This is a genomic window from Ruegeria sp. BC5, assembly GCF_056539205.1.
On record NZ_JBQFUN010000001.1, the window covers coordinates 1,407,709 to 1,463,596 of the forward strand.

57 protein-coding genes, 1 tRNA gene, 1 other RNA gene and 1 pseudogene (2 of these 60 running past the window's edge) are annotated in these 55,888 nt (G+C 58.6%); 34 read left to right on the forward strand and 26 right to left on the reverse strand.

The genetic code is table 11. The features are described from left to right. The 3 genes from ACR0LY_RS07060 to ACR0LY_RS07070 form a co-directional block, all read left to right on the forward strand. On the forward strand, positions 1-683 hold the 3' portion of the coding sequence (locus tag ACR0LY_RS07060) for a glutamine amidotransferase (RefSeq protein ID WP_170347966.1). Its footprint begins 52 nt before the window's first position; 683 of the gene's 735 nt are visible here — the last part of the coding sequence; its start codon lies off the left edge, out of view; its stop codon occupies positions 681-683. 72 nt (positions 684-755) lie between these two features. Continuing rightward, positions 756-1,613 carry a bile acid:sodium symporter family protein gene (locus ACR0LY_RS07065; RefSeq protein ID WP_170347965.1) on the forward strand — a complete coding sequence of 286 codons (858 nt, stop codon included), beginning with the start codon at positions 756-758 and terminating at the stop codon, positions 1,611-1,613. Between the two features lie 11 nt (positions 1,614-1,624). After that, complete coding sequence (locus tag ACR0LY_RS07070) at positions 1,625-3,286, forward strand: FAD-binding dehydrogenase (protein ID WP_170347964.1); 1,662 nt, start codon at positions 1,625-1,627, stop codon at positions 3,284-3,286. A 9-nt stretch (positions 3,287-3,295) separates the two neighbouring features. On the opposite strand, the gene ACR0LY_RS07075 is transcribed toward ACR0LY_RS07070, so the two are convergent. The 3 genes from ACR0LY_RS07075 to ACR0LY_RS07085 form a co-directional block, all read right to left on the reverse strand. After that, complete coding sequence (locus ACR0LY_RS07075; protein WP_170347963.1) at positions 3,296-4,036, reverse strand: YbaY family lipoprotein; 741 nt, start codon at positions 4,034-4,036, stop codon at positions 3,296-3,298. Between the two features lie 95 nt (positions 4,037-4,131). Next, a complete protein-coding gene (locus ACR0LY_RS07080; RefSeq protein WP_170347962.1) occupies positions 4,132-5,910 on the reverse strand; it encodes an SLC13 family permease in 1,779 nt (592 codons plus the stop codon). A 90-nt stretch (positions 5,911-6,000) separates the two neighbouring features. Next, complete coding sequence (locus tag ACR0LY_RS07085; protein ID WP_170347961.1) at positions 6,001-6,816, reverse strand: TIGR00282 family metallophosphoesterase; 816 nt, start codon at positions 6,814-6,816, stop codon at positions 6,001-6,003. Between the two features lie 89 nt (positions 6,817-6,905). Between ACR0LY_RS07085 and ACR0LY_RS07090 the strand changes: the two genes are divergently transcribed. Next, entirely contained in the window at positions 6,906-7,139 is a 234-nt protein-coding gene (locus tag ACR0LY_RS07090; RefSeq protein ID WP_170347960.1) for a putative hemolysin, read from the forward strand. 5 nt (positions 7,140-7,144) lie between these two features. Here ACR0LY_RS07090 and ACR0LY_RS07095 read toward each other — a convergent pair whose 3' ends face one another. Then, complete coding sequence (locus ACR0LY_RS07095) at positions 7,145-7,708, reverse strand: 5-formyltetrahydrofolate cyclo-ligase (protein WP_170347959.1); 564 nt, start codon at positions 7,706-7,708, stop codon at positions 7,145-7,147. Continuing rightward, positions 7,705-9,099 carry a magnesium transporter gene (gene mgtE, locus ACR0LY_RS07100; RefSeq protein ID WP_170347958.1) on the reverse strand — a complete coding sequence of 465 codons (1,395 nt, stop codon included), beginning with the start codon at positions 9,097-9,099 and terminating at the stop codon, positions 7,705-7,707. Before mgtE ends, ACR0LY_RS07095 begins: the two co-directional genes overlap by 4 nt. A gap of 140 nt (positions 9,100-9,239) precedes the next feature. Between mgtE and guaD the strand changes: the two genes are divergently transcribed. Further along, positions 9,240-10,529 carry a guanine deaminase gene (gene guaD / locus ACR0LY_RS07105; protein WP_170349341.1) on the forward strand — a complete coding sequence of 430 codons (1,290 nt, stop codon included), beginning with the start codon at positions 9,240-9,242 and terminating at the stop codon, positions 10,527-10,529. On the opposite strand, the gene ACR0LY_RS07110 is transcribed toward guaD, so the two are convergent. The 3 genes from ACR0LY_RS07110 to ACR0LY_RS07120 form a co-directional block, all read right to left on the reverse strand. After that, entirely contained in the window at positions 10,526-11,860 is a 1,335-nt protein-coding gene (locus ACR0LY_RS07110) for an 8-oxoguanine deaminase (protein WP_170347957.1), read from the reverse strand. The genes guaD and ACR0LY_RS07110 overlap by 4 nt on opposite strands. Positions 11,861-11,974: 114 nt before the next feature. Then, positions 11,975-12,766 carry a histidinol-phosphatase gene (hisN, locus tag ACR0LY_RS07115; protein WP_170347956.1) on the reverse strand — a complete coding sequence of 264 codons (792 nt, stop codon included), beginning with the start codon at positions 12,764-12,766 and terminating at the stop codon, positions 11,975-11,977. Between the two features lie 46 nt (positions 12,767-12,812). Further along, positions 12,813-13,184 carry a helix-turn-helix domain-containing protein gene (locus tag ACR0LY_RS07120; RefSeq protein ID WP_170347955.1) on the reverse strand — a complete coding sequence of 124 codons (372 nt, stop codon included), beginning with the start codon at positions 13,182-13,184 and terminating at the stop codon, positions 12,813-12,815. 338 nt (positions 13,185-13,522) lie between these two features. Between ACR0LY_RS07120 and ACR0LY_RS07125 the strand changes: the two genes are divergently transcribed. After that, positions 13,523-14,479, forward strand: a complete 957-nt coding sequence (locus tag ACR0LY_RS07125) for an NADPH:quinone oxidoreductase family protein (protein WP_170347954.1) — start codon at positions 13,523-13,525, stop codon at positions 14,477-14,479. On the opposite strand, the gene ACR0LY_RS07130 is transcribed toward ACR0LY_RS07125, so the two are convergent. After that, positions 14,476-15,357, reverse strand: coding sequence for a LysR family transcriptional regulator (locus tag ACR0LY_RS07130; protein ID WP_170347953.1), 882 nt, complete (start codon positions 15,355-15,357; stop codon positions 14,476-14,478). The two genes, ACR0LY_RS07125 and ACR0LY_RS07130, sit on opposite strands and share 4 nt — an antisense overlap. Positions 15,358-15,484: 127 nt before the next feature. Between ACR0LY_RS07130 and ACR0LY_RS07135 the strand changes: the two genes are divergently transcribed. Continuing rightward, positions 15,485-15,694, forward strand: a complete 210-nt coding sequence (locus ACR0LY_RS07135; protein WP_170347952.1) for a DUF1127 domain-containing protein — start codon at positions 15,485-15,487, stop codon at positions 15,692-15,694. Positions 15,695-15,876: 182 nt separating this feature from the next. Continuing rightward, positions 15,877-16,656, forward strand: coding sequence for a Bax inhibitor-1/YccA family protein (locus ACR0LY_RS07140; RefSeq protein ID WP_170347951.1), 780 nt, complete (start codon positions 15,877-15,879; stop codon positions 16,654-16,656). A gap of 167 nt (positions 16,657-16,823) precedes the next feature. On the opposite strand, the gene ACR0LY_RS07145 is transcribed toward ACR0LY_RS07140, so the two are convergent. Together ACR0LY_RS07145 and rpmG are read right to left on the reverse strand one after the other, a co-directional pair. Further along, a complete protein-coding gene (locus ACR0LY_RS07145) occupies positions 16,824-17,330 on the reverse strand; it encodes a hypothetical protein (protein ID WP_170347950.1) in 507 nt (168 codons plus the stop codon). A 208-nt stretch (positions 17,331-17,538) separates the two neighbouring features. Then, entirely contained in the window at positions 17,539-17,706 is a 168-nt protein-coding gene (rpmG, locus tag ACR0LY_RS07150; RefSeq protein WP_037309480.1) for a 50S ribosomal protein L33, read from the reverse strand. Between the two features lie 280 nt (positions 17,707-17,986). Between rpmG and ACR0LY_RS07155 the strand changes: the two genes are divergently transcribed. From ACR0LY_RS07155 to ACR0LY_RS07165, 3 genes are all read left to right on the forward strand, one after another. Then, a complete protein-coding gene (locus ACR0LY_RS07155; protein ID WP_170347949.1) occupies positions 17,987-18,622 on the forward strand; it encodes a DUF1326 domain-containing protein in 636 nt (211 codons plus the stop codon). An 11-nt stretch (positions 18,623-18,633) separates the two neighbouring features. Next, complete coding sequence (locus ACR0LY_RS07160; protein WP_170347948.1) at positions 18,634-19,455, forward strand: DUF2182 domain-containing protein; 822 nt, start codon at positions 18,634-18,636, stop codon at positions 19,453-19,455. Positions 19,456-19,540: 85 nt separating this feature from the next. Next, positions 19,541-19,873 (forward strand): GYD domain-containing protein, encoded by a 333-nt coding sequence (locus ACR0LY_RS07165; RefSeq protein ID WP_170347947.1) that lies wholly within the window; start codon positions 19,541-19,543, stop codon positions 19,871-19,873. Positions 19,874-19,882: 9 nt separating this feature from the next. Here the strand turns inward: ACR0LY_RS07165 and rnpB are convergent. From rnpB to gatC, 5 genes are all read right to left on the reverse strand, one after another. Next, positions 19,883-20,298: RNase P RNA component class A (gene rnpB / locus ACR0LY_RS07170), an RNA gene on the reverse strand. Between the two features lie 44 nt (positions 20,299-20,342). Further along, complete coding sequence (locus tag ACR0LY_RS07175) at positions 20,343-21,017, reverse strand: N-acetylmuramoyl-L-alanine amidase (protein WP_480640686.1); 675 nt, start codon at positions 21,015-21,017, stop codon at positions 20,343-20,345. Further along, positions 21,001-21,714, reverse strand: coding sequence for a hypothetical protein (locus ACR0LY_RS07180; RefSeq protein ID WP_170347945.1), 714 nt, complete (start codon positions 21,712-21,714; stop codon positions 21,001-21,003). Before ACR0LY_RS07180 ends, ACR0LY_RS07175 begins: the two co-directional genes overlap by 17 nt. Positions 21,715-21,754: 40 nt before the next feature. After that, positions 21,755-23,242: an Asp-tRNA(Asn)/Glu-tRNA(Gln) amidotransferase subunit GatA gene (gene gatA / locus ACR0LY_RS07185; RefSeq protein ID WP_170347944.1), complete on the reverse strand. Its 1,488-nt coding sequence runs from the start codon at positions 23,240-23,242 to the stop codon at positions 21,755-21,757. A 3-nt stretch (positions 23,243-23,245) separates the two neighbouring features. Continuing rightward, entirely contained in the window at positions 23,246-23,533 is a 288-nt protein-coding gene (gatC, locus tag ACR0LY_RS07190; RefSeq protein ID WP_058280141.1) for an Asp-tRNA(Asn)/Glu-tRNA(Gln) amidotransferase subunit GatC, read from the reverse strand. A 228-nt stretch (positions 23,534-23,761) separates the two neighbouring features. Here gatC and ACR0LY_RS07195 point away from each other — a divergent pair, with 228 nt between their 5' ends. Continuing rightward, on the forward strand, positions 23,762-23,920 hold the full coding sequence (locus ACR0LY_RS07195) for a hypothetical protein (protein ID WP_170347943.1): 159 nt from the start codon (positions 23,762-23,764) through the stop codon (positions 23,918-23,920). Between the two features lie 149 nt (positions 23,921-24,069). Beyond that, positions 24,070-24,633, forward strand: a complete 564-nt coding sequence (locus tag ACR0LY_RS07200) for a DUF4202 domain-containing protein (RefSeq protein ID WP_170347942.1) — start codon at positions 24,070-24,072, stop codon at positions 24,631-24,633. Here ACR0LY_RS07200 and ACR0LY_RS07205 read toward each other — a convergent pair. Further along, complete coding sequence (locus tag ACR0LY_RS07205; protein WP_170347941.1) at positions 24,624-25,280, reverse strand: ceramidase domain-containing protein; 657 nt, start codon at positions 25,278-25,280, stop codon at positions 24,624-24,626. The two genes, ACR0LY_RS07200 and ACR0LY_RS07205, sit on opposite strands and share 10 nt — an antisense overlap. A gap of 60 nt (positions 25,281-25,340) precedes the next feature. On the opposite strand from ACR0LY_RS07205, the gene ACR0LY_RS07210 reads away from it, so the two are divergent. Then, on the forward strand, positions 25,341-26,033 hold the full coding sequence (locus ACR0LY_RS07210; RefSeq protein ID WP_170347940.1) for a metal-dependent hydrolase: 693 nt from the start codon (positions 25,341-25,343) through the stop codon (positions 26,031-26,033). Here ACR0LY_RS07210 and ACR0LY_RS07215 read toward each other — a convergent pair. Then, positions 26,023-26,484: a nucleoside deaminase gene (locus ACR0LY_RS07215; RefSeq protein ID WP_170347939.1), complete on the reverse strand. Its 462-nt coding sequence runs from the start codon at positions 26,482-26,484 to the stop codon at positions 26,023-26,025. The two genes, ACR0LY_RS07210 and ACR0LY_RS07215, sit on opposite strands and share 11 nt — an antisense overlap. Before the next feature lie 61 nt (positions 26,485-26,545). On the opposite strand from ACR0LY_RS07215, the pseudogene ACR0LY_RS07220 reads away from it, so the two are divergent. The 15 genes and pseudogenes from ACR0LY_RS07220 to ACR0LY_RS07290 all read left to right on the forward strand — a co-directional run. Next, a pseudogene (locus tag ACR0LY_RS07220) lies at positions 26,546-27,352 on the forward strand (pseudouridine synthase); the annotation flags it as partial. A gap of 177 nt (positions 27,353-27,529) precedes the next feature. Next, the gene (locus tag ACR0LY_RS07225; protein ID WP_170347937.1) at positions 27,530-28,444 is read left to right on the forward strand and encodes a 5-bromo-4-chloroindolyl phosphate hydrolysis family protein; all 915 of its coding nucleotides are present in this window, start codon (positions 27,530-27,532) and stop codon (positions 28,442-28,444) included. A 30-nt stretch (positions 28,445-28,474) separates the two neighbouring features. Continuing rightward, the gene (locus ACR0LY_RS07230; protein WP_170347936.1) at positions 28,475-29,665 is read left to right on the forward strand and encodes a toxic anion resistance protein; all 1,191 of its coding nucleotides are present in this window, start codon (positions 28,475-28,477) and stop codon (positions 29,663-29,665) included. Continuing rightward, positions 29,625-30,635 carry a DUF2927 domain-containing protein gene (locus tag ACR0LY_RS07235; RefSeq protein WP_480640689.1) on the forward strand — a complete coding sequence of 337 codons (1,011 nt, stop codon included), beginning with the start codon at positions 29,625-29,627 and terminating at the stop codon, positions 30,633-30,635. The genes ACR0LY_RS07230 and ACR0LY_RS07235 overlap by 41 nt, the downstream gene beginning before the upstream one ends. Before the next feature lie 22 nt (positions 30,636-30,657). Next, the gene (locus ACR0LY_RS07240) at positions 30,658-31,806 is read left to right on the forward strand and encodes an SPFH domain-containing protein (protein ID WP_170347935.1); all 1,149 of its coding nucleotides are present in this window, start codon (positions 30,658-30,660) and stop codon (positions 31,804-31,806) included. A gap of 35 nt (positions 31,807-31,841) precedes the next feature. Then, positions 31,842-32,930: a TFIIB-type zinc finger domain-containing protein gene (locus tag ACR0LY_RS07245; RefSeq protein ID WP_170347934.1), complete on the forward strand. Its 1,089-nt coding sequence runs from the start codon at positions 31,842-31,844 to the stop codon at positions 32,928-32,930. Between the two features lie 103 nt (positions 32,931-33,033). After that, positions 33,034-33,702 (forward strand): nitroreductase, encoded by a 669-nt coding sequence (locus ACR0LY_RS07250; RefSeq protein ID WP_170347933.1) that lies wholly within the window; start codon positions 33,034-33,036, stop codon positions 33,700-33,702. Between the two features lie 25 nt (positions 33,703-33,727). Further along, entirely contained in the window at positions 33,728-34,165 is a 438-nt protein-coding gene (dtd, locus tag ACR0LY_RS07255) for a D-aminoacyl-tRNA deacylase (RefSeq protein ID WP_170347932.1), read from the forward strand. Further along, on the forward strand, positions 34,165-35,268 hold the full coding sequence (locus ACR0LY_RS07260; protein ID WP_170347931.1) for a glycerate kinase type-2 family protein: 1,104 nt from the start codon (positions 34,165-34,167) through the stop codon (positions 35,266-35,268). Before dtd ends, ACR0LY_RS07260 begins: the two co-directional genes overlap by 1 nt. A 51-nt stretch (positions 35,269-35,319) precedes the next feature. Continuing rightward, positions 35,320-35,721: a hypothetical protein gene (locus ACR0LY_RS07265; RefSeq protein WP_170347930.1), complete on the forward strand. Its 402-nt coding sequence runs from the start codon at positions 35,320-35,322 to the stop codon at positions 35,719-35,721. Between the two features lie 259 nt (positions 35,722-35,980). Continuing rightward, positions 35,981-37,567, forward strand: a complete 1,587-nt coding sequence (locus ACR0LY_RS07270; RefSeq protein WP_170347929.1) for an ABC transporter substrate-binding protein — start codon at positions 35,981-35,983, stop codon at positions 37,565-37,567. A gap of 15 nt (positions 37,568-37,582) precedes the next feature. Continuing rightward, positions 37,583-38,539: an ABC transporter permease gene (locus tag ACR0LY_RS07275; protein WP_170347928.1), complete on the forward strand. Its 957-nt coding sequence runs from the start codon at positions 37,583-37,585 to the stop codon at positions 38,537-38,539. Next, the gene (locus tag ACR0LY_RS07280; protein WP_170347927.1) at positions 38,536-39,351 is read left to right on the forward strand and encodes an ABC transporter permease; all 816 of its coding nucleotides are present in this window, start codon (positions 38,536-38,538) and stop codon (positions 39,349-39,351) included. The genes ACR0LY_RS07275 and ACR0LY_RS07280 overlap by 4 nt, the downstream gene beginning before the upstream one ends. Then, a complete protein-coding gene (locus ACR0LY_RS07285) occupies positions 39,348-40,985 on the forward strand; it encodes an ABC transporter ATP-binding protein (RefSeq protein ID WP_170347926.1) in 1,638 nt (545 codons plus the stop codon). The genes ACR0LY_RS07280 and ACR0LY_RS07285 overlap by 4 nt, the downstream gene beginning before the upstream one ends. Before the next feature lie 149 nt (positions 40,986-41,134). Then, entirely contained in the window at positions 41,135-41,971 is an 837-nt protein-coding gene (locus tag ACR0LY_RS07290) for an alkaline phosphatase family protein (protein WP_170347925.1), read from the forward strand. Between the two features lie 4 nt (positions 41,972-41,975). Here the strand turns inward: ACR0LY_RS07290 and ACR0LY_RS07295 are convergent, their stop codons facing one another. The 8 genes from ACR0LY_RS07295 to ACR0LY_RS07330 all read right to left on the reverse strand — a co-directional run bounded on the left by ACR0LY_RS07295 (position 41,976) and on the right by ACR0LY_RS07330 (position 50,882). Continuing rightward, complete coding sequence (locus ACR0LY_RS07295; RefSeq protein WP_170347924.1) at positions 41,976-42,899, reverse strand: alpha/beta hydrolase; 924 nt, start codon at positions 42,897-42,899, stop codon at positions 41,976-41,978. A gap of 12 nt (positions 42,900-42,911) precedes the next feature. After that, positions 42,912-44,801, reverse strand: a complete 1,890-nt coding sequence (locus ACR0LY_RS07300) for an acyl-CoA synthetase (protein ID WP_170347923.1) — start codon at positions 44,799-44,801, stop codon at positions 42,912-42,914. Positions 44,802-44,958: 157 nt separating this feature from the next. Further along, positions 44,959-46,779 carry an ABC transporter transmembrane domain-containing protein gene (locus ACR0LY_RS07305; RefSeq protein WP_170347922.1) on the reverse strand — a complete coding sequence of 607 codons (1,821 nt, stop codon included), beginning with the start codon at positions 46,777-46,779 and terminating at the stop codon, positions 44,959-44,961. Between the two features lie 128 nt (positions 46,780-46,907). Further along, positions 46,908-46,982, reverse strand: a tRNA-Gly gene (locus ACR0LY_RS07310). 108 nt (positions 46,983-47,090) lie between these two features. Next, positions 47,091-48,227, reverse strand: a complete 1,137-nt coding sequence (gene nagA, locus ACR0LY_RS07315) for an N-acetylglucosamine-6-phosphate deacetylase (RefSeq protein ID WP_170347921.1) — start codon at positions 48,225-48,227, stop codon at positions 47,091-47,093. After that, the gene (locus ACR0LY_RS07320) at positions 48,224-49,231 is read right to left on the reverse strand and encodes an SIS domain-containing protein (protein ID WP_480640694.1); all 1,008 of its coding nucleotides are present in this window, start codon (positions 49,229-49,231) and stop codon (positions 48,224-48,226) included. The genes nagA and ACR0LY_RS07320 overlap by 4 nt, the downstream gene beginning before the upstream one ends. A 39-nt stretch (positions 49,232-49,270) precedes the next feature. After that, on the reverse strand, positions 49,271-50,020 hold the full coding sequence (locus ACR0LY_RS07325) for a GntR family transcriptional regulator (protein ID WP_170347919.1): 750 nt from the start codon (positions 50,018-50,020) through the stop codon (positions 49,271-49,273). Then, positions 50,007-50,882 carry a glucosamine kinase nucleotide-binding domain-containing protein gene (locus ACR0LY_RS07330; RefSeq protein ID WP_170347918.1) on the reverse strand — a complete coding sequence of 292 codons (876 nt, stop codon included), beginning with the start codon at positions 50,880-50,882 and terminating at the stop codon, positions 50,007-50,009. The genes ACR0LY_RS07325 and ACR0LY_RS07330 overlap by 14 nt, the downstream gene beginning before the upstream one ends. A gap of 170 nt (positions 50,883-51,052) precedes the next feature. On the opposite strand from ACR0LY_RS07330, the gene ACR0LY_RS07335 reads away from it, so the two are divergent. The 5 genes from ACR0LY_RS07335 to ACR0LY_RS07355 all read left to right on the forward strand — a co-directional run. Next, entirely contained in the window at positions 51,053-51,937 is an 885-nt protein-coding gene (locus ACR0LY_RS07335) for an N-acetylmuramic acid 6-phosphate etherase (RefSeq protein ID WP_170347917.1), read from the forward strand. 23 nt (positions 51,938-51,960) lie between these two features. Further along, positions 51,961-53,214 (forward strand): ABC transporter substrate-binding protein, encoded by a 1,254-nt coding sequence (locus ACR0LY_RS07340; RefSeq protein WP_170347916.1) that lies wholly within the window; start codon positions 51,961-51,963, stop codon positions 53,212-53,214. Positions 53,215-53,279: 65 nt separating this feature from the next. Then, the gene (locus ACR0LY_RS07345; protein ID WP_170347915.1) at positions 53,280-54,194 is read left to right on the forward strand and encodes a carbohydrate ABC transporter permease; all 915 of its coding nucleotides are present in this window, start codon (positions 53,280-53,282) and stop codon (positions 54,192-54,194) included. Between the two features lie 10 nt (positions 54,195-54,204). Further along, positions 54,205-55,044, forward strand: a complete 840-nt coding sequence (locus ACR0LY_RS07350; protein WP_170347914.1) for a carbohydrate ABC transporter permease — start codon at positions 54,205-54,207, stop codon at positions 55,042-55,044. After that, positions 55,041-55,888, forward strand: partial view of a Gfo/Idh/MocA family protein gene (locus tag ACR0LY_RS07355; RefSeq protein ID WP_170347913.1) — the 5' portion only. Its footprint extends 187 nt past the window's final position; the window shows 848 of its 1,035 coding nt (coding positions 1-848); it begins with the start codon at positions 55,041-55,043; the stop codon falls past the right edge of the window. The genes ACR0LY_RS07350 and ACR0LY_RS07355 overlap by 4 nt, the downstream gene beginning before the upstream one ends.

Consider the following 55,888-nt stretch of genomic DNA (forward strand, 5'->3'; position numbering starts at 1 on the left):
CCGAATACGCCTCGATTCTGGACAAGACCGGTCTGTCGACGAACCAGACCCATCGTATCCGTCTGGATTGTCAGGACCTGCCCGCGGGTCTGGATGTGACAGATTATGCCGGTGTTATCGTAGGTGGAGGCCCCGGCTGTGTCAGTGATGATCCGGCGACGAAATCCGAGATGGATGCAGGTATCGAAGCGGCCATCATGGGTTTGATGCCGCAGATCACCGCGAATGATCACCCTTTTATGGGCTGCTGCTACGGATTGGGCATTCTCGCGGCGCATCTGGGCGGCGATGTCAGCAAGAAACAGTTCGGAGAACCCGTCGGCCCCTCGACCTGCCAACTGACAGATGAAGGTGCGCTTGACCCGCTGACCGCCGGACTGGGCGACAGTTTCGAGGCTTTCGTCGGCCACAAAGAGGCTGTGCAATCCCTGCCCGACGGATGTGTCCACTTGCTGGCCTCGGACCCCTGTCCGTTTCAGATGATCCGCTGGGGTCAAAATGTGTATGCTACGCAGTTCCACCCCGAGGCCAACGCGCAAGATTTCGAACAGCGCATCAATATCTACAAGGATTTCGGCTATTTCCCGCCCGAAGACGCCCAGCGCCTGATCGATATCTGTCACGCCGCCGAGGTCACCAAGCCCGGCGAAATCCTGCGCCGTTTCGCCCAACGCTACATGTGACCTAACGGCGCGGTTGCCTGCGCCTTGAACACTCGCTTAGGCTGATCCGAACGGCTGAGGGAGGAGTTGTTCTTGGATTTGCTAATAAATGTCGGGCTGCCGTTGTCGTTGGCCATTATCATGCTGTCCCTTGGTGTTGGGCTTCAGGTATCTGACTTCCAACGGGTGCTGCGCCGGGGTTATCCTTTTACCATAGGCGCGCTAAGCCAAGTTGTTTTGCTGCCCGTCGCAGCCTTCATCATAGTCAAACTCTTCGCTTTGCCGCCCGAGATCGCGGTGGGGTTCATGCTGCTTAGCTTTTGCCCCGGAGGGGTCACCAGCAACATCCTGTCCAAACTGGCCAAGGCCGATGTCGCGCTGTCGGTTAGCCTGACTGCCGTGATCAGCCTGTTGTCCATGATTACCGTTCCCGTTTTGGCGGCTTGGACCATCGCTCACTTCATGGGCGAAGACGCGCCCGACGTGTCGATCACCGGGCTGGCAATTGCAATGTTCTTGATCACCACACTGCCCGTCGCCATCGGCGTCAGCCTGCGCCATTTCGCAGCCGGATTTGCCGAACGGATCGACGCACCGCTGTCCAAGACGGCCACCGTTCTTTTCGTTCTGATCGTGATCGCCGCGCTTGCCGGGAACTGGCAGTTGTTCGTCGACAACCTTGGGATCATGGGCGCGAGTCTGATCACGCTGAACGTTGCGCTGTTGGCGATTGGATTGGGAATTGCCCGTGCCGCAAAGCTGTCGTGGACGGAAAGCAAAACGGTCTCAATTGAAACCGGCATTCAGAATTCGACGCTGGGGATCACGTTGGCGGCGCTGATCACCGGGACAGACAGCGGGTTCAGCCCGCTGGCTCTGCCCTCGGCCGTCTACGGGATCATGATGTATGTCGTGGCCCTGCCCTACATCGCCTGGCTCCGCAGCCGCTGAAAGGACAAGACATGACCAACACTACTGCTGACGCCATTGTCGTGGGCACTGGACTGGCCGGGCTGGCCGCTGCGGCTGAGTTGGGGGATCGTGGCAAGAAGGTGATCGTGCTGGATCAGGAGCCTGAGCATTTTCTGGGCGGGCAAGCGCATTGGAGTTTGGGCGGTCTTTTCATGGTCGACACGCCAGAACAGCGCCGGATGGGCATCAAAGACAGTCAGGACCTTGCGCTGCGCGACTGGATGGGCAGCGCGCAGTTTGACCGCGAAGAAGACGCATGGCCCCGCAAATGGGCCGAGGCCTATGTGGAATTTGCCGCAGGTGAAATGCGTCCGTGGCTGTATGAGATGGGCCTGCGCTGGTTTCCTATCGTTGGCTGGGCTGAACGCGGTGGGTCCTATGCGGATGGTCATGGAAATTCAGTGCCGCGGTTTCACATCACATGGGGCACCGGACCGGGCGTTCTGAAGAACTTTGTCCGCCGCGTGCGCGAACATGTTAGCGCCGGTCTGATCGAGTTGAAATTCCGCCATCAGGTCAGCCACATCATTATGCAGAACGGGCGCGCCAAAGGGGTCTCGGGCGAGGTTCTAGCCGATGACACGGCACCCCACGGTGCCAAAACCAACCGCGATGAAGTGGGTGAGTTCGAGATCTATGCGCCCTCGGTCATCGTTACCTCGGGTGGGATCGGCGGCAATTTTGAGATGGTGCGCAAAAGCTGGCCCCGCGATCGGCTGGGTGAGCCGCCCAAAGATATGGTGGCGGGCGTTCCGTTTCACGTGGATGGTCGTATGATTCCCATAAGCGAAAAGGCCGGCGGGCACGTCATCAACGGCGACCGGATGTGGCACTATACTGAGGGTGTGCGGAACTGGAATCCGATCTGGCCCGCGCATGGCATCCGTATCCTGCCCGGCCCCAGCTCATTGTGGTTTGACGCGCGTGGCAATCGGTTGAAACCGCCCTTCATGCCGGGGTTCGACACGCTGGGCACGCTGCAGGAGATCCTTAAAACAGGATATGAATACAGCTGGTTTGTGCTGACCCAAAAGGTGATCAAAAAGGAATTCGCCCTGTCCGGGTCTGAGCAGAACCCAGACATGACTGATGGCGGCTGGCGCGAGGTGCTGTTCCAGCGCGTCCTGACCGGCTCAAAAGCCACCGCGCCTGTCGAGGCCTTTAAGGAACATGGTGAGGATTTCATTGTCGCCAACACTCTGACCGAACTGGTCAGCGGTATGAACCAAATGGGCGGTGGGTTGATTGACGAGGCGCATCTGCGCGCCCAGATCGAGGCGCGGGATAGCCAGGTCGACAACCCCTTTACCAAGGACGCGCAGATGGCCGCCATTCTGGCCGCGCGCAATTATCGCGGCGACAAGCTGATCCGCACCGCCAAGCCGCACAAGTTTCTTGATCCCGCAAACGGCCCGCTGATCGCCGTGAAACTGCACGTGCTGACACGCAAAACGCTGGGTGGATTGCAGACCAATCTCGACAGCCAGATGATCGGCGCGGATGGTCAGGTTGTGCCCGGCCTGTTTGCCGCAGGCGAAGTGGCCGGGTTTGGCGGCGGCGGTTATCACGGCTACAACGCGCTGGAAGGCTCGTTTCTGGGCGGCTGCATATTTTCGGGCCGCAATGCCGGGCGATCAAGGGCCGTCGCCTGACGGCCCCGCCTACCGGGTGCGCACGAATTTGATAACCGGTTCGCCTGCGGCATCCAGAAAGGCCAGCGCATCGCCTTCAACCGCGTAAGTGGTGACGCTTTGCAAGGCTTGAAAGAATTGCCGCTCAACCTCTTCCAAGGCCGGAGGACACGCCATCAGCGTGGCAGCCATATTGTCAGGGAATGTGATAGTCGCACCGGAAATGTCGGCCTGCCCGTTGAATCGGTTGCAGCCACCGCTGCCTGAAAAGGCACCATCTTGGGCAAAGTTAATCTCTGGGCGGCGCTCTGCTTCAATCGGTGCACCGTTCAGGGCGGCGGCCGTCCACTGCGTGTTGTCCAGCATGTTTCCCCCCTGCACTTGCACCAGCATAAGGTCTGCGGAATTTCCTGCCCCATCGGTCAGAACCGGATAGGCCGTATCGGTGGTGAACAGCAGGTCTTGCCCCTGGCTGATCGAGGCCCGCACCACATAGCGGTGCCCGTCCTTGATCAGCGCGTCATCGAATGTCAGCTCGAACTGCGCGGGAACGCTGTCCATTGCATAGCGTTTTGCAGCAAGGGACACTGCCGGTGCATCGGCCAGAGAGACATCCTGAAGCTCGACATATAGCGTCGCATCGGGCGGCACGGCAATCCGCTCGCGATAGGCAGCGGTTCCCGTTACGGTTCCAGCATGGCTTTGGCTGCCCAAAATAGTCAGGACAAGAGCGCAGACAACGATGGCCTGGCCGAGCTTTGGAAATGGCATGACACAATCCTTTCACTTCCACTTTGGTGAAAAGATCGTGGCCAGATCAGTATTTACAAGACCTAGTGATCCAAATCGGCGATTCCACGCCTGATTTACAGGGGCCAGATCAGCGGGATCAACAACGACGCCAGCAGCCCAACAGTCAGGTTCAGCGGAATGCCGACCTTCATGAAATCGACAAACCTGTACCCGCCCGGACCATAAACCATCATGTTGGTCTGATACCCGATCGGCGTCGCGAACGAGGCTGAGGCCGCCACCATCACCGCCACCACCAGCGGGCGCGGGTCAATCCCGACCGCCTGAGCCAACCCGATGGCAATCGGTGTCACCACCACGGCCACCGCGTTGTTTGATACCAGTTCAGTCAGCACCGAGGTCAGCAGGTATACGGCCCAGATGATCAGGAAGGGCGGCAATGAGCTGAGGCCCGGAGCAATCGCCTCGACAATCAGCGATACAGCACCGGATTTATCCAGCGCGGCCCCTATGGCCAGCATCGAGAAGATCAACGCCAGCAAGCGGCCCTCGACAAAAGAAAATGCTTCATCCGCGTCGATGCAGCGCGTGATCAGGACCACCGCAACTGCCAGAACCGACAGCAACAGGATCGGTGCGACACCCAACGCGGCCAAGGCGACGATACCGACCAGCGCGCCAATCGCAATGGGGGCATGGCTTCGCCGGAACGCACGTGCCGACGGTTGCGAAACGTCGACCATGTCCATGTCGGCGGCGAGTTTCTGAATGTCAGCGGGCGATCCTTCCAGCAGCAGCGTGTCGCCGACCCGCACCACAAGATCATCCAGTTGACGCCCGATATTCTGGTTCCGTCGGTGTACAGCCAGCACATAGACACCATACCGACGCCGCAAACGCAGCGTACCCAGCGTCCGACCCACCATGCGGCAACCTGGGGTGATCAGAACCTCGACCGTCTTGGTCTCAACGGCCGAGACCTGATCGACGCGCTTTAGTTCCTTGTTGCTTTGCAAGCTCAGCAATTCGGTCATTTCAGTTCGCAGAACGACACGGTCGCCAAGTTTCAGCTCAACACCTTTCAGATTACGCCGCAGCGACTCATCCCCGCGGATTACGTCGATCAGCCGCACACCGGGGCGCTTGAACAGCTGAACCCCTGTGACCTCTCGACCGATCAGGTTGCTTTCAGGCGGAATGACAGCCTCGGTGAAAAACTTCATTTTGGATCGGTCAGACAACAACGTCGCCATGCTGTCCCGATCCGGCAGCAGTCGCGGCGCGATGAAGCGCAGGTAGACCATACCGTAGATCACCAGAGCGATGCCCAACGGGGTCACCTCGAAAATGGTGAAGGCAGTCATCCCCTGCGCACGGGCCACACCATCCACCAACAGGTTGGTCGAGGTTCCGATCAACGTCAGCGTGCCGCCTAAAATCGCTGCATAGCTAAGCGGGATCAGCAGTTTCGAGGCCGGAACATTCAGCGTGCGCGCGATCTGCACAAATACCGGGATCATCACGACAACCACCGGCGTATTCGACACCACGGCCGACGCCAGCACAACAAACGCCATCAGCAGCCCGATGGCGAAACGCGGGTTTACCTGTGCCTGCTTTTGCGCGGTCGAGGTAAAGGCGTCCAGCGCGCCAGTGCGCACCAGAGCCCCCATGATGATGAACATCGCCGCAATCGTCCACGGCGCCGGGTTGGAAAGAACCGCCAGCGCGCTTTGATACGGCAAGATACCCGTCACCAGCATGATGGCGACACCGCCGATGGCAACGACTTCGGTCGGGTAGACCTCACGCAGGAACATGACGAACATGCCCGCGACGACCAAAAGCGCCAGTATTGCGCTGCCTGTTTCTGTCAGTTGAAGGAGTTGCATTCTTGGTATTCTGTCCGAACCCTAGCCTGGCTTACGCGCCCGGCAGCCAGTTTCACGCATTGCGCGCGGCAGAGCAAGCCTGACATCGCCTTATTGCGGCCCGGCCTGCTGCAAACGCCCACCGACGCGCACCATTTGCACAGATTTTGCCCGCCCGTCGCGGTCATCGGTTTCAACGAACACACCGCTCAGCGTTGCTTCGCCATTGGCCGGGGTGAACCGCGCCTTTGGCATGCCGGTGATAAAGCGGCGCATCGGCTCGACCTTGTCCATCCCGATCACTGAGTCATAGTCGCCACACATCCCCGCATCGGTCAGATACGCCGTGCCACCCGGCAGGATCTGTGCATCCGCAGTTGGAACATGCGTATGAGTGCCGACCACTAGGCTTGCACGTTTGTCACAATAATGGCCCATCGCCATCTTCTCAGACGTGGCCTCGCAATGCATATCGACGATGATCGCCTGGGCCTGCCCGCCACGCGGGTGGGACTTCAGAATGGGCTCAACCGCCGAGAACGGATCGTCAAAGGGCCGTTTCATAAAGACCTGCCCCAGAACCTGCACCACCAGAACCTTGCGCCCGCCCGGCGCGGTGTACAACCGATGCCCCCGCCCCGGCGCACCCTTCGCAAAATTCACCGGGCGCACGATACGCGGTTCGCTCTCGATGAATTGCAGCATATCTTTCTGATCGAACGCGTGATCGCCCAGCGTTAGACAGTCCGCGCCCGCGTCCAGTAGTAGCTTGGCATGATCGCCGGTCAGACCCATCCCGTTCGAGGCATTCTCGCCATTGACCACAACGAAATCCAGCCGCCATTCGTCGCGCAAACGCGGCAAATGTTGCTGAATGGCCATGCGTCCCGCACGGCCCATGACGTCACCCAGAAAAAGTATCCTCATCCAACCTGTCCTAAGTGTGGTAATGACCAAGCACAAGTGATTAAGCTGCCTGCATAATCTGCCAAAGCCTTTAAAGCAGGAGAATCTTGATGACTCGCATCCTTTTGGCCGTTGCTGGCCTATTCGCACTTGCCGCCTGCGACGAAACCCCAGCAACCGATTCCACCACGCAACTGGCGAACCCCGCGGCGACCTATTGCATCGACAGCGGCGCACAGTACGAGATACGCGACGGTGACAACGGCCAAACCGGCGTTTGCATTCTGCCGGATGGGCGCGAGGTGGATGCCTGGGAGTTCTTCCGTGAGAACCACCCGAGCTAAGGCGATCAGCCCGAGAACGTCAGAACCCGGCTTTCGGTAATCACCATATCCAGCGGTTGATCCGTGGGCTCTAACGGCAGCTCTTTGGCCTCTTGCGCGTCAAAGGCAAAGCCAATGGCCAGTGTCGGGCGCTTGGCACGCAGACCCTGCAACGTGCGGTCGTAAAAACCGCCGCCATAGCCCAGCCGCCCGCCCAGCGCATCGAAAGCAACCAATGGGACAATCAGAATTTCGGGGTCGAAGTAATCGTCGACCTCGGGCACCTTGGCCCCAAACGGGCCGTCCTTCAGCGTGCCTTCAGGCGTCCAGCGCGAAAACTTTAGTGGCTGACCGGCAGCCTGAATGACCGGCACACCAACCGGACCATAGGCCGATGCTTCTGCCATCGCCGCCACTGGATCAATCTCGGTACGGATCGGCATATAACCGGACAGAGGCACGCCACGGTGTCCGGCCAGAACCTCGGACAAGCGCCCCGCAGCACCGGGCAGGCGGGTGTCAAAAGCAACCTTGCGGCGTGCAAAAGCCGCCTTGCGCGCAGCGGCTTTGATTTCGGTCAGATCGGTCACAGTAGCACCACGCTGGCAAGCCCAAGGAACAGGAAGAACCCCATGACATCCGTTGTGGTCGTCACGAAGGTGCCGGAGGCAAGCGCCGGGTCAGCGCCCAATCGGTCCAGCACCACAGGTACTACCGTACCGATGAACCCAGCGATGATCATATTCACGACCAAGGCAGCGCCGATCACGACACCCAGCATCGCAGAATCGAACCACATCATCCCTACGGTTCCCAAAACGATGGCGAAACACAGGCCGTTCAACATCCCCACCAGCAGTTCCCGCCGGATCACGCGCAATACGTTCGACCCCGTAAGGTCGCGCGTCGCCAAAGCCCGCACCGCAACTGTCAGCGATTGAGTGCCCGCATTGCCGCCCATCGACGCCACGATCGGCATCAGAATGGCCAGCGCCACCAACTGATCAATCGCCGCCTCGAACTGGGAAATCACCAGCGAGGCGCAAATCGCCGTACACAGGTTCACCGCCAGCCAAGGCAGACGCCGCTTACTGGTCGCGGCAACGCTGTCGGACAGCGAACTTTCGTTGCTGACACCCGCAAGGTGCAGCATGTCCTCTTCGTATTCCTCATCCAGAACAACCATCGCGTCGTCGATGGTGATCACACCGACCAGTCGCCCGTCTGCATCGACCACGGGCGACGAGATCAGGTGATACTGGTTGAACGCATATGCCACGTCCTCTTCGTCCTGATCGACAGGAATAGTGTGGAACTCTTCTTCGGCGATGTCGTGCAGCGGCACCTCACGCCGAGCGGCCATCAGCTTGCCCAGCATGACCTGCGCTACCGGCTTCAACCGGGGATCGACCAAAACAACGTGATAGAACTGTTCCGGCAGGTCGTCATTGGCCCGCATGAAGTCGATGGCCTGCCCAACGGTCCAATGTTCGGGGGCCATGACAACCTCGCGCTGCATAAGGCGGCCGGCCGAGTTTTCGGGGTAGGACAGCGCCTGCTCAGCCGCGATCCGTTCGGAATCCTCCAGCGCGTCAAGGATGGCCTCTTGCTGCGGTTCTTCGAGGTCTTCCAGAAGGTCGACAACATCGTCGCTTTCCATGTCCCGTACAGCGTCGGCCAGAACGTCCGGGCGCAGAACCTCGATAACCTCTTCACGAACGGCCTCATCCAGTTCCGACAAGATATCGCCGTCGAATTCCTTGTCGTACAGACGGATCAGTTGGGCGCGTTCCTGAGGGCTGATCTGTTCCAGAAGGTCGGCGATGTCCGCAGCGTGCAGCGGATCCATCAGCTCGATCAGTTTGTCGCGATCATCCACTTCGACCGCGTACAGGATATCCGCCACAGTCTTGCGATCCAGCGCATAGACGTCTTCGTCACTTGTGGACTCGGTTACGGGTTCATCAAAGCCTGTTGTCATGTCTGCCCCCGTTTCGCGCGCTCATTGCCCCCTAATTAGAAGAAGCAGCTACCGGAAAACAATGACAATGCGCCGATTTACCGGCAAGTTTCGCCCGCCTATGCTGTTTCACAGTCCTATTCAGGCGGAGATGGATGAAAATGGCGCAAAAAACGCTGCTGAAAGGTCGTGTTCTGAGCTTTACGGGTTCCCCTTTTGAAGGAGATCCGACCGAGGCCGTGAAAATCAGCGGGGCCGTTCTGGTTGAAGACGACCGAATATCTGCTGTTGGGGATGCCGAAAGCCTGCGCGCCGACAACCCCGAGGCCAACGTTGTGGATCACGGCCAGAACGTGATCATGGCAGGTTTCGTCGATGCGCATGTCCACTATCCCCAAACCGCAATGATCGCCAGTTGGGGCAAACGTCTGATCGACTGGCTAAACACCTATACCTTCCCCGAAGAGATGAAGTTCAGCGACCCGGTCTATGCCTCTGAAATCGCCAACCGCTATCTTGACCTGACAGCTGCGCATGGAACCACGACCATGTGCAGTTTCTGCACCATTCACCCCGAAAGCGTTGATGCATTTTTTACCGCCGCGCAAAAGCGCAACCAACGGGTTGTGGCAGGCAAAACCTGCATGGATCGCAATGCGCCCGAAGGTCTGAGGGATACAGCACAAACGGGTTATGATCAGTCTCAGGCGCTGCTTGAGAATTGGCACGGGGTCGACCGCCTGTCTTATGCCATCACCCCGCGTTTTTCGCCCACGTCCACGCCGGAACAACTGGAAGCCATGGGCGCGCTCTGGGCCGATTACCCGCATTGCCTGATGCAAACCCACCTGAGCGAACAAACCGATGAGATCGCCTGGGTCCGCGAGCTATTCCCCGAGGCACGCGATTATTTGGATACCTATGAAAAATTTGGCCTATTAGGGTCGAACGGCCTGTATGGCCACGTTATCCATCTTGAAGCACGCGAACGCGATCGCCTGCGCGAGGTCGACGCGGCGCTAATCCACTGCCCGACCTCGAACACATTCATCGGCTCTGGCTTGTTCGATATGGCGGGGTTGATGCGTGACGGCCATCGCGTCGGGTTGGCGACGGACACCGGCGGCGGGTCCAGTTTTTCGATGCTGCGAACGATGGCAGCAGCTTATGAAATCGGACAACTGCGCGGGGCGCCGCTGCACGCCGCGCAACTTTTGTGGCTAAGCACGGTTGGCTCAGCACGCACGCTGCGGATGGACGATTGCATCGGCAACGTTGCACCGGGGATGGAGGCTGATCTGATCGTGCTCGACCTCGCCTCGACCCCCGCCATTGCCCAGCGCGAAGCCTGCGCCGAGAACCTGTGGGAGGCCATCTTTCCCACCATCATGATGGGCGACGACCGGGCGATCGCAGAGGTCTGGATCGCCGGTCAACGTGTTTCCAACTAGAATTGCAGGGCGCGGGCCAGCTGGTTCTGCCGCTCGATCACGCGGGGCATGTCCAAACTGGTGACATGCCCGTCACACACGATCTGGCGGCCCTCGACGAACAGGTGCTTGACCTTCACTGGCCCGGCCAACAGCAAAGCCGCCGGATCCCAACTGCCGGCGCTTTCGATACAGCTTGTGTCCCAAATCGCGATGTCAGCGCGTTTTCCGGGCTCCAGACGTCCGCAATCAGGACGGTTTAGCACATCTGCACCACCGCGTGTCGCAATCTCTAGCACTTCGCGCGACGACATGGCATCCGCGCCGTTGGCTACCCGTTGCAACAGCATGGCCTGACGCGTCTCGAGGATCATGTTGCCAATGTCATTGCTCGCTGAACCATCCACGCCCAGTCCAACAGGCACACCGTGATCCCGCATCTCGCGCACCGGCGCGATGCCCGAACCCAGCCGACAATTGGAACAGGGGCAATGCGCGACGCCGGTTTGTGTTTTGGCGAACAGGTCTATTTCCACCCCATCCAGTTTGACGCAATGGGCGTGCCAGACGTCCGTGCCGGTCCAGCCCAAATCCTCGGCATATTGGCCCGGACGGCAGCCAAACTGGGCCTGCGAATATGCGATGTCCTCGTCATTTTCCGCCAGATGAGTATGCAGCATAACGCCCTTGTTTCTAGCGAGAAGCGCAGCATCGCGCATCAGGTCACGGCTGACGGAAAATGGCGAACACGGTGCAAGCCCTACACGGCACATTGCGCCCTCAGACGGGTCATGAAACGTATCGACCACACGGATCATGTCGTCCAGAATCGCTTGCTCTTTTTCGACCAAGGCGTCGGGCGGCAGACCTCCGTCGCTTTCTCCGATACTCATCGCACCGCGCGTCGGATGGAATCGCATTCCGATCTCGGCGGCGGCAGCAATCGTGTCATCCAGCCGGGCACCGTTGGGGTACAGGTAAAGGTGGTCGGAACTGAGTGTACACCCTGACAGCGCCAGCTCGGCCAACCCGATCTGGGCCGAGACAAACATTTCTTCGGGCCCAAAGCGGGACCAGATGGGATACAGCGTCTTAAGCCAACCAAACAACAGCGCATCCTGCCCACCGGGCACCGCACGGGTAAGGCTTTGGTAAAGGTGGTGATGGGTATTCACCAGACCCGGCGTGACGACACATCCTGTGGCGTCATGCACCTCTCCGGTTGTTTGCAGTCCGTGGCCGATTTGGTCGATCTGTCCACCGCGGATCAGGATATCCGCGCCGGAAAGCTCGCGGCGTGTGTCATCCATCGTCAGGATGGTGTCTGCGTTCTTGATCAGGATTTCGGTCATGTCGCCCTCCTTGCATCCGCCCGTTTCGTGCAAGAAGGTAAGGGCTGGCGGAAAACGGGCATAAGAACCAGCCGGGCAGAGATTACCTGACCAGCCTTAACCCGACAAGCTGTTTCAGTAGTTGCGCAGAAGCTTTAGCGCCGCCGCATGTAATTCGGCATTTGCCGCAGCCAATACCCGTCCGCCCTCATGGGCTGGACCACCTTGCCAATCTGTCACGATACCACCTGCGGCCTCGATCACCGCAATGGGGGCTTGAACATCATAAGCATTCAGGCCCGCTTCGATCACCAGATCGACCTGCCCCGCCGCCAGCAAAGCGTAAGCGTAGCAATCCATGCCATACCGGGTCAGTTGCACCTGTTGGGCCACAGCCTTGAACCCGGCGCTTTCTTCAGGGGTGCCGACCTCGGGGAAGGTCGTGAACAGAATGGCCTGATCCAGGCTGGAGGTTTTGCGAGTTTTCAGCGGCATAGTTCCGGTCGGCCCAGTCGCCTGTGCAACATCCGCTGATCCAAGGAAACGTTCGCCGATATAGGGCTGATCAATGACGCCCAAGAACGGACCGTCATGGTTGCTCAGCGCGATCAGCACGCCCCATGTCGGTGTGCCGCTGATAAAACCGCGGGTGCCATCGATCGGGTCCAACACCCACGTCCGGCCGGAACTGCCCTGAGTCTGGCCGAACTCCTCACCGAAAATGCTGTCATCGGGGCGGTGCTTGGCCAGAACCTCGCGCATGGCCTTTTCCGCGTTCCGATCCGCGACCGTGACCGGATCAAAGCCGTCGACCAGCTTGTTCGAAGTCTCAATATTTGATTGTCTAAAAAACGGAAGAATGGCCGCACGCGCCGCGTCGGCCATTTCTTCGGCTACATCCAGATCACTTAAAGTTGTCTCTTGCATGCGCTACCCGTGCGGATCACACGTGCCAGAGTCAACCCCGGTTCTCTCAGGCGACGTCGCTCAGGACGCGGGCAAGTTCGAACAAGCGGCGGCGCTGGTTTTCCGGAATCGCATAGTAAGAGCGCACCAGATCCAGAGCTTCCTTGTCCCCCATCAGATCGGCCGGAACCGATTTTTTGCCGGCTGTTTCCTTTTCAGATTCTTCCAGACCTTCAAAGAAAAAGCTGACGGGAACATCCAATGCCTCGGCAATGTCCCAAAGGCGCGACGCGCTGATCCGGTTGGCCCCGGTCTCGTATTTCTGAATCTGTTGAAACTTAATACCAACCTGCTGCGCCAACTGCTGTTGGGTCATGCCAATCAGCCAGCGGCGATGCCTGACGCGTTTGCCCACATGGACATCGACGTGATGGGTCATTGGTATTCTCCTCTTAACTACACACACAACTAATTCGGGTGTGCGACATGCATGTACTACCGCAACACTAGCGAGCCGCCCTTAACCACTCCCTAATCAGGAACATGCCCCCCAAATCAGCACCTGGGACAATATTGCTCTTTTTGGGTTTTTTTTCAAGAAGGTTGAATCTGTTTCACCATGCACAGGACTAAGGTTGTGCCCTTTCGATCCCGCACACGCAGTTACCGTCGGCAAGCCTGAGACGTCATCCACACAGTCCTTTCCGCCCCGCCGGGTAAGCGATTGACATTCCCCGGTCAGCACGAACCTATGCGCCAAACCACAGGAGCCCGACCATGCTGGCCTATAGAATTTCATCTACGGACGCCGCCGCCCAGCTTTGCGACATTGACGTGCCGACCCCACAAGAAGGCCAGGTCCGTGTCGCGATCAAGGCATGCGGTCTGAACTTTGCCGATCTGCTGATGCAGAAGGGAACGTACCAGGACACGCCGCCCGCGCCGTTCACACAAGGAATGGAAATCGCTGGCGTGGTCGAAACAACAGGTCCCGGCGTTTCGCATCTGAGCACCGGTGATCGCATTGCGATCTATTCAGGTCAGGGCGGCCTGGCAGAATTCGGGGTGTTTGACGCTGAACGCGCAATTCCCCTGCCCGATTCGGTCAGCTTTGAGGATGCCGCCGCGATTCAGATCGCTTATGGCACCAGTCACATCGCCCTGGATCACCGCGCCCAATTACAACCCGGAGAAACCCTGCTGGTCACTGGCGCGGCTGGCGGTGTTGGGCTGACCGCCGTCGAAATCGGCAAGCTGATGGGGGCAACCGTAATTGCGCAGGCGCGCGGCGCAGACAAACTGGCGGTCGCTCAGGCAGCGGGGGCGGATCACCTGATTGATGCGTCCGAGGATTTACGCGCGCGTGTAAAGGAACTGGGCGGAGCGGACGTGGTGTATGACGCCGTTGGCGGCGACGTGTTCAAAGCCGCCTTTCGCGCCACCAACCCCGAAGGCCGCCTGCTGCCTATCGGTTTTGCAGGCGGAGATGTGCCGCAGATTCCGGCCAATCATCTGCTGGTTAAGAACCTGACGGTGATCGGCTTTTACATCGGTGGCTATCTGACCTTTCGGCCGCAGATCGTTCAGGACAGTTTTGACACGCTGTTTCGGTGGTGTGCCGAAGGGCGGATCAAGCCGCATATCAGCCACGTGCTGCCCCTGTCGGATACCGAGAAAGGCCTGCAATTGTTGCGCGACCGTGCGGCAACCGGCAAGGTCGTGATTACGCCCTAACCGACCACAGCCTTCAAGGGCGCACTGCCGAGCATGCGGAAATTCTGTCGAACCAAAGCTGCAAGTGCCTCAACCAACGGCCCGCGTCCGGTATCGCCTCCGTACAGGTTGATCATATGTTCGGGCAGCTCAGGCAATACACCGCCATCATCGATTTGAACCAAATGCGCAGCCTCGGTTCCGTCGAGCATGGCGTGGACGGCCAAGTCAGCGGCAACGGTCGCCTCGATGGTGCGATCATTTTCGGTTTCAACCGACAGCTCCCACGGGATGCCAGCCTCATCCAATGCCGCGATGACCTGTGGCCGGAACATGCAGCGACGGCCAAGCGCTATTGGGATCGGCCGCTTGCGCCACGCCGACCCACCCGGCGCCCCGATCCAGCGCAACGGCAATTCGGCGATGATTTCGCCCCCCTCGCCCGCACTTGCCTCAGTTGTGAGGATCAAATCGCATTCGCCGCGTTTGAACATTTCCTTCAACTGCATCGTGTACGAAGAAATCAACTGCACCCGCACCCGCGGGAAATCCACGTTGAACCGCTGCAGGACACGCGGAATAGCCGGGTAAACGATGTCATGCGGCACACCCAGAACGACTTCACCCTCAAAGGCTTGGTCAGTGAGTTTCGAGATCACCTCATCGTTCAACGCAATCATCCGGCGGGCATAAGCCAACAGTTGTTCTCCGGACGCTGTCAGCGCGATGGTTCGGCCACTGCGATCCAGCAGTTCCAGTCCCAGCAGCTCTTCCAGACGCTTCAGCTGCATTGAAACGGCGGATTGCGTCAGGTGCAGGAACCCGGCGGCACGTGTCACTCCACCCTGATCCGCCACCGCCACAAACGATCGCAATGTCGTAATGTCCAAATTCCGCATGTTCACGAATCCTTATGCATCACTTCAAAAACATTCATTTTTAAAATGTCTCATAGTGCGCCATATAAATCAAGGAACTTGATGAGAAACCAAAAACTCATCGAGGATCGATGAAAGGACATATATTATGACCCAAATTGCAATTCACAGACCTTGCCCGCCCCGTCGTCGTTTTGGCCTGACCATGTTGTTGGATGCGTTCTCGCTGCGTCGCCAGCGTTGCACGCTTGCCAGATTGGATGCACGAGCACTAGAAGATATCGGAATCACCCGCGAACAGGCCGATGCCGAAGCCGCTCGCCCCTTCTGGGATGCACCGGAATTCTGGCAAAAATGACCCTGACACTCATGTTTTCCTACTGAATGGCGGCCCGCTGACGCAGGTCGCCATTTTGTTGCATGTTTTAACCGGTTTCCCACTCTAAACTCTTGAAACACGGCCCGCAGTTGCCGATATTTGCTGGCAACGGGGTCCGGGTTTCGGACCGCGAAAAGAATTATGTGAAGGGAGACCCTTTAATGGCACAATTTGACACGATCCGGACGGCTGCCGGTACGCGCGCTGCCCAGATTGACGAGGGCCTGCGCGCCCATATGAACAAAGTCTACGGCACGATGTCCGTGGGCATGCTGATCACGGCGCTCGCCGCATGGGCGATTGCCGGTCTTGCTGTGACGTCTGATCCAACCAACGCAGTGGCCCAGATCGGCGCTGACCGTTACCTGACCAGCCTGGGTGGGGCACTATTCATGTCACCGCTGAAGTGGGTTGTAATCTTTTCACCGCTGGCCTTCCTGATCTTTGGCTGGGGTGCGCTTATGCGGCGCGGGTCGGCTGCAGCCGTACAGCTGGGCTTCTTCGTCTTCGCCGCCGTAATGGGTGTGTCGATGAGCTCGGTGTTCATGATCTACACCCCCTACTCGATCGCACAGACGTTCATCGTGACCTCGATTGCCTTTGCTGGCCTAAGCCTCTTTGGCTACACCACCAAGCGCAACTTGAGCGGCATGGGCACGTTCTTGATGATGGGCTTGATCGGCCTGCTGGTGGCGATGGTCATCAACATCTTCCTGCAATCGCCTGCAATGATGTTCGCAATCTCGGCCATTGGTGTATTGATCTTTGCTGGTCTGACCGCGTTCTACACCCAAGACATCAAGAACACCTACATTGCGCACGCAACCCATGGTGATCAGGAGTGGCTGAATAAAGCCGCTATTGACGGCGCGCTGAGCCTGTACATCTCGTTCCTGAACATGTTCCAGTTCCTGCTGATGTTCATGGGGCAGCAAGAATAACGCGCTTCAACACTGCACCAATTAAACAGGGCGGGTCCAAAACGACCCGCCCTTTTCTTTTGCCTATTTAGCCGTCTCACAGCCCGGTTGACACCTCGACCGGTGCCCCAAAAAGACAAAGGCCCCGCTCAAATGGCGAGGCCTAGGAAGATAGAATGAACGGGGTCTTAGCTGCAGTTCAGCGGCACCGCAAAACCCGAGCTGCTGTCGGAAGAGCCCTTGCGGTAGACGTCACCCGCAGGCAGACAGCCGGTAAACTGTTCCGCGTTGCGACCAAAGTTGGCACCGATCTGATTATCGACGCGCGTGCTGTTGTTCGGGGTGCGCAGAACACCATAGAGGGTGCCGTTCACATTGACGGTGCTGAGGAACAGATTGGTGTCCTGCCCGGTCAGAACCACCGAGTCCGTATCGCTGCGTCCACCATTTTCAATTGCAACTCGGGCAACTTTCTCTGCCTCAGTCTCATCCGTCGTGACGGCCACGGCAGGCAGAACAGCCAGTTCAGCCGGCACATTCGTTGCAGGCGGAAGGATGCCCACTGCACCGGGTACGTCCGAAAGCGAGCGCGGTTCACCATCGATACCCGTGAATCCGATGCCTTCGCGGTTATAGGGATCTTCACAGGCTGCAAGGGCCAGAATGATCGTAGAGGAAAACAAGATTTTTTTCATGACGGCCAACATTTTGGAACGAGTTGTTGAAGCGTATGAGTAAGACGTCAAAAAAAGCAACCCATCGACGATCCGATTGCCCCAATCGCTGATGCTTCGTTGCAACGGCGCGAAACGCCACAAGCGCGATCCCATCGGGATATGCGCAAAGAAAAAGGGTCCTGCCGCGGCAGAACCCTTTAAAAAACTGTCCAAGCTGGACGGCAGATTACTTAATCTTGCCTTCCTTATACTCGACATGCTTCCGAACGACCGGATCGTATTTACGAATGGTCATTTTCTCGGTCATGGTGCGCGCGTTTTTCTTGGTCACGTAGAAGTGGCCCGTGCCCGCGGTCGAGTTCAGACGGATCTTGATTGTCGTCGGCTTCGCCATGGTTATCTCCTGCGTCCGGAAAGGCAGGGGCCTTTCGGTTGAATTCCTATGAGCGTGCGCTTTTACTCGGTCGCGCAGCCGAGTCAACCAGATTCCGCGCACAACGCGCACAATTCCTGCTGTCGCTCCCTGCCCCGGTTTGGCGCGATCACGGTTCTGTGATAAGGTCCCGCCGTTCTATCCCACAAAGAAGCCGACGACAGGCTCGTATTTCGAAACGGCAGCAACAGGCGAAACCCTCTGCGAGCAGAGGTTTTAAGCATGTTTTTGGGGGGCTATCATGACGGAATGGAAACTTCAGGGTGAAGAATTGGCCAATTGCAACTGCAACTTTGGTTGCCCGTGTCAGTTCAGCGTCCTTCCAAGCCATGGCAATTGCGAGGCTGTTGTCGTGTTCGATATCGAGTCCGGGAACTATGGCGACACCGATCTTGCCGGAGTACGCGCGGCTGGCGTGTACCACTGGCCTGGCCCCATTCACGAAGGCAACGGCCAGATGCAGCTGATCATTGACGAAGCCGCCAGCGCCGACCAGCGCGCCGCTATTGAGGCCATCATGAAAGGTGAAGACACCGACGAAATGGCGACCATGTGGTACGTCTATAGCGCCATGGCCCCTACAAAACATGAGACTTTGTATGCCCCGATCGAATTGAAGTGGAACCGGGATGAGCGTGCTGGATACGCCAAAGTTTCGGGTATCTTCGATGTAGAGGTCAGCCCGATCCCGCATATCGTCTCGGGCATGCCGCATCGTGCTTCGATACAGTTGCCCAACGGGTTTGAGTATCGCCACGCCGAGGCAGCCTCGGGGACTGCCAAGACTGCGGGCGGCGCGATCAATCTAACCTTTGATGCTACACACGCGCATTTGGCGCATCTCAACATCTCAGGCCACGGAGTCCTCGGCGCATAGCGTAGGCTGACATGAGCACGTTCCCTCCCCGACCCGGAGTCGTAGATCGGGTGCTGCGGCGCGACAGCGGCATCGTTGTGTTCTGCGTTCTGCTGATCATTCTGGGCGCGTCCTGGTACACGGTTGCGGGCATCGGTATGAACATGTCCGCAATCGACATGACCCGAATGGCTGGCCCGATTGGCGAGCCGATGAGTATGGCGACTGAAACACGCTGGACACCGATCTACGCCGTTCTGATTTTCCTGATGTGGTGGGTCATGATGATTGCCATGATGACCCCCAGCGCTGCCCCCACCGTTCTGTTGTATACGGCGATCAAACGAATGGGGCCGGACAAGTTGCGGGCGTCGCGTCTCAGCCTGCTTTTTTTGACGGGCTATCTGGTTGCCTGGGCGGTGTTCAGCATCATTGCAACCGGGGCGCAATGGGCGATGGAAAGCGTCGGACTGTCCGATGGGCCGATGATGACGATCCACTCGAAATTTTTTGCCGGATGCGTACTGGTCGCTGCCGGTTTGTACCAGTTGTCCAGCTTGAAAACCGCTTGTCTGCGCCACTGCCGCAGCCCCGCCCAATTCCTGGCCGACCACAACAGGCCCGGTGCCTATGGCGCGTTTCGTACCGGCGCGCTGCATGGTGCGTTTTGCCTGGGATGTTGCTGGGCGTTGATGTTGCTGCTGTTCGTGGGCGGAGTGATGAACCTTTATTGGATTGTGGGCATTGCCGTTTATGTCGCGTTGGAAAAGCTGATGCCGCGGGTGCGGTGGTTCGTTCCGCTCACTGGTGTTGCGTTGATCGTCGTGGGCGTTTGGCTGATCGCAATCTCATAGATCGCGACAGGCTGAAACGTTCATAAGGGCTGAAGGACCGGCCAAATTTCGGGTTCTGCATTAACTTTTTTGACAGGAGGTAGTCATGCCTATTTTTATCACCTACGCGTCCTATTCGCCGGAAGGCGTTAAGGGAATGCTCAAGAAACCCGTGGACCGTTCGGGCGCGGTCAGGGCATTGCTGAAAAAAGCCGGCGGTAAGCTGGTGGCGTTTTACATGACCTCTGGCGACAATGACGTGGTGGTTGTCAGCGAATTGCCGGAAAGCACGGATGCAGTTGCTATAGGCATGGCCGTTGCAGCATCAGGCGCGGTGTCAAAAGTTGAAACCGTGCGCGCATGGAAGGCAAAGGACTTTGTCGCTGTGACCAAAAAAGCCGCAAAACTGACCGGAGCCTACAAGGCGCCGGGACGTTAATCGGGATCTACGCGCGGAGGGCCTGTAAGCCGGATCTTGTTCCAGGGTTACCCCCTTCGATGACCATTCCTCTAGGCCGTGCATTGCTGCGCGGCTCAAGCTGCCAACCCGGTCCCTCTCGGCCAAGACGCGCTTAGCGGCGGTATCGGCTGACGCCGACCGGCCCGCGCGAGGACCCTATTTGGCATTGCTCCCGGTGGGGCTTGCCGTGCCGCCGCTGTTGCCAGCGGCGCGGTGGGCTCTTACCCCACCGTTTCACCCTTACCGCGTTTTGCCAAAGGCGAACCTCTGCAATGGTGCGGCGGTCTGATTTCTGTGGCGCTTTCCGTCGGGTTGCCCCGCCCGGGCGTTACCCGGCACCGTTGTCTTGTGGAGTCCGGACTTTCCTCTCGGGCATACGCCCCAGCGGCCATCCGTCCCTCCGCGCGGGGTGTGGGTATGCTCTGGGTACGGCGGCGTCAAGTGCGGATCAGGTTTTCTTGATCAAGGGTATAAGGTCAGCTGGTTCCAACGGGCCGTCACCCCATGGACGATATCTGAGGCGTACCGCAGCCAGAAGCGTGTCATGGTCCGTCTCCGCCGAGTAGCCTGCGGCGCGCGCCAACGCATTGAACGTATTTAAAGGGGTTTTGCCAGGGTCGTGTTGAGAGCGCTTTCCGGCAAGGGCCATGTGTTCCAGTCGCTGCCAAGGGAAGCGCGGACCGGGATCGGACTTACGGCCCGGTGCCATGTCGGAATGGCCAATTACATGTTCAGGGGGGATAGCCCACCGGTTCATGATCTGGTGTAACAGGGTTTCCAAAACGTCCAACTGCAGCTCGGAAAAAGGGTGCGCGCCGGTGTTGTCCAGTTCAATTCCGATCGAACGGGAATTGATATCGCTCTGGCCATGCCACTCACCCGCCCCGGCATGCCAGGCCCGATCCTCCTCGCGCACCATCTGCCAGAGTGTACCATCCCCACCGATCAGGTAATGCGCGGATACTTCATGGGCAGGGTCACACAGCCGGTCCAACGCCTCGGTTGCGCTGTCCATCGCGGTATAGTGCAGCACGATCAGCGACGGGGTCAGCCCATCCCTGCGTTCGCCAAAGTTAGGGGACGGGTGCCAGTTAGACGTCAGTGGCTCAGTTATTGACGGCACTGCGGAACGGGCTGGGGTCCCAGCCACAGGCATAGCCATCGCCATCCGGGTCAAGTCCCTTGCGGTCGCGTTGCGGTCCACCGTTGGACAGGAACTCAATCTGAGCCTGATCCGGGGATGGAAAGCGGGCGCAATTGCGCTGCGCCTTGGCTTGCAGGTTCAGACCTGCACGGCTGTATAGCTGGGTCCCGACCGGGTTCGATGTGTTCAGCGCGTATTGCACGATATTGGGCTGACCATCCGTTCCACGTTCCGGAACGGCGGTGGGCGCGACCACCTCATAGGTCTGGCGGTTCTGTTCGATCAATGCGGCGTCGGATTCGATGGTGCGACGGTCAGAGACCGCTCCAAAATCCTGCTCATCGGAAATCGCGTTGTTGGTGGGGTCTTCGACGGGCGACGGTGCCGGAGTGATCGCGCCTTGCCCTGAGGTGCCAGCCAGCGCAGCCGCGGTCGCCGAAGCGATGTCGGCATTTTCGCCGGTTGGCAACGTGGCTACTGTGCCAGGCGCGCCCAGCTGCTGTTCTGACACGTCGGGCGGGCCAAGCAGCGGGTTACCAGTATATCCCTGCCCCGCCAACTGGGCCTCACGCTGTGCCTGATAGGTGGGGGTGTTGAAATCCGTGCCACCTATCGGGGCCACCGTATTACAGGCGGCCACGAACCCGATTGCGGGGATCAGAAGCGTAAAGCGCATCCAGCTGCTCCGTCTTGCGTTGTCTTGCCTGACTTGAGGATTACCACCATTTGCCAGGCTTGGCCACAAACCCGGCGGCGTTTTCCAGCGCATAGGCCGTGTTGAGCAGATCGCCCTCTTCCCACGGGCGACCAATCAGCTGCAGACCCAGCGGCAGGCCCTGTTTGTCCAGACCGGCAGGCACAGAGATGCCCGGCAGACCGGCCAGGTTCACTGTCACCGTAAAGACGTCGTTCAGATACATCTGAACCGGGTCCGCCTCGGTCATTTCACCCAGGCCGAAAGCGGCCGACGGCGTTGCCGGGGTCAGGATCGCGTCGACACCTGCAGCGAAGACATCTTCGAAGTCTTTCTTGATCAGGGTGCGGACGCGACGCGCGCGATTATAGTAAGCGTCGTAGAAACCTGCGGACAACACATATGTACCGACCATGACGCGGCGCTGCACTTCGTGACCAAACCCTTCGGCGCGGGTCTTTTCGTACATCTCGGTGATGCCGTCGCCCTGCGCCAACTGCGCGCGGCGGCCATAGCGGACACCGTCATAGCGCGCGAGGTTCGACGAGGCCTCAGCCGGTGCGATCACGTAGTACGCAGGCAGCGCGTATTTGGTGTGCGGCAGCGAGATATCGACGATCTCGGCCCCTGCCGCTTTCAGCATTTCGGCCCCTTCAGACCACAGCTTTTCGATCTCGGCGGGCATACCATCCATGCGGTACTCTTTTGGGATACCGATTTTCTTGCCTTTGATGTCACCCGTCAGCATCGCCTCGAAATTCGGAACGGCCAGTTCGGCGCTTGTCGAATCCTTGGTGTCGTGACCGCACATAGTTTCCAGCATAATCGCCGCATCACGTACGTTCTTGGTCATCGGACCGGCCTGATCCAGCGAGGATGCAAAGGCCACGATACCCCAGCGCGAACAACGACCATAAGTCGGCTTGATACCGGTAATGCCAACAAAGGCGGCAGGCTGACGAATCGAGCCGCCTGTATCGGTGCCTGTTGCGGCCAGGCACAGGTCGGCTGCAACAGCCGAAGCGGACCCGCCCGACGAGCCACCCGGTGTCAGCTTCGCGTCATCATTACCGCGACGCCACGGGCTGACCGCGTTGCCATAAACCGAGGTTTCGTTGGACGAACCCATGGCGAATTCGTCCATGTTCAGCTTGCCCAGCATCACGGCACCCGCATCGGCCAGTTGCTGCGACACGGTGGATTCGTATTCAGGCTTGAAGCCATCCAGAATCTTTGACGCGGCCTGCGAAGGCACGCCCTTGGTGCAGAACAGGTCCTTGATACCAATCGGTAGACCACACATTGACGGCGCGTCGCCACCCTTGATCCGCTCATCCGCCGCTTTGGCGCGTTCCAACGCAATCTCGGGCGTTTTATGGACAAAAGCGTTCAGCGCGTCCGCGTCATCAATAGCCTTAAGGCAGGATTCGGTCAGCTCGACCGAGGTCACATCACCCTTACGCAGCGCGTCGCGGGCCTCGGCCAGGCCAAGTTTGTTCAGATCGCTCATGTCTTACTCCACCACTTTGGGGACTGCGAAAAAGCCTTCGCGTGCGTCGGGGGCATTGGCCAGAACCTTGGCCTGCTGATTGCCGTCGGTGACCACATCCTCGCGACGTTTAAGGCGCATCGGCTCGACCGAGACCATCGGCTCGACGCCTTCGACATCGACCTCATTCAGTTGCTCGATGAACCCAAGGATTGTGTTGAACTCGGATGCCAGCGCGGGCAGCGCGTCATCCTCGACCTTGATCCGGGCCAGTTTGGCCACCTTGGCGGCGGTGCTTTGGTCAATCGACATCGGAAAACCTCATATGCGTTAGGGGGCATTTACCCGTCTGATGCCCGGGTCGCAAGTCCGCCGAAGAGCGGATGTGACGCTGTTTCCGTCGTCGGCGCGTCCAGCCATTCAAAACTGAATAACCAGTATACGCAAAAGTAAACCAATTAGTTCAGTTTTCGACTTGAAAAAGTGAACCAAACTGTTCACCTCATGATCCATGGCACAGCCAGAAACCGGAGAAAGAAAATGAAAACCTTCATTACCACAGCCCTTTTGACCGCAACCATTCTGAGCACCCCCGCCATGGCCTTCGGCCCTACGACGCAAACCCTGATCCCCGACGTCTCGTTCCCGACCCCCTCGCCCGAGACGGTGACACAGGATAGCGCCAAAGTCGGCAAATAAGGTGCCTTTTGCCGCCGGGCCAGAATCCCCCCGACTGGCCCGGCCAGGGTGCAATTGACTGCTGCATCCGATGAAACCAACCGCTACGATGGTGCGAACTAACCGGTCGGATTGCATCGTAAATCCGGCGAAACCCAACGGAGCGGAAGATGAGCGCACGCAAGCAAGCGGTTCTGGACGCAATAGATGCGGCCAACAGGCAAGACCCCACAATCGAAGATGGCCAACCCGCTGCCCTGCTGTACGGCCAGAGGATGAGCGCCGAGTTGGACCGGCTGTTTCCAGACGCGTCGGACCCATTGCAGATCGCGGCACGCGGTCAGCATGTGGAACGCTGGAAGCTGGCGCGCAGCGAATACCCCGAAGGCCGAACCGGATACCTGACCTGGCGCAAGGCACAGGCTGAACATCACGCCGAGATTGTCATGGGATTGATGGAGCAAGCTGGATACAGCAAAGACGAGGCCGAATCCGCCGGTCGCATGCTGCGCAAACAGGGCATCAAGCGCGATGACGAGGTTCAGGCGCTAGAAGACGTCATCTGTTTCGTTTTCCTCAAGTGGTATTTCGCGCCTTTCGCGGAAAAACACTCGGCCGAGAAAATTCAACGCATTGTGGAGAAAACCGCGCGCAAGATGTCAGGCGACGGACGGGCGCGGGTGCTGTCCGAATTTAACCTCCCGGAACATCTGGCCGCCGCGTTTCAGGTCTGAGACACGCGCGCCAGATGCCTACGATAGACCTCGATCATCCATCCCAGCATGGTGGCGTTCAGGATGTGCCACATGAAATGCGTGCCCAGCGGCACCTGCGCACAAATGGGGTCATCGAGCGCACGAAATGCAATCGAGACGATAAGGATCACCGCCCCGATGGCCAGTCCCTGCGCTGTATCCGGCGCCCGATTGCGCAGCAGAAATGCATAAATCAGGATCAGCAGCGGAACCGGAGCGTAAGCCGCTGATCCGCCCAGCCCCGGAACAAGTTGGAACAACGGAAGGGTTGCCGCAGCATAGGGAAGGAACATGCCGGTCACGATACCCGCTGGCACAGGCCCCATGTGCCAGACATCCCGGTTGATGGCAAAGATATAGACCAGAATGTACAACAGGATCGGCACGACATCCGCCATGGCCGCCCAGGTCTGCGCATGGGTATGGAACAGAAAACTGCCAACACCGATGGTAGCCAGAATGACCACAAGCGCCATTGCCAGCGGCATCCCCCGCCCCTGAACGCGCCGCCACATAACAAACGCCGCGATCAGAAACGCCGCGTTTGTCACAGCGTTGATCGGCTCGGCCCAATAGGCGGGCGACAGGCGCTCACAATAGCCGTCAATTTCCTGAAACCAGTCCATGCACTTTTACATAGCCGATGCTAGGTTGATGCCAACAGTATGATCAGGAGGATTTTTTCAATGAATATCATCTGGCTGGGCCACGGCAGTTTCCGTATTGAAACCGGTGGGCAGGTGCTGTTGATCGACCCGTGGCTGAGCGGTAACCCGGTGTTGTCCGAGGACCACCATGACAAAGCGCTGGATGGTGCGACGCACATTCTGCTGACGCACACACATTTCGATCACGTCGCAGACGTGGTGTCGCTGGCCAAGCATCTGAAGGTTCCCGTGGTCGGCCAATACGACCTGATGGGGTATTGGAGCGAGACCGAAGGGCTGGAAACCGTCGGCTTCAACAAAGGCGGCACAGTGGATTTGAACGGGGTCAAGGTATCCATGGTGCCTGCCTCGCACAGCTCGACCTTTTCAACGCCGGACGGCCTGCGGACCGGAGGCAGCGAGGTCGGCTTCATGATCGCCTCGGAAGATCACATGCTTTACGTGTCAGGGGACACCGACATCATGGCGGATATGGAGTGGATGGGCGATTACTACAAACCCGACATCGGCATCCTGTCAGCAGGCGGACATTTCACCATGGACATGAAGGGCACGGCCTATGCGGCCAGACGGTATTTCAACTTCAAGACGGTGATTCCCTGTCACTACAAAACTTTCCCAATTCTGGAACAGTCTGCTCAGGCGCTGATTGATGGGTTGCCGGGGGTGGACGTGATCGAACCTGAGTTGATGAAACCTATCACTCTTTAATATCACGGCGTGCAGCGAAGAAGGCTCTCAGAAGATCGGCGGCTTCTTGGGCTGCGATGCCGTCGTAAATCTCGGGGACATGGTGCGCCTGTGTGTGGGTGAAAACCCGCGCGCCATGGGCCACACCGCCAGATTTCGGATCGGCAGCCCCATAATAAATGCGCCGGATACGCGCCGCGGCCAAAGCTGCCGCGCACATGGCGCAGGGTTCCAGCGTGACGTAAAGGTCATGATCCGGCAGCCGTTCAGACCCGGCCTCGGCACAGGCTGTGCGCAGGGCCAGAATCTCGGCATGGGCAGTGGGGTCGTTCATTTCGCGTGTTCGGTTGCCCGCCGCAGCCACGATCCGGCCGTCAGGCGCGACAATTACAGCCCCAACCGGAACCTCTCCGCGATCTGCCGCAGCGCGCGCCTCGACCAACGCCTTATCCATATGTGATTTGAACGTCATGCCTCTGACTGCATCAGAAACCTGTCTTTCGCAAGCGGGCGGGATGCGCTATGGGCTGCGGATGACAAAAACCCCTCCTCCCGGCGACCGGATCGCCAAAGTGCTGGCCCGCGCGGGCGTTGCCTCGCGCCGTGAAGCGGAACGCATGATCGAAGCTGGCCGCGTGGCAGTGAATGGCAAGCTTATTGATAGCCCAGCCCTAAACGTGACCGCCAAAGACAAGATCGTCGTCGACGGCAAACCTGTGTCGGAACCTGAACCCTCGCGTCTGTGGCTGTATCACAAGCCGTCCGGTCTGGTGACAACGACCCGCGACGAAAAAGGCCGCGCCACCATTTTCGACAACCTGCCCGAGGACATGCCCCGCGTCATGAGCGTGGGGCGGCTGGACCTGAATTCCGAAGGGTTGCTGCTGCTGACCAATGACGGCGGCATCAAACGCAAGCTTGAGCTGCCTTCGACCGGTTGGCTGCGCAAATACCGCGTTCGTGTGAATGGCCGCCCCAAGGACGAAGACTTTGCACCGCTGCGCAGGGGGCTTGTGATCGACGGAGAACGCTTTCTGCCGATGGACGTGTCTCTGGACCGCCAGCAAGGCGCAAACGCATGGCTGACCATCGGCCTGCGCGAAGGCAAGAACCGTGAGATTCGCCGCGCAATGGAGGATATCGGCTATGCCGTGAACCGCCTGCTACGGGTATCTTACGGACCGTTCCAGCTGGGCAGTCTGAAACCCGGCGAGGTTGAAGAGATCCGCCGCCGCGTTATGCGCGACCAACTGGGGCTGGACGCTGAGCCCGAAACCAAACCCAAACGCCCTGCTCGTCCGCAACGAAAACGACCGCCGGTCGGCAAGAAATCTCGCAAGTGACGCGGGTTTAGCAACCTTCCCCCTAGCGCCAAGCCCACGTATCGCCTAAATTTTCCGTAAGTTATTCCACGGGGGAACGCCATGTCAGGGACCGGAGTGCAAAAACTGGCCTATGCGGCCCTTCTTGTGCTGATGTTTGGTGTTTGCACCGGCGTGCTGGGGGGCCTGTAGCGCATGGCTAAGCGGTATGGCGGAAATTTCAGCCCCGAAGGCGGCAGCTCTGACGACGACCAACCGCAGCGCGGGCAATTTCATGGCGCGCGTGTCGAACCGGCGGGCGCACGGGCCAATATCCTGTTTCTGCCTGCCATTCCTCTGGTGTTTCTGTCGCTAAACGACGGTGCAGTCGGGATGACGATCGGGCTGATCGCCGCTGGCCTGCTGACCGCCGCTGCCTTTCTGTTGCGCGAAGGGTTGCGCGCCGAGGCCGAATTTAACACACGTCGCACCGCGCGACGCCCGGCCTTTCCACGCAAGATTTTCGCTAGCGTGTTGACCGGTATTGGTGTCGCTGTGGCCGCGTACCGGACGGAATACCTGGATGCCGAAACTGCTGCTCAGGCCAGCCTGCTGGCCCCGATCCTGTTCGGGGTGGTAGCAACGGTCCTGCATTCCCTGTCCTTCGGTCTGGACCCGATGAAAGACAAGGGCATGGAAGGGATCGATACCTTTCAGCAAGACCGCGTGGCCCGTGTGGTTGAAGATGCCGAAACCCATCTGACAGAGATGACCGATGCCATCAAACGTGCGGGCGACCGCCGGATCGAGGCGCGCGTCGAACGGTTTCAGGACACCGCCCGCGATCTGTTTCGCACGGTCGAAGAAGACCCGCGCGATTTGGCCGGTGCCCGCAAATACCTGACTGTCTACCTGCAGGGTGCCCGTGATGCGACCGTGAAGTTTGCCGATGTCTATGCCCGCACGCGGGATGCGCAGGCATTGGCTGACTATTCGTCCCTGCTGGACGATCTGGAACAGAATTTCGCGGCCCGCACCCGCAAGATGCTATTGGATGACCGCAGTGATCTGACGGTTGAAATTGACGTGTTGCGCGAACGGCTGCAGCGCGAAGGCGTCCGGTTGGACTAACCGGCCCATTTTTTGAGAAAGGATTACCCCATGTCCGATGAGATCAAGAACAAGGCGGTCGAAGCAGAAACGCTGGTACAGGAAGTGACCGCCGTTGCGTTGCCTGAACCCACGGCCGAAGTCATCTCGCTGGAAGACGCAGACGACCCTGTCGGCGCTGAAATCCGCAAACGCATGGACGAGCTGGATATGAGCAACACGAATTCGATCGTATCATTCGGTTCGTCCGCTCAGGCGGAATTGCAGGAAATCAGTCAGGCCATGCTGGCAGATGTGCGCAACAAGGATGTGGGGCCCGCTGGCGACAGCCTGCGCGATATCGTCACCTCGATCCGGGGCTTTTCGGTCAGTGAACTGGATGTGCGCCGTGAACGCAGCTGGTGGGAAAAGCTGATCGGCAAAGCTGCGCCCTTCGCCAAGTTTACCGCACAATACGAAGAAGTTCAGAGCCAGATCGACAGGATCACTGACGACTTGCTGGGTCATGAACACACGCTGTTGAAAGATATCAAGTCACTGGACTTGCTGTATGAAAAGACCCTTGGGTTTTACGATGAGCTGGCGCTTTATATCGCGGCGGGCGAGGAAAAGCTGACCGAACTGGACAGCCAGGATATCCCTGAAAAAGAGGCTGAGGTTCAGGCTGCGCCCGAGGATCAACAAGTGATGAAAGCGCAGGAGCTGCGCGACATGCGCGCTGCGCGGGACGATCTGGAACGCCGCGTGCATGACTTGAAACTGACGCGGCAGGTGACAATGCAATCGTTGCCCTCGATCCGGTTGGTTCAGGAGAACGACAAGTCGTTGGTGACCAAGATCAACTCGACGCTGGTTAATACTGTACCACTGTGGGAAACCCAGCTGGCCCAAGCCGTGACCATCCAACGCAGCGCCGAGGCCGCCTCGGCCGTGCGCGATGCAAATGACCTGACCAACGAATTGCTGACTTCGAATGCTGCGAACCTGCGTGAATCGAACAAGATGATCCGCGAGGAAATGGAACGCGGCGTGTTCGATATCGAAGCGGTCAAACAAGCCAATGCCGACCTGATCGGCACCATCAATGAAAGTCTGGCCATTGCCGACGAGGGCAAGGCCAAGCGTGCCGCCGCCGAGCAAGAGCTTCAGAAGATGGAGGCCGAACTGCGCGATACGCTGGCCGCGGCCAAAGCCCGCAAGGATGGTATTGGCGACAATGCCGGTACGGCAGTACCGGGTTGACGGCGGGCGAAGGGTGCGGTTTTCGGGATATCTGAAGCCGGTCATGGGCTTTCTATTGCTATTGGCTCTGGCCAATTGCGATGAAACGCTGACATCCTCTGTCGTTCCGCAACCGCGCCCAGAGGCACTGGCGCCTGCCGCCAATGCCTATGTCCCCCCATCCGCTGCCAGTCAGGACCTGGCCCGGTTCTATCAGCGGGTCGAGAGGGATCTGCTGACCCGCGGTTTGCTGCGAACGGACGGAGGAGGCCCTGACACACCGTATGACGCTGATGATTTAGCCCGCAATTTTGGCAAAATTGCTTTCATCAACGAACACTCCGGCAAATCCGCCGCATTTGTCAGCGGCCCGAGCGAGATTAAGTTAAATCGCTGGAAGAGCCCGATCCGTATCAGGACTGAGTTTGGTCCGAGCGTTTCCATGGAAAGCCGCGAAGCTGATCGGCAAACCATTCAAAACTATGCCAAACGGCTGCAAAAAGCGACCGGGCACAACGTTCGAAGTGTAAATGGTGACGGGAACTTTCTTGTTTTCATAGCAGGTCAGGACGACGTGGCTTACGCTCAGGATAGATTAAAATCACTTGTTCCGGGTATCCCTGACGACAGGTTGAATTTGCTGAGGACGCTGGACCGGCCGTTTTATTGTTTTGTCTTTACGTTTTCCGGCCAAGAGGACACCAATACCGTAATCCGTGCCGTAGCTTACATACGTGCAGAACTACCCAATCTGCTGCGGTTGAGTTGCATCCACGAAGAAATTGCGCAGGGACTTGGCCTTCCAAACGACAGCCCCGCAGCGCGGCCTTCGATTTTCAACGACGATGATGAGTTTGCGCTGCTGACCAGCCATGACGAAAAACTACTGACCATGCTTTACGACCCGCGCCTTCAGCCCGGGGTGACGGCGGATGACGCCCGCCCCGTGGTGCGGATCATTGCACGCGAATTGATGGGCCAACAGCTCTGAGCCCAAGGAAAGGAGACCCCAAATGGGTATTTTCGATTTTCTGACCGGAGAATTTATTGATGTCATTCACTGGGTCGACGACACCCGAGATACGATGGTCTGGCGGTTCGAGCGTGAGGGCCATGAAATCAAGTACGGCGCTAAGCTGACGGTGCGCGAAGGTCAAGCCGCCGTGTTCGTGCATGAAGGGCAGTTGGCGGATGTGTTCACGCCGGGTCTCTATATGCTTGAGACCAACAATATGCCGATCATGACGACCTTGCAGCACTGGGATCATGGCTTTCAGTCGCCCTTCAAGTCCGAGATCTATTTCGTCAATACGACCCGGTTCAATGACCTGAAATGGGGCACCAAGAACCCGATCATGCTGCGGGATCCCGAATTCGGCCCGACGCGCATCCGGGCTTTTGGTACTTATACAGTACGGGTAAAGGATGCCGCGAAGTTCCTGATCGAGATCGTTGGCACCGACGGTGAATTCACGATGGATGAGATCAGCTTTCAGATCCGCAACATCATCGTGCAGGAATTCAGCCGAGTGATCGCCGGATCAGGCATTCCGGTTCTGGACATGGCCGCAAACACCGCCGATCTGGGCAAGCTGATTGCAGCCGAGGTTTCCCCAGTGCTGGATGGCTACGGTCTGGAGATGCCGGAATTCTACATCGAAAACATCTCACTTCCGCCTGCAGTTGAGGCGGCCCTGGACAAACGGACCTCAATGGGGTTGGCGGGCGATCTTGGCAAATTCACTCAGTATTCCGCCGCCGAGGCGATGACAGCCGCGGCCAACAACCCCGGTCAGGGCGGCGGTATGGGCGCCGGTCTCGGCATGGGTATGGGAATGGCGATGGCGCAACAGATGTCGAATATGGCAGCGGGTCAACCCAGCGGCCCGTGGGGCAGTTCCGCCCCCGCTGCACCGCAACCGGCAGCACATGCCGCACCGCCACCTCCACCTCCGGTCGAACATGTGTGGCATATCGCGGTGGACGGGCAAACCAGTGGGCCGTTCTCAAAAGCCAAGATGGGACGTATGGCAACGGACGGAGAGATCACCCGCGACACCCATGTCTGGACCGCCGGTCAGGACGGTTGGAAAAAGGCCGGAGACGTGCAGGAACTGGCGCGGCTGTTCACCATCCTGCCGCCGCCACCGCCTGGAGCCTAATGCGCCAGTCACCGGCGTAAGAATAAGGCTACACGATGAACGAAGAACACAGATTTCCCTGCGAGCAATGCGGCTCAGACTACCGATTCAACCCCGGCGATGGCAGCCTGACCTGTGACCATTGCGGGCATTCCGAAGCGATTGGCGCAGGCCCCTGGGGCGGTGCCAGTTTGAAAGAACTGGATTTCAACGCCGCCATCGCGGAACAGCTTCCGGACAGCGAGATCGAGGAAACGCGTGTTCTGTCCTGCCCCAATTGCGCGGCTCAGGTCGAGTTCGACCCCGCCACCCATGCCGCCGAATGCCCGTTCTGCGCGACACCCGTAGTAACGGATACCGGCGTCAACCGGCATATCAAACCGCGCGGTGTGCTGCCCTTTGCGCAGGATGAACGCACGGCGCACAAGGCGATGGGGGATTGGCTGGGACGGCTCTGGTTCGCGCCCAACGGGTTGAAAGAATATGCCCGCAAAGGTCGCAAAATGCAGGGCATCTATGTGCCGTATTGGACCTTTGATGCGGACACCACGTCCAACTATCGCGGTGAGCGGGGCGTTGTTTATTACGAGACCCGCACCGTTATGCGCGACGGAAAGCGCGTACAACAGCAAGTGCCCAAGGTGCGGTGGTCTCCGAAATCCGGGCGGGTCGCGCGATTCTTTGACGACGTGTTGGTGTTGGCATCACAGTCTTTGCCCAAAAGCTATACCGACGCATTGGAGCCCTGGGACCTGCCGGCGTTGGAACCTTATCAGCCAGAATATCTGGCCGGATTCCGCGCCGAGGCCTACACTGTGGAACTGCAGGAGGGCTACACCGAGGCCCGCGGGTACATGGCGCGGGTGATCGAACGCGACGTGCGCTTTGATATCGGTGGCGACCGTCAGCGGATACACGCGATTGACACCGATGTGCGAAACGTGACCTTCAAACATATCCTGCTGCCGGTCTGGATGGCGGCCTACAAATACCGTGGGCAGACCTATCGGTTCGTCGTGAACGGACGCACAGGCCGCGTTCAGGGAGAGCGCCCCTGGTCCGCCATCAAGATCACCATTGCCGTTTTACTTGGCCTGCTTGTGGCGGCAGGCGTCGGGTATCTGATGGCAACCGGCCAACAATGATAGAGCTGTCGGCAAGCCAAGAAATCTGTCGATGTTAGCGCTTGAACTTCCCGCTTCGTAACGCCATCCTCCACGGCGTCGACGCCTAACGGGAGAGGCCAGAGTGACACTATCCGATCTGAACCGGTTGCTGGCCTCGCGGTATTCCTGCCGGGCCTTTCGCCCCGATCCGGTGCCCAAGGATCAGATCAAACAAATCCTGAACAGCGCCGCGCGTGTGCCTAGCTGGTGCAACGCTCAACCCTGGCACGTCACTATCACCAGCGGCGCTGAAACAGACCGGTTTCGCACGGCAATACAGGCCGAGGCCGCAACGGGCACCCCCTGCCCCGACATTCCCTTTCCAACCTCTTATTCCGGTGTATACCAAGATCGCCGTCGAACCTGTGGTTGGGCTTTGTACGAGGCTGTCGGGGTTGAGCGCGGTGACCGCACTGCTTCGGCCAGGCAGATGATGCAGAATTTCTCTCTGTTCGGGGCACCCCATTGCGCCATCGTCACAAGCCCGGCTGAGCTTGGTACCTATGGCGCGCTGGATTGCGGCGGGTTCATCACCGCATTTTCACTGGCCGCGCAGGCGCTTGGCATCGCCACAATCCCGCAGGCCGCACTTGCCACCTACAGCCCGTTCCTGCGCAGGTATTTCGATATCCCGGAAGACCGGTTGATTTTATGCGCGATTTCCTTTGGCTATGCGGATACAGATCATCCCGCCAACGGCTTTCGCACCGACCGCGCCGATCTGAGTGAGATCGTAAACTGGGTCGGATGACAAGCACACCAAGCGGAGAACGATTTTGCGCGCTGTTCTACAACGAGTTTCACGAGCCAACGTCTCGGTCGACGGTCAGGTGATCGGTCAGACCGGACCGGGGTTGATGATCTTGATCTGTGCCATGCAAGGCGACGATGAAGCCAAGGCAGATCAGCTTGCCGCCAAGGTCTCCAAGCTGCGCATCTTCAAGGATGACGCCGGAAAAATGAACCGGTCCGTGAAAGATATCGAAGGGTCCGCGCTGGTGATCAGCCAGTTCACGCTGGCGGCCGATACCTCTCGCGGGAACAGGCCGGGATTTTCCGAAGCCGCCGCACCGGATGTCGGCAAACATTTGTATGAGGTCTTTGCCCAGCGGTTGCAGGGGCATGGTGTGCCGGTAGAGACCGGACAATTCGGTGCTGATATGGCCGTGGAACTGGTCAATGACGGGCCCGTCACGATTTGGATGGAAAGCTGATGGACAGGAAAGAACAGGCAATTCGCATCTGGCAGGCCGGAGTCGATGCTGTGGGTGGCCACGTAGCAACCACCAAGGTTTTGCAGGACGTTCCCGAACCCGATCACATATTGGCGGTCGGCAAACCCGCCGCGTCCATGGCTCGTGCGGCCCTTGAGCATTTCGGCCCGCGCCCAACACTGGTTGTCACCAAGGATGACCACGGGCGTGATCTGCCGGATTATGTGACTGTGATCGAAGCCTCGCACCCCGTTCCGGACGCGCGCAGCCTTCAGGGTGGTCAGGCATTGCGCGAGGCGGTTGAGGTAATGAAGCCGGGCTCGCATCTGTTGTTGCTGGTTTCGGGCGGGGCATCCTCGCTGGCCGAGGATTTGCTGCCGGGTAAGACATTGGATGATCTGGAACAGCTGAACAAAAAACTGCTGTCCGAAGGGCTGGACATCACCACGATGAATGCGGAACGGCGCAAGCTGTCGCGGATCAAAGGGGGCGGATTGCTGTCCCATTTCCAGGGCGACAGGGCGACCGTTCTGGCGATTTCGGATGTACCGGGCGATGATCTGAATGTTGTCGGGTCTGGCATCGGAGCGCTGCCGGGTAAGGTTGACTTTGCGGCGACGACTCAGATCGTGGCCTCAAACGCCCACGCCCGCGCAGCCGCTGCTGAATTGGCAAAAGACGACGGCATCCCGGTACACGCCAACGAAGAATGCCTGCACGATGATTTCCTGAAAATTGCCGAAGCGCTTGGCGAACGTATCCGCACCATGCCCAAAGGGGCATTGATCTTCGGCGGTGAACCAACCGTCGTACTACCCGACAATCCGGGGCGCGGCGGGCGCAATCAGGCGCTGGCACTGGCACTCGCGCGCGAGATTGCAGGGTACGACGGAATCACGGTGGTAGTCGGCGGCACCGACGGCACAGACGGGCCGACGCAAGCCGCCGGAGCTGTCGTCGACGGCACCACTTGGGGCGACGGCGCCGAGTTGGCGTTACAACAGGCAGACAGCGGCAGCTATCTGGATCGCGTTGGCGCCTTGCTGGTGACGGGTCCGACCGGAACAAACGTGATGGACTTGCTTGTCGCGATCCGCACATGATTTGACGGTTTTCGGACTGCCCGGGTTATAAAACACCCGGACAATATCTGAATGACGCCGCCCTCAAACGCGCTACACAACATGCAAGACCTTTCCAACGTAGGCACTAGTGTGCGCGATGATTGTCGCCGGTCGGCCCGCGTGTCTCGCCCCTCGCATGCTCTGAAAACCTCTGCCCCCGCCATTTTTGGCATTCTGCTTTTTGAGAAACGCGACGGCGTCTCGATATGGGATACGCTGGCCCCTTTGCAGTTCGCGAAACACGGCTGTGGTCACATTCGTTTGGATATGCGCGGCAATGACAGCAGTGAAGACCTGATAAGAAAAGTTTACACCCGCCAAGCGCTAGGCAACAATAGGTGGCGCTGCTCGGTCTGGGAAAGGTTCGGGGCAATCAAAGCCATGAATAATGCCGCCGCAGGCAGGAAATCAGTCGGCTTGGTATCGATTTGAGAAAAGGGACGTCTTGCGAATTGCAGGAAGAAGAACCGACATTCTACCCTTTGGCAGAAATGAAAGCCTTTGATGGTGAATGCTTGCTATCAACAAAGCAGGTGGAGGATACCAATTCACGCGATCAAATATAAATCATTCGCCGGATTGAGACAGACATTTACCCTTGCTCGGCTGACCGAAATGCGCCTACTTTGACTCATGCGTCAATAAAAAGCCCGCAAAGGGCTAGTAATCCAATCAACTGGGAGATCTTTGAATGAACGAACAACTCACTCACATGACCAAGCAGGTCACAGCGGGCAAGCTGACCCGCCGCGAATTCATGGGGAAAGCGGCGGCTCTGGGTGTCACCGCAGCGATGGCAAGCACCATGTTTGCAGATGCCGCGCGTGCGGCAGGCCCGAAAAAAGGCGGTGATCTGAAGTTCGGTCTTCAGGGCGGTGAATCCACCAACTCGCTTGACCCAGCAACCTATGCAAGCTCGGTGCCATTCCAGAACGGCAAGCAATTTGGTGACCAGCTGGTAGAGGTTGCACCCGACGGTTCGATCGAACCTCGTCTGGCAGAAAGCGTAGAAGGCAGCGCGGATGCCAAAGTCTGGACCTTCAAACTACGTCAGGGCGTCGAATTCCACAACGGCAAGACCATGACCAGTGAAGACGTGCTGAAGACCATGGAGCGCCACTCAAACGAAGATTCGAAGTCCGGTGCTCTGGGCATCATGAAAGGCATCGAGTCAATGAAGGCCGATGGCGATAACTTCCAAGTCACCCTGACAGAACCAAACGCCGACCTTCCCTATCTAATGGCCGACTATCACCTGATCATTCAGCCAGACGGCGGTATGGAGAACCCAGGTGCGGGTATCGGCACTGGACCATACAAGGTAGAAGTGGATGAGCCCGGTGTACGTCACCTGTACACGAAGTTTGAAAACCACTGGAATCCCGACTTCGGAAATTTCGACAGCGTCGAAGTAATTGTCATCAACGATGCGACCGCCAGAACGGCTGCTCTCCAGGGTGGGCAGGTTCACGCGATCAACCGCGTTGAGCCGAAGGTTGCTGACTTGCTGGGTCGTGCACCGAATTTGACCGTACATTCGACGGCGGGACGCGGGCACTATGTGTTCATCATGCACTGCGACACCGCGCCGTTCGACAACAACGAACTACGTCTGGCACTGAAACACGCCATTGACCGTCAGGACTTAGTCGACAAGGTTCTGCGCGGGTACGGCACAGTTGGTAACGATATGCCTGTAAACGCGGCATACCCGCTGTTTGATGGTTCAATTCCTCAGCGCGAGTTCAGCCTTGAGAAAGCGGCTGAGCATTACAAGAAGTCGGGCCATGACGGTTCGCCGATCATCTTGCGCGTTGCAGATGGCGCCTTCCCAGGTGCCGTGGATGCTGCGGCCCTGTTCCAGCAAACAGCAGCACAGGCCGGTATCCCTCTGGAAATCAAGCGCGAACCCAACGATGGCTACTGGTCCGAAGTCTGGAACGTGCAGCCCTTCTGTGCTTCCTACTGGGGCGGTCGTCCGGTGCAGGATCAGATGTACTCAACCGCCTATCTGTCTAGTGCTGATTGGAACGATACCCGTTTCAAGGTTCCAGAATTCGACGAGATGTTGTTTGCGGCGCGCGCTGAGTTGGACAACGACAAACGCAAGGACATCTACAGCAAGATGGGCATGATGGTCCGTGACCAAGGCGGCCTGATCTGCCCAATGTTCAATGACTTTGTCGAAGGCGTCACTAATCAGCTGGAAGGTTGGGAAAACGATCCGACCCAAGAGATGATGAATGGCAACATGTCGCGCAAGATGTGGTTCTCCTGATAGGGCCCACGGATAATGCATCCTATCATTAAATTGGTTTCCCAGCGCCTTGCGCTGGGATTCCTGCTTCTCTTCGGTGCATCGGCTCTGATATTCGGCCTCACCGAAGCCCTTCCTGGGGACGCTGCGCAAGCGGTCCTAGGCCAAGCTGCAACCCCCGAGGCGCTGGCAAACCTGCGCGAGGAAATGGGCCTCAACCGGCCCGCCCTGACCCGTTATTTCGAATGGTTGGGCGGCATTGTTCAGGGTGATCTTGGTCAATCCCTGACCAATAAACTGGATATTGCTGACTCTATTGGCAGTCGTCTGGGCAACACGCTGTTTCTGGCCTTCTGGGCCGCCGTTGTATCGGTTCCGCTGGCCATCTTTCTGGGCCTGCTGGCCGTGCGTTATCGCAACCGCTGGCCGGACAAGCTGATTTCAGCGGTTACACTCACAACCATCTCGATCCCCGAGTTTCTGATCGGTTACGTTCTGGTCTATTTCGTTGCCGTTAAGCTGGGCATGTTCTCGCCCCTGGCGATGATCAATGACAGCATGTCCTTTTGGCAAAAGCTGAATTCGATCGCTCTGCCCGTTATCGTTCTGACGCTCGTTGTTCTGGCGCATATGATGCGCATGACCCGCGCCGCGATCCTGAACGTGATGCAGTCTGCATACGTCGAAACCGCAGAGCTGAAGGGTCTGAGTAATTTTCAAGTTATCTATCGCCACGCCTTCCCGAACGCCGTCGCGCCCATCGTCAACGTGGTGATGCTGAACCTGGCCTATCTGGTCGTCGGCGTCGTCGTGGTTGAGGTGGTGTTCGTCTATCCCGGCATGGGGCAGTACCTTGTGGACCACGTGACCAAGCGTGACGTTCCGGTGGTTCTGGCCTGCGGCGTCATCTTTGCCGCGATCTATATCGGACTGAACATGATTGCAGACATTGTTGCCATTCTGGCCAACCCAAGGCTGAGGCATCCGAAATGAAGAACATCCCTATCTCTGCAATGATCGGGCTGGCCTTTACAGCCCTGTACTTCATCATCGCCCTCCTCGCCCCTCTGCTGGCCCCTTATGGCATGGCTGAGGTCGTGGGAGATGTATGGGAGCCGTCCAGCTCGCAATTCTGGCTGGGTACCGACAACATTGGCCGCGATCTTCTTAGCCGGATGATCTATGGCGGGCGCACGACGATCTTTATCGCCACGGCGGCCACGATCCTTAGCTTCGTGACCGGTTCTATCCTTGGCTTCCTGGCCGCGGTGCTGGGTGGTTGGGCCGATCAGGTCATGTCGCGCGCGGTGGATTTGATCATGTCGATCCCGACACTGATCTTTGCGCTGGTTGTTCTGGCCATGGTGCCGGTGACAATCCCGGTTCTGATCCTTGTCATGGGCCTGTTGGACGCCACCCGTGTCTATCGTCTGGCCCGCGCCGTTGCCGTGGATATTGCGGTCATGGACTATGTCGAGGCCGCGCGCCTACGTGGTGAGGGCCAGGTCTGGGTCATCTTCCGTGAAATCCTGCCCAACGCCCTGTCGCCGCTGGTTGCGGAACTGGGCCTGCGGTTCATCTTCATGGTTCTGTTTGTCTCGACCCTGTCGTTCCTGGGTCTGGGCGTTCAGCCGCCGTTGGCGGACTGGGGCGGCATCGTGAAGGAAAACAAGGATGGCATCGTCTATGGCATCGGCGCAGCGCTTTACCCTGCTGTCGCCATCGCAACGCTGGCGATCTCGGTCAATCTTGTGGCTGACTGGGTCCTGAACCGTACCACATCGCTGAAAGGAGGCCGGGGATGACAGAAGCCCTTCTTAAGGTCCGCGACCTCAAAATCGGCGCGACCGTCTACCCGCCGGGTGAAAAACCCCATGACATCGAAATCGTGCACGGGGTCAGCTTTGACCTCGCGCCTGGAAAGGTGCTGGGGCTAATTGGCGAATCCGGTGCCGGTAAATCGACCATCGGCCTGGCCTCGATGGCTTATGGCCGGGGTGGCGTGGAAATCACCGGTGGTGAAGTTTGGGTCAACGGGCGCGATATCCTCAAGACATCGCATGGCGATATCCGCAAGCTGCGCGGGGGTGAAGTCACATATGTGTCCCAATCCGCCGCAGCCTCCTTCAATCCCGCTAAAAAGATCATGGATCAGGTGGTTGAAGCCGCGGTCGAACAGAAAAAGTTCAGCCGCAAAGAGGCCGAAGGCCGCGCCCGGGAACTGTTCGCCAAGCTGGGTCTGCCCGATCCGGATAACATTGGTGATCGCTATCCGCACCAGGTTTCAGGCGGTCAGCTACAGCGTTGCATGACGGCGCTGGCGCTATGCCCCGAACCTGATCTGGTGGTGTTCGATGAACCCACCACCGCGCTGGACGTGACGACTCAGATCGACGTTCTGATGGCCATTAAAGAGGCCATTGCAGACACCGGCGTTGCCGCGCTTTACATCACCCATGACCTTGCGGTCGTGGCGCAGGTAAGTGACGACATCATGGTGCTGCGGATGGGCAATACGGTCGAGTATGGCAATACCGACCAGATCATCAACAACCCGCAGGAAGAGTATACGCAGGCTCTGGTCTCGGTCCGCTCGATCGAGCACGAAGAAAAGAAGCCCACACCAGATCCCGTGCTGAGCGTCGACGGCATCACCGCGCGCTACAAAGGGTTGAATTTCGATGTGCTGCACAACGTAAATGTCGAGCTTCATCCGGGGCAAACGCTGGCTGTTGTGGGCGAATCCGGTTCGGGCAAGTCCACGCTGGCGCGAGTAATCACCGGCCTGCTGCCGCCGCGCGATGGTGAGATCACCTTTGCCGGTCGCAAGCTCAGTGGCGATCTGAAAGGCCGCACCCGCGAAGACCTGCGCGAGTTGCAGATGATCTATCAGATGGCTGACGTGGCGATGAACCCACGCCAGACCGTCGGCACGATCATCGGGCGTCCCTTGGAGTTCTACTTCAACATGCGCGGCGCGGAAAAGCGCAAGCGGATCATCGAACTTCTGGATGAGATCGAGCTGGGCGAAAAGTTCATGGATCGCTATCCGGCCGAGCTGTCCGGTGGTCAGAAACAGCGTGTCTGTATCGCGCGGTCGCTGGCGGCCAAGCCCAAGATGATCATCTGTGATGAGGTCACCTCGGCGCTCGACCCACTTGTGGCGGACGGCATCCTCAAGCTGTTGCTTGACCTGCAAAAGATCGAGGACGTGGCCTATCTGTTCATCACCCATGATCTGGCGACGGTTCGTGCGATCAGCGACAGCATCGCGGTGATGTATCAGGGCCGCGTGGTCCGCTATGGCCCCAAAAGCCAGGTGCTGAGCCCACCGTTCGACGATTATACCGACCTGCTGCTCAGCTCGGTGCCCGAGATGCATCTGGGTTGGCTGGAAGAGGTTGTCGCCCATCGCAAGATGGAGAGTGCGGGGAACTGACCCGGTTCGCGACAGGTTGAAAAACTGAAAATCCCGGCGCTTTGTCTGATGACAGGTGTCGGGATTTTGCTATTGGGGGCGGGAACAGGCAGCCCATATGCAACGAATCCCCTAGGGTCGCCTGAGGGACTTTAAGAAAGGGTCAGGGAATGGACCGAAAACTCCTCCTCATCATTCTAGACGGTGTTCCGTGGCGCAATTTTCGCCGCCTGTTCGGTAATCTGGAAGGGTGGGTCGACAGTGGCGAGGCGCAGGTTTGGAAGCATCGCGCGGTGCTGCCATCGATCTCGGCCAGTTGCTATGCCTCGATCCACACCGGCGTCACGCCGCAGGAACATGGCTGTACCGGCAACGGCAACGTCTTCCGCCTAAGCCACAAGGACGTCTTCAGCCAAGTCCGCGAAGCGAGCGGCGTGACCGGGGCGGTGACCCACAGCTTTTGGTCGCAATTCTTCAACCGTCACCCGTTCGATTATGTCCGTGACGTCGAATATGACGAGCCCGAGAGCAAAACGATCAACCATGGCCGGTTCCACTCAATGACCGGCTACAGCAAAGTGAACCAGATGACGCCGTCGGACGTTGATCTGTTTGGCACTCTGACCAATCTGTGCCTGCGCTTTGGGCTGGATTACGGCGTCCTGCACACTTGCACGCTGGACAGTATGGGTCACCGGTTTCATCACGACTGCGAGGAAATGGACCACGCCTGTTTTGTCATGGACGAAATGCTGGCCCCTTTCATCCCGCGCTGGCGGCAACTGGGGTATGAGGTCATCGTGACCGCCGATCACGGTCAGGACGAACGTGGCCATCATGGCGGGCGCAGCCCGCTTCAGCAGGAAACTGCATTGTATTATTTCGGCGATGCCGAAGGCCCCGAGGCTGATGCGGTGATCGACCAGCTGCAACTGGCACCCACGATCCTGAACCGCATGGGCGCACCGATCGCCGAGACGATGAAAGCCAAGCCTTTCCTGAAGTAACGGATCAATCGTAGGGCCAGATCTGCTGGCCCAGCGCCTCGATCGCAACTGATATCCGTTCAAAACTGTCTGCAGCGCGTTTCACTGAGGTGCGCGCCCGCAGGTACCCGTGCACAAGGCCGGGCTCATTCACCCAATGCGCCCTCCCGCCCGCTTCGGTGATCTTAGTGCAATAGGCCAGGCCATCGTCGCGCAACGGATCGCAATCGGCGGTGACCACCACAGTAGGCGGCAGGCCCGAGAAATCTTGATCCTGCAGCGGCGCAAACGTGGGATCGTTCTGCGGCGCAGGTCCGCCACAGCGCACTTTTTCGTAGAACCGGATTTCTTCCAGCGTCAAAAGCGGTGCCTGGGCGTGCTCGATATATGACCCTGTGGATGTGTCCCCGCCCAGACCGGGATAAATTAGGACCTGCCCCAGCACTCCATCAAGCCGCCCCCGTGCGTGCTGCGCCACCGCGGCGGCCAGATTGCCACCCGCGCTGTCACCGGCCAAAATCAACGGGTCGCCGTATTGCTGCACCACCCAATTCGTTGCGGTCCAGCTATCCTGAAACTGTGCCGGGTGCACATGTTCGGGGCACAGGCGATAGTCTACGGCAACAACCCGATACCCGGTCTGAACGCAAATCTCAGCACAAACGTCATCATGGCTATCCAGCCCACCAACGACGAAACCGCCGCCATGAAAATAGACGACGGTTCGGGTCGGATCTCCGGCGGTGTAAACCCGGACAGGCACGCCATTGGCGGACCTGTCCTGCACATCCAGACCTGCAGGCCGGGGTTGGCGAAAGTCCTGACACATCTTGTTGTAGACACGGCGCTGATCTTCGATCGAAAGGTCGACAGCGTCATCAGGATAGCTTTCAGCCGTTCGTCTAATGAACGCCCAAGTCTCTTCATCAATCAGACGTTCATAGTCCATTGTCCCTCCCGGTCAGGCAGCCCATTCCCATGGCCGGGTAAACGTTCCCAGCACCTTACCGACATCGTCGTCCGAGCAGCCGTTCGCGTCAAGCTGCGCGACAAGCCCGCGCTTTTTGTCGTCAAGCACGGATACGACGCGCGCGTCCAGCCCGGCCTCTTCCAGCGCGCCATTATAGATGCGGGTGATTGCCTGCTTGCGTAGTTCGGGTTTAAAGACCTTACCCACGGCGGTTTTCGGCAATTCGTCCAGAATGGTCATGTGCTTGGGTCTTGCCGCACGTTCGTGAACATGCACGCCGCAATACTCCATCAATTCCTTCTCGGTCACACTGGCCCCGTCGACCAGTTCTACAAAGGCGCAGGGCACCTCGCCCGAGTGCGCGTCGGGCTGACCGATGGCGCCGGCGAAGGCAACGGCGTCGTGGCCCAGCAAAGCCTCTTCGATTTCGGCTGGGTCGATATTGTGGCCGCCGCGAATAATCAGGTCCTTGGCGCGGCCGGTGATCCACAGATACCCATCGTCGTCAAACCGACCCAGATCACCTGTGCGCAGGTACTTGTCGAAATGGTACAGATCAACGTTCTTGTCCGCCTCGGTATAGGTGTTGCCCGCATAGACGCCGGGATTCGAGATACAGATTTCGCCGATCTCATCCGCGCCGCATTCCTTGGGGCCGTCCGGCCCGTCCCGCAGGATTTTCACATCCGTATAGGGGAATGGAATCCCGATCGATCCGATTTTCTTTTCGCCATCCACCGGGTTGCACGACACCAGACAGGTTGCCTCGGTCAGTCCATAGCCTTCGACGATGGTCACACCCGTCGCTTCTTCGAACCGGCGGAACAGTTCGACCGGCAGCGGGGCCGAACCCGAGAAGGCTGTTTTCACGCTTGAGATATCGGCATCCACCTGGCGTTGCATCTTGGCGGCAATCGCGGTGGGGACGGTGATGATGAAACTGACCTTCCAGCGCTCGATCAACTTCCAGAAGTTATCAAACACGCCATCGCCCCGATACCCGGCAGGGGTCGGGAACACCACATGCGCGCCCGACGACACCGCGGCCATCACGATCACATGCACAGCAAAGACATGGAACATCGGCAACGGGCACATGATCACGTCTTCGTCCGAGAACAACAGCGTGTTTCCAAGCCAGCCGTTGTAGATCAGGCCCGAGTATTTATGCTGCGCCACCTTGGGCATACCGGTGGTTCCGCCGGTGTGGAAATAGCAGGCGACACGATCTTCGGTGCTGTCCTCGAAGGTCAGCGTAGTGGGCTGTTTGGCCAGTTCCTTGTTGAAGTTCTTATAATCCGCATGCGCAAGATGCTCCTTGTCGCCCATCTTGGGACGCAGGAGCGGAACCAGCCAGGATTTCGGTGGCGTCAAATAGCGGTTGAGATCGATCTCAAGAATGGTTTTGACGTTGGGCGCATGGCGCACGGCCTCTTCGACCTTTTGCGCCACATCGGCCTTGGGGAAGGATTTCAGCGTAACCACGACCTTGGCGCCGGTTTCGCGCAGGATCGCGGCTATCTGCTCGGGCTCCAGCAACGGGTTTATAGGGTTCACGATCCCTGCAACCGCGCCACCCATCATGGTGATCAGCGTCTCGTTACTGTTGGGCAGCACGTAGGCCACCACATCCTTTTCACCGATCCCGAGCGAGCGGAACAGATTGGCGGCCTGGTTGACCTTACCCAGCAGCTCGGACCAGGTCAGCGTTTCAGCCTTGTCGGTCGGCCCGGACAAAAGCTGAAAACTGATCGCATTGCTGTTGGGGAACTTGCTTGCCGTGCGCGACAACAACTGATGGAAGGTGACCGGAACATCGCGGTCCTCCCACGGCATTTCCTGCTCCATCCTTGCCTTGTCTTCCAAACCCACAAAGGCCATATGACTCCTCCCTTATCTCTCCCGTGTCCGGCACGGGTTTTGTATCCACCGCCAAGATGGAAGCAAAACCGTGCATGATCAAGAAAGGGCTTAGCTGTGAAGCCCGGAAAGAGGTAGAATTACGCTGCGGAGCGAATTGCCCTGCCCCAGCGTCACTTTATTCTGCCGCCATGCCGTCGGTGAACTGCAGACGCGCCAATCTGGCATACAGGCCGTCCTGTGCCACCAGATCGTCATGGGTGCCCTGCGCCACGATACGGCCGGCCTCCATCACCACGATCCGGTCAGCCTTTTTCACCGTCGCCAGCCGGTGCGCCACGATCAACGTGGTGCGCCCGGCGCGCATCTGATCGACAGCGCCTTGAACCGCACGCTCGCTTTCGGCATCCAGTGCCGAGGTCGCCTCGTCCAACAGCAGTACCGGCGCGTCCCGCAGGATCGCACGAGCGATGGCGATACGTTGCTTTTGCCCGCCAGACAGCATCACACCCCGTTCACCAACGAAACTGTCGTAACCTTCGGGCAAAGCCGAAATGAAATCGTGTGCGGCGGCGGCCCGGGCGGCGGCCTCAACCTCGGCATCGGTGGCGTCCAGACGACCAAACCGGATGTTTTCACGCGCCGAAGAGGCAAAGATGATCGGGTCCTGAGGCACCAGCGCCATGTGGCGGCGGAACTCGGCCCGGTCGATGTCACGCAGATCGACGCCATCCAGACTGACCTGCCCCGAGACCGGATCATAAAACCGCTGGATCATCTGGATGACGGTTGTCTTCCCCGCCCCCGAGGGGCCGACAAATGCAACCGTCTCGCCGGGGTTAACCTGCAATGATAGATGTTCCAGCGTGACAACATCGGGGCGTGACGGATAGCGGAAGGTCACATCGTCAAAGCGGATCTCACCCCGAACCGGTAATGGCAGCGTATTGGGATTGGACGGATCGGTGACGGTGTCCTGTGCATTCAGCAATTCCACCAGTCGTTCAGTTGCGCCTGCGGCGCGCTGCAATTCACTCCAGATTTCAGACAAGGCCGCCACAGAACCCGCCATGATAATCGAATAGATCACGAACTGGATCAGTACGCCTTCGGTCATCACGCCATTGCGGACATCATTTGCGCCCATCCACAACACGCCGACAATGCCCGAAAAAACCAAAAAGATGACGATAACGGTCAGAACCGCGCGCGTCTGAATACGCCGCAGCGAAACGACATAGGACGTTTCCGTCATATCCGCGAATTGCTTGCGGCTGGCCTGTTCATGAGTAAAGGCCTGCACGGTTTGCACCGCGCTCAGCGCCTCACCTGCATTACCGGACGAGGCTGCGATCCAGTCCTGATTTTCGCGGCTGATCACCCGCAGGCGGCGCCCCAGCACCAAAATCGGCACCACCACCACCGGGATCAACAACAAAACCAAACCTGTCAGCTTGGCCGATGTCAGCAGCATCAACACCAGCCCGCCGAAGAACAACAACATGTTGCGCAGCGCGATGGACACAGACGAGCCAAGCACTGACTGGATCAGCGTCGTGTCGGTGGTTATCCGGCTCAGGACCTCGCCGGTCATGATACGTTCGTAGAATTCGGGGCTCATTCCGATGACGCGGTCGAACACGGCCTCACGGATATCGGCGACCACCCTTTCGCCCAGCCGGGTCACCAGCGCATAGCGCAGACCAGTGCCCACGGCCAGAATCCCGGCGATGCCCAGCGCGGCCAGAAAGTACCACTCTAACAACTCACCATCTTCGATGCGGAAATTGTCAACCACTCGGCGCACAGCCAGTGGTAGCGCAAGGGTCATGCTTGCCGTCAGCACCAACGCCAGTGTCGCCCCGGCCATCAACATTCGATAGGGGCGCATGAAGGGCCACAACGACGCCAGAACGCCAATTTTCTTGGACCGGGCGCGCTCTTCACTGGCGCCGGGTGCGGGTTGTTGTGCTGGACTGGCTGGGGCGGTTCTTGCCATGCGTGGCCCTTAGTTCAAATTCGCAATCAGGTGGTCGCTTCTTGGCGGCAGCAGACGGCGGGGTCAAGCAGCGCGTCACCAATTCACGGCCTGTAAGGGCCATTTGACGCAGAATTTCGGGGCTGATTTGGAGCGGGCGGCGGGAATCGAACCCGCTTCATCAGCTTGGAAGGCTGAGGTAATAGCCAGTATACGACGCCCGCTCAGCGCAGGTCGGTTTAAGGGATGCGTCTGGTGTCGTCAAGCGCCGTTCGGCGCAGGAAATCAATTTCTGTAATCGCGTTCCAATGCAGGAGACAGACACCCTTCCCTCAACCCTGTGAACATATCCAAGAACAGGATTCGAGGTCCGAGGAAATCCGGATCATCGACTCCGCACGCAGCGGTTGCGCAACCGGCTGGCCGATCAGAGACGCCGGATAGGTCGTGGCTGCAGCCAGCGCCTCCTGAAGCGGCACGTCAGCATGTGTGACCAGAATGCGGATCGCAGTGGTCAAGTCCAAATCGGCTCCGGCCAAGGTTCCATCCTCAAGTGTCAGGCGTCCGTCCGTCCGCGTGATCCGGCGACCCTCCAGCTCGAACGTAGCCTGATCCGTACCCGCAACAGCCATCGCATCGCTGACCAAAAAAATCTGGCCGGGCGCTGTTTTGGCAGCCCAGGCCGCGCGGATCACCTCGGGGTGGACATGGATACCGTCGGCGATCACCCCCGCCGACAGTCCGCCGGTTGCCAGTGCGGCCCCCACCAGACCGGGTTCGCGGTTGCCCAGTTGGCTCATGGCGTTGAAAAGATGTGTGACGCAGCGCGCGCCCGCCACGGCATAGCGCTGGCACGTCTCGAAATCTGCGTTGCTATGTCCCAGCGACACCAGAATCCCGGCGTCCGACAAAGCTTGCACTTGCTGCAGGGACACGGATTCGGGCGCAAGGGTCACCTTCAGGCACGGCAATTGCTCTGCTGCTGCAATCAGCATGGTCAGGTCCGCGTCCTCCATCGGGCGAATTAGCGCCCCGTCATGCGCCCCCTTTCGCGCCACCGACAGGTGTGGCCCTTCAAGATGCAGCCCAGCCACACCCGGAACCCCCGCGCGAACCGCCTCTATCGCGGCTGCAACGGCGGCTTCGGTTTTTTCGGGCGTGTCGGTGATTAGTGTCGGCAGCAAGGACGCCACACCTAGACGGCGATGCGCTTCGGCGATCTGCCGGATCGAATCAACCGAGGGGTCGTCGTTGAACATCGCGCCGCCGCCGCCGTTCACCTGCAGGTCGACGAAGCCGGGGCACAAGATATCCCCGTTCAGGTCGATGACTTGCCCTTCGATCTGTGCGGTCTCCTCAGCCGCAAGCGCGGCAAGGACGCCGTTGCGAAAGGTCATGACCTGATCAAAATGCAGGCGCTCTCCATCGAACAGGGCACCATTGCGAAATGTCATGGATTCTGAGGTCATACCGTCTCTGTCACCTTTCTCAGATGGCGCGGAGTATCTGGGTCGATCCCGCGCGCCTGCGCCACGGCTTCGACCATGCTGTAAAACGACGTGATCGTGGCAATGGGGTCAGTCAACCAGTGATCGGTTCGGGTTACCGGCAGGCTATGCGCTTTGGTGACCTTATCAGTGGCCGCGAAAACAGCCGCACCTTTGCCTGCCAACGCATCAGCCGCCTCGGCTGTCGTTTGCTCGGCAGCATCTGCGGCGGCAAAAACGATGGCGGGAAACCCCTGTTCAACGATTGAGACCGGACCATGCAGAACCTCGGCCGCCGAATAGCTTTCGGCGTGAATCTGGCAGGTTTCCTTGATTTTCAGAGCAGCTTCATTGGACATCGCAAAGGACGGACCGCGGCCCAGCGTGAACAGTGACCGGCCGGTGATTGCATCAGCCGCCGCCACCCAATCGCATTGCGCGGCCTGCCCCAAATGACCGGGCAAGGATCGGATCGCGGCCGTCAAATCACCATCCCCCTTGATTTCAGCCAACAACCACAACCCCGCCACAAGCGAGGTGACAAAAGTTTTGGTCGCAGCGACACTCAGTTCCGGCCCTGCGTGCAGGGGCAAGACCGCATCCGTCACTTCAGCAAGGCGCGAGGCCGTGTTGTTGGTGATCGCAACCGTCACCCCGCCCGAAGATTTCAGCGTTCGGGTCATCCCTACAATGTCTGGACTTTGGCCCGATTGCGACACCGAAAGGCACACCGCCCCAGCCGCACGCAGATCAGCCCCATAGATCGAACTAACCGACGGCCCGACCGAGGCCACAGGCAGGTTCAGCAACAATTCGGCAGCGTATTTCAAATACGCGCAAGCGTGGTCCGACGACCCCCGCGCCACTGTGATCAGAAACCTGGGATCGGCCTCTTTCACCCGCCTTGCCGCATCCTGAATATTGGCGGCACCCTGGCTTAGCAATCGGTCAACGGCGTCGGGGATTTCCAAAACCTCCTGACGCATTTTCGAACTGTGTTCTGACATGCTCACTTGCCTTTCCGGCTACAGCCGCAACTCGGCGACAAAGTCATAGGTGTCGCCTCGGTAGAGGGATCGGGTCAATTCCGCGACCCGCCCGTTTTTAAGAAATGAAACGCGTTCGATGTTCAGTCCGGCGGCCCCTTCGGGCACCTCCAGCAACTCAGCCTCTCGCGCTGCGAGGTTAAGGGCCGATATCTTCTGCACCGCGCGCACTGGTCGTCGCCCCAGACCGTCTAGCACCTCATAGAGCGAGGTGGTCACCTCGATCGGGTTTGGCAGGATATCCAGCGGCAGCGCAGCACGTTCCAGCGCCAGCGGGCGGCCATTTGCCTCGCGCAGGCGATAGATTCGGGAAATTTGCTCGCCCTCTTTCAGGCTCAGGGCCTGGACCTCCTCGGGGGTAGGTGCAAAGACGCCGCGTTCCAACCATTTTGAGGTGGTCTGCATACCGCGGCTCGACATGTCCTCGGTGAACGAGGTCAAATGAGTCAGCGATTGTTCGACCCGCGCCACACGTTCGCGAATGAACGAGCCTGACCCCTGACGTTGTTCGATCACACCTTCCTGCACCAATTCCTGAATCGCTTTACGAACGGTAACGCGCGAAAGATCGGTGATTTCAACCAGCTCACGTTCCGACGGCAGCGAGGAATTCGGAGGCAACACGCCGGTGTCGATCCCCTCTTGCAGCCTGTGCCTTAGCTGAACATAGCGCGGCCCTTTGTCCGGGCTCAGCCACAAATCGGCACGCAGGAAGTCAGAGATGCTCATGTCGGATCTCCTTCGCAAGGGCCAAGGCCCCGGTCAGCGGCTCACCCAGCGAGGGGCGAATAGCCGATTGCATGTCATCAGGTAAATAGTGCGCATATTGCCCCGCAATTCCACCGGTCAGGCAGATCGTCTGACCCGCCTGCCAGCCCAACTGTTTGGCGGTATCCGCGATATAGCCAGCCCCCGCCCGTAGAATATGTACGGCAACCGCATCGCCCTTTTTCGCAGCGGACGTCACTGTAGGTGCGAGCACTCCGAATTGTGCGGGCGTGGCCGTTCCAGCAAAGCGCACAATACCAGCCGGGCCCTGAAGGTCAGCCAACAGCATTTGCGTCAGATCGGTTTCGGCTTGCGTGCCATCATATGCACGCAGCGTCTCAGCCAAGGCTCTGCGCCCAACCCACTGGGCCGAGGCCTCATCCCCCAGAATCGAACCCCAACCTCCGGCAAAACGCATCGCGCCATCCGCCTGCACCGCAAGAAAAGACCCGGTGCCGCAATGCGCGATCAAACCGTCCCGCGCGCCCAATGCCCCCCGCACGGCGGCGGGCCGGTCATCTTCGACCCGCGCGCAGGTCAGGCCCAGCGCATCCCGCAACCGCCCTGCGATCGCGGCATCAGTAACGCCCGCCAGTCCCACAAAAGCAGGCAGAGTGATTATATCCCCTATGGTCACCTCGATCTGACGCGACAATTGATCCAACCCAGCCCGAATCTGCGCCAGCGCGCTGTCAAAATCGGTCGAAACATTGGCCGCTCCGGTCTCGACACTATGGACCACACCCCCGATTTCACAGGCGACGCGGCATCGCGTCCCCCCGCCATCAACGGCCAACACAGCATTATCTCGAGACTCATTCATGACAATACCATTATAATACCTTTCAGCGATAGAAAAGGCCAAATTCAACACCGAATGACCACATCGCCAACTAAACGGATGAATTACCTCGATAAGTCTCAGTCAGAAATAAAATTCTAGACAAGTGGTATTAGATAGGTATTGTATTAGGGAAACGTGGGAGGATTCTCTTGGCGCTGCCGTCAACCGAACAATTACACCCTGATGCCGCGCGCCTGTCACCAGGCGATCTGGCCACTTCGGCTCGCGCGTTGGCCGAAGGTCAAATCAAAGCTGCCGCAGCCGTTCGCGACGCCGAGGACAACATCGTCCGGGGCGCCAAGGCCATGGCAGAAACCATGCGCGCAGAGGGGATATTGCACTTTGTGGCCGCCGGGTCATCTGGCCTGATGGCAGCTGCTGACGCGCAAGAGCTGGGCGGCACATTCTCGATCCCCCCTGCCCGTCTGCGCATACATATGGCAGGTGGCCTGCCCACCGGGGTTGAAATGCCGGGCGGGGCCGAGGATGCAACCGAAGGGTTGGAACAAGCCTTGGACAGCTTACAAGCCAAAGACACGGTGATTGCGGTTTCAGCAAGCGGCTCTACGCCGTACACAGTGGCTGCCATGAACATCGCCCGCGCCAAGGGCGCAACTGTGATCAGTATCGCCAATAACGGCGGCACCCCCTTGCTGCTCGGCGCTGACATTCCCATCCTGTTGGCCACGCCGCCCGAGCTGATCTCAGGCTCCACACGCATGGGTGCTGGAACAGCACAGAAGATTGCGCTGAACATGCTGTCTTCGCTTATGGCGGTTGAGCTTGGCCATGTGCATGGCGGCATGATGGTCAATCTACGTGCCGACAACGACAAACTGCGGGGCCGCGCCGCCGGGATCGTCGCCCGCATCGCCGAAGTAGATACAGAAACGGCGCAAAACGCACTGAACGTTGCGCATGGCGACGTAAAACCCGCCATTCTGATTGCCGCACAAGACCTGTCGTTGGCGCAAGCGGATGCTCGCCTGCGAACCACGAACGGAGTTCTGACTGCAGCATTGGCCAAAGATTAACAACTAAATAACGGGAGAGAGAGATGAAACATAAAAGCCTTAAGCTGGCCTTATTGGGGACAACCCTGATGGCCACAACTGCCTATGCCGAAGACGTAACCCTGACCATCGAAAGCTGGCGCAATGATGACCTGACCCTGTGGCAGGACCAGATTATTCCCGCGTTCGAAGCGCAGCACCCCGGAATCAAGATCGATTTCACCCCGTCAGCACCGGCAGAGTATAACGCCGTTTTGAACTCGAAACTGGATGCGGGTTCAGCCGGTGATCTGATCACCTGCCGCCCCTTTGACGCCTCTTTGGCGCTGTATGATGCAGGACACCTTACCGATCTGTCCGGAGTCGATGCGATGAGTAACTTCTCGGACGTGGCAAAATCGGCCTGGCAGACGGATGATGGCGCGGTCACATTCTGCGTTCCGATGGCTTCGGTAATTCATGGGTTCATATATAACAAAGACGCATTTGCTGAACTTGGGATCGAAGTTCCAACGACCGAGGATGAGTTCTTTGCCGCGCTCGACAAGATTCGGGAAGATGGCACCTATATTCCGATGGCAATGGGTACCAACGACCAGTGGGAAGCCGCCACTATGGGTTACAACAACATCGGCCCGAACTACTGGAAGGGCGAGGAAGGCCGTCAGGCCCTGATCGCGGGTGAGCAAAAGCTTACCGATGAGGCATGGACAGCCCCTTATGCCACATTGGCACGCTGGGGTGAGTATCTGGGCGACGGGTATGAGGCACAGACCTATCCCGATAGTCAGAACATCTTCACACTAGGTCGCGCGGCGATCTATCCCGCAGGCTCATGGGAAATCTCGGGCTTCAACACACAGGCCGATTTTGAGATGGGTGCATTCAAGCCGCCAGTCCGTAACGCTGGCGACACCTGTTATATTTCGGACCACACCGATATCGGCATCGGCATGAACGCCGCGACTGAACATCCCGAGGCCGCCGAGACATTCTTGACCTGGGTCGCAAGCCCGGAATTTGCAGAAATTTTCGGCAATGCCCTCCCCGGCTTCTTCCCACTTTCCAACACGCCTGTCGAATTGCAAGATCCATTGGCCAAGGAAATCGTGGGCTGGCGCGACGAGTGTGAATCGACCATCCGCTCGACCTATCAAATCCTGTCGCGCGGTACACCGAACCTTGAAAATGAAACCTGGGGCGCATCGGTTGCCGCCATCAAAGGCGCCAAATCCCCCGAGGATCTGGGTGCAGAATTGCAGGAAGGTCTCGCCTCCTGGTACGCACCACACCAGTAAACCCAATCATACCCGGGCGGCGGTGATCGCCCGGGTAAACCCGACACCCCATTGAAAGCAGTCCAATGAACCGCCCCCGCTTCCGCTGGCATATCGTCGTGTTTCTGGCACCGGCCGTGCTGGTCTATACCGCGGTTATGATCTTTCCGCTGTTCAACACGCTGCGTCTGGCGCTGTTTACCGAGGTCGATCAGACCCGTGTGTTCGTAGGCCTACAGAATTTTCGAACGCTGTTCTTTGACCCGATCTGGTCCGAACAGTTCTGGAATGCGCTGGGGAATAACTTCTGGTTTTTCCTGATCCATATGCTGGTGCAAAACCCCATTGGCATCGCACTGGCCGCGCTTCTCAGCCACCCACGGCTTCGATTTGCGGCCTTGTACCGGTCGGCGATCTTCATCCCTACGATCCTCAGCTTTGTGATTGTCGGCTTCGCCTGGAAATTGATCCTGTCGCCGATCTGGGGCATCGCTCCGTCAATGCTGGACGCGATTGGGCTGAAATCCCTGTTCGCTCCGTGGCTGGGAAAAGAGGAATACGCCCTGACCACGCTGGCGCTGATCTCGGTTTGGCAGTTCGTGGGCATACCGATGATGCTGATCTATGCCGCCTTGTTGACCATACCCGAAGAAATCCTTGAGGCAGGTGAGATTGACGGCATCACCGGGGCCTCGGCCTTTTGGAAAATCAAGCTGCCGCTGATCCTACCGTCGATTGGGATCATCTCGATCCTGACCTTCGTGGGCAATTTTAACGCGTTCGACCTGATCTATGCGTCTCAAGGCGCGCTGGCCGGGCCGGATTTCTCGACAGATATTCTGGGTACATTCATGTATCGCACTTTCTTTGGCTTCCAATTGCAACTGGGCGATCCCCATATGGGATCAGCCATCGCCGGGGCCATGTTTGCCATCATCCTGGTGGGTGTCTGCATCTATCTGTTTGGCATCCAGACCCGGATGCGCCGGTATCAACTGTGAGGGTGAACGGATGAACAAAGCACGCCAAAATCCCTTCAACACCACCGCGATGCACGGTGCGTTGATCCTGTATACGCTGATCGCCCTGTTCCCGGTCTTTGTCATTCTGATCAACAGCTTCAAAACCCGCCGCGCGATCTTTCGCGAACCCCTGGCCCTACCCAGCGCAGACAGCTTTTCACTGATCGGGTACGAGACGGTGATGAAGCAGGGGGATTTCTTCCTCTACTTCCAGAACTCGATGATCGTCACGGTCGCATCGCTGTTCTTCATCCTACTGCTTGGCGCCATGGCGGCCTATGCGCTGTCTGAATACCAGTTCAAAGGCAACCTGCTCATGGGGCTTTATCTGGCGCTGGGGATCATGATCCCTATCCGCATCGGCACTGTGGCGATCCTTGAGATGATGGTGGCGACCGGGCTGGTGAACACGCTGTGGGCGCTGATCCTTGTCTACACAGCGCAGGGGTTACCGCTGGCCGTATTCATACTGTCTGAATTCATGCGGCAGGTCAGTGATGACCTGAAAAACGCAGGTCGCATTGACGGTCTGTCGGAATACACGATCTTTTTCCGACTGGTCCTGCCACTGGTTCGTCCGGCAATGGCAACTGTAGCCGTGTTCAACATGATCCCTATCTGGAATGACCTGTGGTTCCCGCTGATCCTTGCCCCGGCTGAGGAAACCAAAACGCTGACATTGGGCAGTCAGGTCTTTATCGGCCAGTTCGTGACCGACTGGAACGCGGTTTTGTCCGCCCTGTCGATGGCAATCCTGCCGGTTCTGGTTCTCTACGTCATCTTCTCGCGCCAACTGATCCGTGGCATCACATCCGGAGCTGTCAAATGACCCGTGTACTGATCACAGGTCTGGGCAATATGGGGCTAAGCCATGCGCTGGCCCATCACCACCACCCCGATGCGCAAATCGTCGGGCTGGTGAACCGATCCGGGCGCGTAGATCACACCGAACTTTCGGATTATCCAGCGTATTCGGATTTCGAAACTGCTCTGAATGAGACCCGCCCCGATCTGGCTGTGATCGCGACCTATTCCGACAGCCACGCCGATTACGCCTGTGCGGCGATGCAGGCAGGCGCGCATGTCTTCGTCGAAAAGCCGCTAGCCACCAACGTCGCTGACGCGCGGCGGGTGGTGGAAACCGCCACGCGGCTGAACCGCAAGCTGGTCGTGGGCTATATCCTGCGCCACCACCCGTCTTGGATGCGCTTGATCACCGAGGCGCGCAATCTCGGCGGGCCATATGTGTTCCGTCTGAACCTGAACCAGCAATCCTCGGGCGCGGAATGGGAAACGCATAAGGCGCTGATGCAAACGACCTCACCTATTGTCGATTGCGGCGTGCATTATGTGGACGTGATGTGCCAGATCACCGACGCGCAGCCCGTCCGCGTACACGGCATGGGCCTGCGCCTGTCCGATGAGATCGCCGAGGACATGTATAATTACGGCCAGTTTCAGGTGATCTTCGACGATGGATCGGTCGGCTGGTACGAGGCTGGATGGGGCCCGATGATGTCCGAGACGGCGTTTTTCGTAAAAGATATCGTCTCGCCCAACGGATCGGTTTCAATCACCGATGGCAATAAAGGCGCATCTTCCGATATTGATGGGCATACAAAGGTCGGCGGCCTTTTGGTCCATACGCCACAAGGTGACCGAACCATCGATAT

Excerpts from the sequence above, each read along its gene's own strand:
- ACR0LY_RS07285 (WP_170347926.1), top strand. The coding sequence starts at position 39,348 with ATGACAGAAGCCCTTCTTAAGGTCCGCGACCTCAAAATCGGCGCGACC.
- ACR0LY_RS07350 (WP_170347914.1), top strand. The coding sequence starts at position 54,205 with ATGAACAAAGCACGCCAAAATCCCTTCAACACCACCGCGATGCACGGT.
- ACR0LY_RS07345 (WP_170347915.1), top strand. The coding sequence starts at position 53,280 with ATGAACCGCCCCCGCTTCCGCTGGCATATCGTCGTGTTTCTGGCACCG.
- ACR0LY_RS07295 (WP_170347924.1), bottom strand. The coding sequence starts at position 42,899 with ATGGACTATGAACGTCTGATTGATGAAGAGACTTGGGCGTTCATTAGA.
- ACR0LY_RS07160 (WP_170347948.1), top strand. The coding sequence starts at position 18,634 with ATGAGCACGTTCCCTCCCCGACCCGGAGTCGTAGATCGGGTGCTGCGG.
- ACR0LY_RS07340 (WP_170347916.1), top strand. The coding sequence starts at position 51,961 with ATGAAACATAAAAGCCTTAAGCTGGCCTTATTGGGGACAACCCTGATG.
- ACR0LY_RS07085 (WP_170347961.1), bottom strand. The coding sequence starts at position 6,816 with ATGAGGATACTTTTTCTGGGTGACGTCATGGGCCGTGCGGGACGCATG.
- ACR0LY_RS07165 (WP_170347947.1), top strand. The coding sequence starts at position 19,541 with ATGCCTATTTTTATCACCTACGCGTCCTATTCGCCGGAAGGCGTTAAG.
- ACR0LY_RS07110 (WP_170347957.1), bottom strand. The coding sequence starts at position 11,860 with ATGACCGAAATCCTGATCAAGAACGCAGACACCATCCTGACGATGGAT.
- ACR0LY_RS07180 (WP_170347945.1), bottom strand. The coding sequence starts at position 21,714 with ATGCGCTTTACGCTTCTGATCCCCGCAATCGGGTTCGTGGCCGCCTGT.
- ACR0LY_RS07230 (WP_170347936.1), top strand. The coding sequence starts at position 28,475 with ATGTCCGATGAGATCAAGAACAAGGCGGTCGAAGCAGAAACGCTGGTA.
- gatC (WP_058280141.1), bottom strand. The coding sequence starts at position 23,533 with ATGTCGATTGACCAAAGCACCGCCGCCAAGGTGGCCAAACTGGCCCGG.
- ACR0LY_RS07075 (WP_170347963.1), bottom strand. The coding sequence starts at position 4,036 with ATGCCATTTCCAAAGCTCGGCCAGGCCATCGTTGTCTGCGCTCTTGTC.
- ACR0LY_RS07205 (WP_170347941.1), bottom strand. The coding sequence starts at position 25,280 with ATGGACTGGTTTCAGGAAATTGACGGCTATTGTGAGCGCCTGTCGCCC.
- ACR0LY_RS07120 (WP_170347955.1), bottom strand. The coding sequence starts at position 13,184 with ATGACCCATCACGTCGATGTCCATGTGGGCAAACGCGTCAGGCATCGC.
- ACR0LY_RS07235 (WP_480640689.1), top strand. The coding sequence starts at position 29,625 with ATGGTATTGGCGACAATGCCGGTACGGCAGTACCGGGTTGACGGCGGG.
- nagA (WP_170347921.1), bottom strand. The coding sequence starts at position 48,227 with ATGACCTCAGAATCCATGACATTTCGCAATGGTGCCCTGTTCGATGGA.
- rpmG (WP_037309480.1), bottom strand. The coding sequence starts at position 17,706 with ATGGCGAAGCCGACGACAATCAAGATCCGTCTGAACTCGACCGCGGGC.
- ACR0LY_RS07265 (WP_170347930.1), top strand. The coding sequence starts at position 35,320 with ATGACGCCGCCCTCAAACGCGCTACACAACATGCAAGACCTTTCCAAC.
- ACR0LY_RS07145 (WP_170347950.1), bottom strand. The coding sequence starts at position 17,330 with ATGAAAAAAATCTTGTTTTCCTCTACGATCATTCTGGCCCTTGCAGCC.
- ACR0LY_RS07215 (WP_170347939.1), bottom strand. The coding sequence starts at position 26,484 with ATGACGTTCAAATCACATATGGATAAGGCGTTGGTCGAGGCGCGCGCT.
- ACR0LY_RS07195 (WP_170347943.1), top strand. The coding sequence starts at position 23,762 with ATGAAAACCTTCATTACCACAGCCCTTTTGACCGCAACCATTCTGAGC.
- ACR0LY_RS07290 (WP_170347925.1), top strand. The coding sequence starts at position 41,135 with ATGGACCGAAAACTCCTCCTCATCATTCTAGACGGTGTTCCGTGGCGC.
- ACR0LY_RS07275 (WP_170347928.1), top strand. The coding sequence starts at position 37,583 with ATGCATCCTATCATTAAATTGGTTTCCCAGCGCCTTGCGCTGGGATTC.
- ACR0LY_RS07155 (WP_170347949.1), top strand. The coding sequence starts at position 17,987 with ATGACGGAATGGAAACTTCAGGGTGAAGAATTGGCCAATTGCAACTGC.
- ACR0LY_RS07090 (WP_170347960.1), top strand. The coding sequence starts at position 6,906 with ATGACTCGCATCCTTTTGGCCGTTGCTGGCCTATTCGCACTTGCCGCC.
- ACR0LY_RS07080 (WP_170347962.1), bottom strand. The coding sequence starts at position 5,910 with ATGCAACTCCTTCAACTGACAGAAACAGGCAGCGCAATACTGGCGCTT.
- ACR0LY_RS07240 (WP_170347935.1), top strand. The coding sequence starts at position 30,658 with ATGGGTATTTTCGATTTTCTGACCGGAGAATTTATTGATGTCATTCAC.
- mgtE (WP_170347958.1), bottom strand. The coding sequence starts at position 9,099 with ATGACAACAGGCTTTGATGAACCCGTAACCGAGTCCACAAGTGACGAA.
- ACR0LY_RS07330 (WP_170347918.1), bottom strand. The coding sequence starts at position 50,882 with ATGAATGAGTCTCGAGATAATGCTGTGTTGGCCGTTGATGGCGGGGGG.
- ACR0LY_RS07225 (WP_170347937.1), top strand. The coding sequence starts at position 27,530 with ATGGCTAAGCGGTATGGCGGAAATTTCAGCCCCGAAGGCGGCAGCTCT.
- ACR0LY_RS07245 (WP_170347934.1), top strand. The coding sequence starts at position 31,842 with ATGAACGAAGAACACAGATTTCCCTGCGAGCAATGCGGCTCAGACTAC.
- ACR0LY_RS07130 (WP_170347953.1), bottom strand. The coding sequence starts at position 15,357 with ATGCGGAATTTGGACATTACGACATTGCGATCGTTTGTGGCGGTGGCG.
- ACR0LY_RS07305 (WP_170347922.1), bottom strand. The coding sequence starts at position 46,779 with ATGGCAAGAACCGCCCCAGCCAGTCCAGCACAACAACCCGCACCCGGC.
- ACR0LY_RS07280 (WP_170347927.1), top strand. The coding sequence starts at position 38,536 with ATGAAGAACATCCCTATCTCTGCAATGATCGGGCTGGCCTTTACAGCC.
- ACR0LY_RS07140 (WP_170347951.1), top strand. The coding sequence starts at position 15,877 with ATGGCACAATTTGACACGATCCGGACGGCTGCCGGTACGCGCGCTGCC.
- ACR0LY_RS07200 (WP_170347942.1), top strand. The coding sequence starts at position 24,070 with ATGAGCGCACGCAAGCAAGCGGTTCTGGACGCAATAGATGCGGCCAAC.
- ACR0LY_RS07125 (WP_170347954.1), top strand. The coding sequence starts at position 13,523 with ATGCTGGCCTATAGAATTTCATCTACGGACGCCGCCGCCCAGCTTTGC.
- gatA (WP_170347944.1), bottom strand. The coding sequence starts at position 23,242 with ATGAGCGATCTGAACAAACTTGGCCTGGCCGAGGCCCGCGACGCGCTG.
- ACR0LY_RS07270 (WP_170347929.1), top strand. The coding sequence starts at position 35,981 with ATGAACGAACAACTCACTCACATGACCAAGCAGGTCACAGCGGGCAAG.
- ACR0LY_RS07300 (WP_170347923.1), bottom strand. The coding sequence starts at position 44,801 with ATGGCCTTTGTGGGTTTGGAAGACAAGGCAAGGATGGAGCAGGAAATG.
- guaD (WP_170349341.1), top strand. The coding sequence starts at position 9,240 with ATGGCGCAAAAAACGCTGCTGAAAGGTCGTGTTCTGAGCTTTACGGGT.
- ACR0LY_RS07260 (WP_170347931.1), top strand. The coding sequence starts at position 34,165 with ATGGACAGGAAAGAACAGGCAATTCGCATCTGGCAGGCCGGAGTCGAT.
- ACR0LY_RS07325 (WP_170347919.1), bottom strand. The coding sequence starts at position 50,020 with ATGAGCATCTCTGACTTCCTGCGTGCCGATTTGTGGCTGAGCCCGGAC.
- ACR0LY_RS07135 (WP_170347952.1), top strand. The coding sequence starts at position 15,485 with ATGACCCAAATTGCAATTCACAGACCTTGCCCGCCCCGTCGTCGTTTT.
- ACR0LY_RS07070 (WP_170347964.1), top strand. The coding sequence starts at position 1,625 with ATGACCAACACTACTGCTGACGCCATTGTCGTGGGCACTGGACTGGCC.
- ACR0LY_RS07320 (WP_480640694.1), bottom strand. The coding sequence starts at position 49,231 with ATGCGTCAGGAGGTTTTGGAAATCCCCGACGCCGTTGACCGATTGCTA.
- ACR0LY_RS07210 (WP_170347940.1), top strand. The coding sequence starts at position 25,341 with ATGAATATCATCTGGCTGGGCCACGGCAGTTTCCGTATTGAAACCGGT.
- hisN (WP_170347956.1), bottom strand. The coding sequence starts at position 12,766 with ATGCAAGAGACAACTTTAAGTGATCTGGATGTAGCCGAAGAAATGGCC.